Origin of the sequence: Streptomyces sp. NPDC048825 (genome assembly GCF_043198355.1) — a bacterium.
Taxonomy (GTDB): Bacteria; Actinomycetota; Actinomycetes; order Streptomycetales; family Streptomycetaceae; genus Streptomyces; species Streptomyces xiangluensis.
In genome coordinates this window covers 508276-565946 of sequence record NZ_JBICUR010000003.1, presented here as the reverse complement: position 1 = coordinate 565946, position 57671 = coordinate 508276, and the positions used below count along the sequence as shown (strand labels likewise).

Genomic DNA, 57671 nt, shown 5'->3' with positions numbered 1-57671 from the left:
GAGCTGGAGAATGCGCTCCACCTCGATCCGCGGGAGCTCCGCGTCGGGGCCGAAGTGCCGGGCCACCAGCTCCCGGTCGAAGCGGTCGATTCCGGCGGGCACGGGGGTGTGGGTCGTGAAGACGGTTCCCGCGCGGACCGCCTCCAGCGCGGCGTCGAAGTCCAGGTCTTCATAAGAGAGTTCGTGAATACGTTCAAGACCGAGGAATCCCGCATGCCCCTCGTTCGTATGGAAGACCTCCGGCCGCGCGTGCCCGGTCAAGCGGCAGTACGTACGGACCGCACGCACCCCGCCGATCCCCAGCAGCATCTCCTGCAGCAGCCGGTGCTCACTGCCACCCCCGTACAACCGGTCCGTCACGCCGCGCTCGCCGGGGTCGTTCTCCTCGACGTCCGAGTCGAGCAGCAGCAGCGGAACCCGGCCCACCTGTGCCAGCCAGATACGGGCCCGGAGCGATTTCTCGCCGGGCAGGGCCAGCGAGACCTGGGAGGGCGTGCCGTCCTGTTCGCGCAGGAGCGACAGCGGGAGCTCGTTCGGGTCGAGGACCGGATAGTGCTCCTGCTGCCAGCCGTCCCGCGACAGCGTCTGCCGGAAGTAACCGTGCCGGTAGAGCAGTCCGACACCGATCAGGGGTACGCCGAGATCGCTGGCCGCCTTGAGATGGTCCCCGGCGAGGATGCCGAGGCCGCCGGAGTACTGGGGCAGCGCGGCCGTGATGCCGAACTCGGGTGAGAAGTAGGCGATGGCGGCGGGCAGTGCGGACGACTGGGACTGGGACTGGTACCAGCGGTCGCCGGTCACGTAGTCCTTCAGGTCGTCGGCCGCAGCGGCGAGCCGCCGCAGGAAGCGCCGGTCCTCGGCCAGCTCGGCGAGCCGTCCGGGCGAGACGTTCCCTAGGAGACGCACGGGATCGTTTTCGGAGGCGGCCCAGCGCTCGGGGTCCACGGACTGGAAGAGATCACGGGTCTCGGCATGCCAGGACCAGCGCAGATTGCGCGCCAGATCACTGAGCGGGTGAAGGGCTTCGGGGAGTACGGGACGCACGGTGAACCTGCGGATGGCCTTCACGAGCTTCCACCTTCACGGGGGCCTACGCGGCAGCGATGCGCACGCTTACGCATGCGCGACTTTTGTCACCCATGACGTTAGCGGCGACTGCCTCCGGCAACCACGGCGCGATTCGTTCCGCGGGAAGCGCAGTACTTCGACTGCGGCTCGGTTGTGGCTGGTCGAGCCCCGCGGCGAAGCCGCAAATGTCACGGCCCCGCGCCCCTGACGGGGCGCGCCCCATCGCGCCGCACAAAACCCGGCTTGAAATCGCCGCAACCTTCACACGTAAACCACGCGAGATATGGCCGATTCCGCCACGCCGTGCGGCCTTGTGGCACGTCACAGCACACGAGAGGCTGCCAACGGCGATCCGACCTGTACCTGTCAGGGCATACGCAAACTGCGGTCGGAGCACGCCGAGTTGAGGAGGGGAACTCACACCATGGCAGTGACGCACAAAAGGCGTCTGTCCTGGGCGGGAGGCCTCACCGCGGCCATCACGGCCGCGGTGCTTTCGGCCACCACCCTGCCCGCACAGGCCGCCCCACTGGGGCAGATACTGGGCGCCGACGCCCCCGGCTCCGTCAGTGACAGCTACATCGTCACGCTCAAGGGCGGAACGAAGGCCCCGTCGAACGCGGGCAAGGACCTCGTCGAAACGTACGGGGCGAAAATCAGCCACACCTACAGCACCGCGATCAATGGCTATGCGGTGAAGGTCGGCGAGCAACAGGCCAAGCGCCTGGCCGCCGACTCACGCGTGGCCTCGGTCACGCAGGACACCAGAGTCAGTCTCGATACCCAGCAGACGAACCCGCCCTGGGGCCTCGACCGCATCGACCAGCCGAACCTGCCGCTGGACAAGAGCTACACCTGGCCGGAGTCCGCGGGCCAGGGTGTGACGGCGTACGTCATCGACACCGGGATCCGGACCACGCACGAGGACTTCGGCGGCCGGGCGAGCTCCGGCTGGGACTTCGTCGACAACGACGCCACCGCGCAGGACGGCCAGGGCCACGGCACGCATGTGGCGGGCACGATCGCCGGCACGACGTACGGCGTGGCGAAGAAGGCCAAGGTCGTCGGTGTCCGCGTGCTCGACAACGAGGGTTCGGGCACCACGGCCCAGGTGATCGCGGGCATCGACTGGGTGACCAAGAACGCCCAGAAGCCCGCGGTGGCCAATATGAGCCTGGGCGGCTTCGCGAACGCGCAACTCGACGCCGCCGTCCGCAACTCCATCGCATCCGGCGTCACCTACGCGGTCGCGGCCGGCAACGACGGACTTCTGGCGAGCCTGTACTCGCCGGCCCGGGTCCAGGAAGCCATCACGGTCGGCGCGAGTGACGCGGCGGACGCACGGGCGAGCTTCTCGAACTGGGGCAGCCGGCTCGATCTGTTCGCACCCGGCGTGGACGTCACCTCCGCGTCGAACGCGAGCGACACCGCGAAGGCCACCTTCTCCGGTACGTCGATGGCGTCGCCCCACACCGCGGGTGCGGCGGCGCTCTATCTGGCCGATCACGCTACGGCGAGTCCCGCCGACGTGAGCAAGGCACTTGTCGCGCAGGCCGCGTCCGGGAAGATATCCACCGCCGGCCTCGGCTCACCGAACAAGCTCTTGCAGGTCAGCAACCCCTAAGTAGTTGCGCATTCACCGACCGGCCTCGTCCGCCGTGTATCACTGGACGGGGCCGGTCTTGTGTGCGGAGATACGCGCGAGTAGTTAACAACGTGCCGGATTGCCCACCCGATTAGGGTGGGAAGGCTCCCCGATACGCCCCGCAGGACCAACCTCCCCACATGCCATCCGCCCACCCACGTTGACGCGGACAGGAGCGGTCATGCCCGCCACGCACCACTCGTCATCACCTCCGACGCACAGCACCAGCACACCCCCCGCAAACGGGGCGAAAGCCGGCCCGCCACAGCGGGCCGCGGCCGAGAAGCCGGAACAGGCAGCAGCCGAAAGGACCGGAAAGGCTGAGGCCACCCCCGCAAAGGCGGCGGAGGCCTCACCCGCGAAGGCGGCCAAGGCCACACCCGCCAAAGCCACGAAGGCCACGAAAGCCGCCAAGCCTGCGAAGGCCGCCAAATCCGCGAAGCCGGCGAAGGCCGCCAAGCCCGCAAAGGCGAAAGCCAAATCGGCGAAGACCGCGACGCCGAAACCCGAATCGGCCCAGGACGGACCCACGGACACCACGCCACCGGACATCACGCCACCGAACGCCGCGCCACCCGGCGACGGCGCCGCCCTCATCGGACGTATCCCCGTCCTGGACGTCCGTCCCCTCGTGGCGTGCGGGCGGCGCCCCGCCAAAGCCGTGGTGGGCGAGGCGTTCGAGATCTCGGCAACTGTGTTCCGGGAGGGCCACGACGCGGTCGCCGCCAACGTCGTCCTGCGGGACCCGGAGGGCCAGGCCGGTCCCTGGACCCCCATGCGGGAGCTGGTCCCCGGTACGGACCGCTGGGGCGCCACCGTCTCCGTCCCGAAGGAGGGCCGCTGGACCTACACCGTGGAGGCCTGGGGCGACCCGATCACCACGTGGCGTCATCACGCGCAGATCAAGATCCCGGCGGGGATGGACACGGAGCTGGTCCTGGAGGAGGGTGCGCTGCTGTACGAGCGGGCCGCCGCCGGAGTTCCCGAGAGCCGGGGCCGCCGTGACACGATCCTCGCCGCCGCGGACGCCCTGCGCGACACCGCTCGACCCGCTGCGGCCCGCCTCGCCGCCGCCCTGACCCCGGACGTGGACCACGTCCTCGCCCGCCATCCGCTGCGCGAATTCGTCTCGTCCTCCGAGCAGTTGCCGTTGTTGGTGGAGCGGGAGCGGGCGTTGTACGGCTCGTGGTACGAGTTCTTCCCGCGTTCGGAAGGCGCCGTCGTCGAGATGGGCAAGCCCACGGTCAGCGGCACCTTCAAGACCGCCGCGCGGCGGCTGCCGGCGATCGCCGGGATGGGATTCGACGTGGTCTACCTGCCGCCCGTCCACCCCATCGGCACCACCTTCCGCAAGGGCCCCAACAACACCCTCAACGCCGGCCCGCACGACGTGGGCGTCCCGTGGGCGATCGGCTCCCCGGCCGGCGGCCACGACGCGATCCACCCCGACCTGGGCACCCTGGAGGACTTCGACGCCTTCGTGGCCCGGGCCGGCGAGCTGGGACTGGAGATCGCGCTGGACTTCGCGCTGCAGTGCTCCCCGGACCACCCCTGGGTGGACAAACACCCCCAGTGGTTCCATCACCGCCCGGACGGCACCATCGCCTACGCGGAGAACCCGCCGAAGAAGTACCAGGACATCTACCCCATCGCCTTCGACGCCGACATGGACGGCCTGATCGCCGAGACGCTGCGGGTGCTGCGGTTCTGGATGGACCACGGGGTGCGGATCTTCAGGGTGGACAACCCGCACACCAAGCCGGTCATCTTCTGGGAGCGGGTGCTGGCCGACATCAACCGCACCGACCCGGATGTGATCTTCCTGGCGGAGGCGTTCACCCGGCCGGCGATGATGCACACCCTGGCCCAGATCGGCTTCCAGCAGTCGTATACGTATTTCACCTGGCGCACCGGCAAGCAGGAGCTGACCGATTACCTCACCGAGCTGTCCGGGGAGGCGGCCGGCTATATGCGGCCGAACTTCTTCGTGAACACCCCGGACATCCTGCACGCCTACCTGCAGCACGGCGGGCGGCCCGCGTTCGAGGTGCGGGCGGTGCTGGCCGCCACGCTGTCGCCGACCTGGGGCATCTACAGCGGGTTCGAGCTGTGTGAGAACACCCCGGTGCGGGAGGGCAGCGAAGAATACCTGAACTCCGAGAAGTACCAACTCCGCCCGCGCGACTGGGAGTCCGCCGAGCGGGAGGGCCGTAGCATCTCCCCCCTCATCACCCGGCTCAACGAGATCCGGCGGAACAGCCCGGCCCTGCGCCAGCTGCGGGATCTCCACTTCCACCAGGCGGACCAGGAGGCGGTGCTGGTGTTCAGCAAACGGGCGGGGACGGACACCGTGCTCGTGGTGGCGAACCTGGATCCGCACCACACCCAGGAGGCCACGGTCTCGTTGGACATGCCGCGACTCGGCCTGGACTGGCACGAGACCGTGCCGGTGCGCGACGAGCTCACCGGCGACACCTACCACTGGGGCAGGGCCAATTACGTGCGCCTCGAGCCCGGCAGGCAGCCGGCGCACGTCTTCAAGGTCCTGCGACCGTCCTCACCGATCGGAGGGTCACCCACACCATGATCGTCAACGAGCCCGTTCAGGACACCTTCGAAGACACCCCCGCCAAGGACCGCGATCCGGAGTGGTTCAAACGCGCGGTGTTCTACGAAGTCCTCGTCCGCTCCTTCCAGGACAGCAACGGCGACGGCATCGGCGACCTCAAAGGCATCACCGCCAAGCTGGACTATCTGCAGTGGCTCGGCGTCGACTGCCTGTGGCTGCCGCCCTTCTTCAAATCACCCCTGCGCGACGGCGGCTACGACGTCTCCGACTACACCGCCGTCCTGCCCGACTTCGGGGACCTGGCGGACTTCGTCGAATTCGTCGACGCGGCCCATCAGCGGGGCATGCGCGTGATCATCGACTTCGTCATGAACCACACGAGCGACCAGCACCCCTGGTTCCAGGAGTCGAGGAGCAATCCCGACGGCCCGTACGGCGACTACTACGTGTGGGCGGACGACGACAAGCAGTACCAGGACGCCCGCATCATCTTCGTCGACACCGAGGCCTCCAACTGGACCTTCGACCCGGTCCGCAAGCAGTACTACTGGCACCGCTTCTTCTCGCACCAGCCGGACCTCAACTACGAGAACCCGGCCGTGCAGGAGGAGATGATCTCCGCGCTGCGGTTCTGGCTGGACCTGGGCATCGACGGCTTCCGTCTCGATGCCGTGCCGTACCTCTACCAGGAGGAGGGCACGAACTGCGAGAACCTCCCGCAGACCCATGAGTTCCTCAAGCGGGTACGCAAAGAGATCGACGAGCACTATCCGGACACGGTGGTGCTGGCGGAGGCCAACCAGTGGCCCGAGGACGTGGTCGACTACTTCGGCGACTACAGCGCCGGCGGCGACGAATGCCACATGGCCTTCCACTTCCCCGTCATGCCCCGCATCTTCATGGCCGTGCGCCGCGAGTCCCGCTACCCCGTCTCCGAGATCCTCGCCAAGACCCCCGCCATCCCCTCCGGCTGCCAGTGGGGCATCTTCCTGCGCAACCACGACGAACTCACCCTGGAGATGGTCACCGACGAAGAACGCGACTACATGTGGGCCGAATACGCCAAAGACCCCCGCATGCGCGCCAACATCGGCATCCGCCGCCGCCTGGCCCCCCTCCTGGACAACGACCGCAACCAGATCGAACTCTTCACCGCCCTGCTGCTGTCCCTGCCCGGCTCCCCGATCCTGTACTACGGCGACGAGATCGGCATGGGCGACAACATCTGGCTCGGCGACCGCGACGCGGTGCGCACCCCCATGCAATGGACCCCCGACCGCAACGCCGGCTTCTCCTCCTGCGACCCCGGACGGTTGTACCTCCCCACGATCATGGACCCGGTCTACGGCTACCAGGTCACCAACGTCGAAGCCTCCATGAGCAGCCCCTCCAGCCTGCTCCACTGGACCCGCCGCATGATCGAGATCCGCAAACAGAACCCCGCCTTCGGCCTGGGCTCCTACACCGAACTGCCCTCCACCAACCCCGCCGTCATCGCCTTCCTGCGCGAATACAAAGACGACCTGGTGCTGTGCGTGCACAACTTCTCCCGCTTCGCCCAACCCACCGAACTCGACCTGCAAGCCTTCAACGGACGCCACCCCGTCGAACTCATCGGCGGCGTCCGCTTCCCCGCCATCGGCGACCTGCCCTACCTCCTCACCCTCGCGGGCCACGGCTTCTACTGGTTCCGCCTGCGCAAGGACATGGCGTAGAAACAGATGGCGTGGATAGTTGGCCTCGCGCCCCGCAAGGACCCCGCCGACGGAGTCCGCGAGGGGCGCGGGGAACTGCGCAAAAGCGCAAAAACGACAGGCGGGGGCGGTTTTCACCGCCCCGCCCTGGGCACGCATCAGTAACACCCCGCCCACCCGCGTGAGCCGGAGCGCCCCGAAGGCGAACCGAAAAAGGGGAAAGGACGCGACGCCATGTCGGAAGCCGTCACCAGCCCCGCCACCACGAGCCCGGGCCTCCTCGCGTCCCTCGATCCACTGTTGCGTGAGTGGCTGCCGAGGCAGCGGTGGTTCGCGGGGAAGGGGCGCCCAGTGAGCGGTTTCTCGCTGGTCGCCGCGGTCGAGCTGCTGCCGTGGAACGCGAAACTGGGGCTGCTGCATCTGCTCGTACGGGCCCATCAGCCGCTCTCCGCCGCGCACGGCGCGCTGCCGCATCCCGGCGACTGCTACCAGCTCCTGATCGGTGTGCGCGAGACGCTCCCGCCGCGGCTGGCGCCCGCGCTGATCGGCCATCCCGAAGAGGGACCACTGGCCGGGCGGACCGTGTACGAGGCTCTGCACGACCCACGCGCCGCCGATCTGCTCCTCGAGGCGCTGCGGACGAGGACGCAGGTCGGCGCGCTGCGCTTCGAGCGCGACACCCGGCAGGAGCTCCGGGACGATCTGGTGCCACGGGTGGTGACGGCCGAGCAGTCGAACTCGTCGATCGTCTACGGAGATACGTTCATCCTGAAGCTGCTGCGCCGGATACTGCCGGGCGTCAACCCCGATCTGGAGCTGCCGCTGGCGCTGGCCCGTGAGCACTGCCCGCGGGTCCCCGCGCCGGCCGGCTGGATGGTCGGGGACCTGGACGGCGATACGTACGTCCTGGGTGTGCTGCAGCGCTTTGTGCGCGGGGCCACGGACGGCTGGGACCTGGCGCTGCGCGAGCTGGCCAAGGGCGAGGATTTCACCGGCGAAGCGCGGGTGCTGGGGCGGGCCACCGCCGAGGTGCACACGGCGCTGGCCCGTGCGCTGCCGACGGTCACGCTGGGCCACCACCAGATGGACACGCTCGTCGACGGCATGATCGAGCGCCTGGAGGCGGCGGTCCAGGCGGTGCCCGCGCTGCGTCCGTACGCACGCGGCTTGCGCTCCGCCTTCGACGCGCTCTCCGAGCTGGCGGCGGAGGGCGAGACCTGGACCGCGCAGCGGATACACGGCGATCTGCACCTCGGGCAGTGCCTGCGGGCCCCGGCCGGAGACTGGTCGCTGATCGACTTCGAGGGCGAGCCGTCGAAGCCGCTCGCCGAGCGCCGGCTGCCCCAGCCGACCGCGCGGGACATCGCGGGCATGTTGCGGTCCTTCGACTACGCGGCGCACTCCCACGAGCCGCTCGTGTCCGACTGGGCCGATCGCTGCCGGTCCGCGTACTGCACGGGATACGCCGAGGTCAGCGGCCGTGACCCGCGCTCCGAGCCGGTACTGCTGCGGGCGTACGAGACGGACAAGGCGATCTACGAGGTCGTGTACGAGGCCCGGCACCGGCCCGACTGGCTGCCCGTACCGCTGGCCGCGGTCCACCGACTGGCCGGCGGCCCCGCGGCACCCTGATCCGCCACACCTCACCCCGCCGAGGAGACCTCACCTGTGACATCCCGCCCGAATCCAGACGCCCAGCAGCCGAAGAGTGCGAAGGCCAAGGCCATGAACGAGGTACCCGAGCCAGGTGTCGGTCCGGAGTCCCGGCCGGTGGAGGACGCGCGGCCCGCGGGGGCCGCGACAGAGCCGTCCGAGGCGGCGGCAGCGGTGCCGCCCGGTGCAGCGGCCGGGGTGCCGCCCGTTGCCGAAGTGCGCCCCCTGGCCGTACTCGATCGCGGCGACCGGGAGCGTCTCCTGGGCGGGGCGCATCATGATCCGCATTCGGTACTCGGGGCGCATCCGGTGCCGGGTGGTGTGGTCTTCCGGACGCTGCGGCCGTACGCGCGGGCCGTCACCGTGGTCGCGGAGGAGTTGCGGGCCGAGCTGCACGACGACGGGGAGGGATTCTTCTCCGCCGTGCTGCCGCTGCGGGAGGTGCCGGCGTACCGACTGGTGGTGGAGTACGAGGAGACCGTCCAGGAGGTCGAGGACGCGTACCGTTTCCTGCCCGCCATCGGCGACCTTGATCTGCATCTGTTCGGTGAGGGGCGCCATGAGCAGTTGTGGAAGGCGCTCGGTGCGGAGCCGATGGAGCACCAAGGTGTGGCAGGCACCCGCTTCACGGTCTGGGCGCCCAACGCACGCGGGGTGCGGCTGGCCGGCTCGTTCAACTTCTGGGATGCCACCGCTTACCCCATGCGGTCGCTGGGCTCCTCCGGGGTGTGGGAGCTGTTCGTTCCCGGACTCGGCGAAGGCGAGCTCTACAAGTTCGAGATCACGCGGCCCGACGGTTCCAAGACGATGCGTGCCGATCCGATGGCGCGGCGTACCGAGGAACCGCCCAAGACGTCCTCCATCGTGACCGCCTCGCGCCACGAGTGGCAGGACGAGGAGTGGCTGTCCCGCCGGGCGGTCAGGCCCGCCCATGAGGCGCCGATGTCGGTGTACGAGGTCCATCTCGCGTCCTGGCGCCCCGGGCTGACGTACCGCCGGCTCGCCGAACAACTCGCCGCCTACGTCTCCGACCTGGGCTTCACCCACGTCGAGCTGATGCCGGTCGCCGAGCATCCCTTCGGCGGCTCCTGGGGCTACCAGGTCACCGGCTTCTACGCACCCACCGCCCGCCTCGGCACCCCCGACGACTTCAAGTACCTCGTCGACACCCTCCACCAGGCCGGCATCGGCGTGATCATGGACTGGGTGCCCGCCCACTTCCCGCGCGACGACTGGGCCCTGGCCGAATTCGACGGCCGCCCACTGTACGAACACGAGGACCCGCTCCGCGCCGCGCACCCCGACTGGGGCACCCTGGAGTTCGACTACGGCCGCCGCGAGGTACGCAACTTCCTGGTCGCCAACGCCGTCTACTGGTGCGAGGAGTTCCACATCGACGGGCTGCGGGTCGATGCCGTGGCATCGATGCTGTACCTCGACTACTCACGCGAACACGGCCAGTGGACCCCGAACGTGCACGGCGGACGGGAGAACCTCGACGCCGTCGCCTTCCTCCAGGAGATGAACGCCACGGTGTACCGGCGGGTGCCGGGCGTCGTCACGATCGCCGAGGAGTCCACGGCCTGGGACGGAGTCACACGCGCCACCGACCACATCGGGCCCGGAGGCTTCGGTGGTCTCGGCTTCGGGCTGAAGTGGAACATGGGCTGGATGCACGACTCGCTCGGCTATGTCTCGAAGGAACCCGTACACCGGAAGTACCACCACAACGAGATGACGTTCTCGATGGTGTACGCGTACAGCGAGAACTACGTGCTGCCCATCTCGCACGACGAAGTCGTCCACGGCAAGCGGTCGTTGGTGTCGAAGATGCCGGGTGACTGGTGGCAGCAGCGAGCGAATCTCCGGGCGTATCTGGGCTTCATGTGGGCGCACCCCGGTAAGCAACTCCTCTTCATGGGCCAGGAGTTCGCGCAAGGAGCCGAATGGTCGGAGAGTCACGGGCCGGACTGGTGGCTGCTCGATCCGGCGTACGGCGCGGAGGCGGATCACCGGGGTGTACGCAATCTGGTCGGCGACCTGAACTCCGTCTACCGGCGGGCTCCGGCGCTCTGGGAGCGCGATACGGATCCCTCCGGGTTCTCCTGGGTCACCGGTGACGCGGCGGAGGACAACGTCTTCGCGTTCCTGCGCTTCGACGCGGCGGGCTCGCCGCTGCTGGTGGTGTCCCACTTCTCGCCGGTGGTCCGGCACGAATACCGGGTCGGGGTCCCGGCCGACATCCCCGCCTGGCACGAGGTCCTGAACACCGACTCCGCCCAGTACGGCGGCAGCGACGTGACCAGCCCCGACCCGCTCAAGCCGGACGCCCAGGGCTGGCACGGCCGCCCGGCGAGCATTCGGCTTACGTTGCCGCCGCTTTCCACGGTGTGGCTGCGGCCGGCGTAGGGCTGGGCGAAACCAACCCCTCAATCCCCCTTTCGCGTACCCCACATCAAATGCCGCAGCGCCGCCAGCAACCCCCTCGCATGGTGCCTGGACACGTGCGAGGAATCCGGCGCCCCGTTCGCGGCAGCGCGCGGCGGCGGCCCCTGGCCGACGACGGGATGGCCCGCGCCGAGTTCGTAGCGGACGGGGAGCAGCCGTAGCCCCCGTACGACCGGCCCCGAGCGCCAGGGCAACTGGTCGGCGGGAAGCGTGAGTTCGACCTTCGTGAAGTGGTCGAAGATTCGGCCCACAGCCGTGGCCACCACCGCGCCCGCCAGTTCGCGGGCAGCGGTGGGGCACTGGTGCGGCCCCGCCCCCCACCCCAGATGCGCCCGCGTACTCACCGTGGAGTCCACGAGGTGGGACCCGATCGCCATCAGATCCTGATGGGCCGCCGCCGCGGACGGCGAGACCACATCGCCCGCCCGGATCCAGAAATTGCCGAGCCGCACATCACGCGCCGCGAAGCGGAAACACATGTTGGCGACCGGTGCGTTGGCCAGCGCGGCCCGGTTGACGGTCTCGCCGATCAGGCCGGCCGACAGGCTCCGCCGGACGGTGGCGTTGCCGCGCAGCACCTCCAGCAGCGTGTTGCACACCATGTTGCCGGTGATGTCGTTGAGATACACCGCGTTCATGAACAGCTCCCGGCCGAGCTGCTCGTCGGACAGGGACGGATCGGCGAGGAGCAGATAGGACGTGAGGTCGTCGCCGGGCACGGCCCGCCGATGCGCGGCCAGCCGTGTCATGGCCGCGAGCGCCCGCCCGGTGGCGGGCCCCGCGTCGGGTCCGCCGTCGAGCATCCGCCACAGGTCCATGACCATCTCGTCGCCGAGTTCGACGGGACAGCCGAACAGCCGGGTCGTGACCATCAGCAGCAGCGGTCTGGTGTACTGCGCGGCCAGGTCCATGAACCCCGCGGTACCGGACTCCGCCGCCAGCATGGCGACGAGCTCGTCGGCGTACGACACGACGGCCGAGCGAAGCTCCCAGCCCTGCGGCGTACGAGCGTCCTGGAACGGACCGAGCGCCGAGTGGTACGTCTGCCGGGCGGCCAGATGCTCCTCGTCGTCCATGAACATCGTCTGCCGGACCTCGTACCCGGCGAGCAGCGGCCAGTCCTGCGGCAGCCGCCCCTCCGCCCGCGCCCGCCAGTACCGGATGTCCCGCCGCCACAGGCTCTCCTTGCGGAGGACCTCCAGGACCTCGCGGTAGTCGAGGACCAGCCACACCGGTACGCCCATGAGCCCGACCGGCGCCACCGGACCGTACATACGTCGCAGTTGCGCGTACACGCCCGCCGGGTCCGTGTCGAACGCCGACGTGAGCAGCGGCTCGACGCGCAGGGACTCGAGTGGGGGCGCGTCGGCCGGAGCCGCGGCGAATGGTTGAGGGTTCATGCGAACACGCTTACCGCACCGGGCATGCACAAGCTGTAACCATGACGTCAACTGTTACGACTTGGTGATGCATGCGGGAGTTGTGGTGATACCCCCGCAAAACTGGTCCGCTCAGAAGGCCGCCGCCAGCGCCTGAGGCAGCTCCCCCGTGTGTACGACGCCCAGCGTCTGCGTGGCCCGGGTCAGCGCCACGTACAGATCGCTCGTGCCGTACCGCGACGGCTCCACCACCAGCACCGAGTCGAACTCAAGGCCCTTGGCCTGCCGGGGGTCGAGGAGTACGACGGACCGCGTCAGGTCGGGTTCCTCGCCCGCCGTGACGCCGTCAAGACGCGCGGCCAGCGCCCGGTGCAGATCGCGGGGCGCGATCACCGCCAACCGCCCCTCCTCCGGGGTCAGTTCCGCGACCGCCTTCGCCACGGCTCCCGGCAGGTCGTCGGTGGCCCGCGCCCAGGGCCGTACGCCCGTCGACCGCACCGAACTCGGCGGCTCGAAGCCGGGATCCTCGGCGCGCACCACGGCCGCGGCGACATCCATGACCTCGGACGGAGTGCGGTAGTTGACGGCGAGGCGGGTGTGCTCCCAGCGGTCCTGGACGTACGGGTGGAGGATGCCGGACCAGGAGCCGACGCCCGCCGCGTCGGCCGTCTGTGCCGGATCCCCGACCAGCGTCATCGAACGCGTCGGACTGCGCCGCATCAGCAGCCGCCATGCCATCGGCGACAACTCCTGCGCCTCGTCCACGATGATGTGCCCGAACGCCCAGGTACGGTCGGCCGCGGCACGCTCGGCGGCGCTGCGGTGGTCGTCCTCCTCGTGCCGCTCGGCCATCCGCTCGGCGTCGATGATGTCGTGCGCGGAGAGGACCTCGGCCCCCTCGGGATCGTCCTCTTCCTTGTCCTCGAACTCGTAGGTCCGTGAGGCGTACGAGATGTCCAGCACGCTCTGCGCGTACGCCACTTGCTGCTCGCGTTCCCTCTCGGCCGCGGCCCGCGCCGGCCGGTCGTCCTCGCCGAGGAGTTCGGCGGCCTCGTCGAGGAGGGGGACGTCGGCGGTGGTCCAGGTGCGCGTCACCGGGCGCCGGATGGCGTCGGCGTCCGCCTCGGGGACATAGCCGTCGGGCTCGGCGAGGAAGTCGGAGACGAGCCGCCGCGGAGTGATGCGCGGCCACAACTGGTCGATGGCCGACCAGACTTCCGGATTCTCGGCCAGTTCGTCGCGGATCTGCGTGATGTCGCTGGCGTCGAGCAGGTTCGAGCCGTCGTACGGATCCGTGCCGATCCGCTCGGCGACCATGTCGGTGAGGATGTTGAGGATGTGGCCCTCGAAGATCTCGCGGGCGGCGTTGTGCGGCAGCCGTGCCTCACGGGTACGCCCACGGGCGACGCGTACCAGATCGTCGTCGAGCAGCAGGATGTCCCGGTCGTGCTCGATGCCGATCACCGGGTCGGGCAGAGCCTCACGGTCGCGCACGACGGCGGCCAGGACGTCCGCCATGTCGGCGCGGCCCTTCACGGCGGCGGCCTCGGGGCTGTCGCTCGCGGTCGCGTGCACGCCGGGGAACAGCTCGCCGACCGTCGCGAGCAGCACGCCCGTCTCGCCGAGCGAGGGCAGGACCTCGCCGATGTAGCCGAGGAACGCCGGGTTCGGGCCGACGATCAGGACGGCCCGCTTGGCGAGCAACTCCCGGTGCTCGTACAGGAGATACGCGGCGCGGTGCAGAGCCACGGCCGTCTTGCCGGTGCCCGGACCGCCCTCCACGACCAGTACGCCACGGTGCGGGGCGCGGATGATGCGGTCCTGCTCGGCCTGGATGGTCCGCACGATGTCGCCCATACGGCCGGTGCGCGCGGAGTTGAGGGCGGCGAGCAGCACGGCGTCGCCGCTGGGGTCCTCGTGGCCGGTGCGTTCCTGGTCGCCCAGGTCGAGGATCTCGTCGTGCAGGGCGGTGACGGCGCGGCCCTCGGTGGTGATGTGCCGGCGGCGGCGCAGATCCATGGGCGTATGGCCGGTGGCGAGATAGAACGGGCGGGCGACCGGGGCCCGCCAGTCGATCAGGATCGGGGTGTGCTCGGTGTTGTCGGCACGGATTCCGATACGGCCGATGTGGTGGGTGGTTCCGCTGGTGAGGTCGATCCGGCCGAAGCAGAGGGAACCGTCCACCGCGTTCAGCGCGGCGAGCAGCCCCGAGCGCTCGGCAACGAGGATGTCCCGCTCCAGGCGGGCCTGCTGCGGCGTGTGGCCCTGCGCGAGCGCGTCCGCCACGGAGTCCTCGGTGCCGCCGCGCAGGGCGTCGACGCGCGCGTACAACCCGTCGATGAATTCCTGCTCCCGGCGGAATTCATCGTCCGGAAAATCGCTGTTTGACAATTCCACTCCCGGCCCGATATACTGTGCCTACTGAACTTATCCGCGACCCAATTTCCGTGAAGTCGCGAACCATTAAATATACGCAAAGAAATCCCCCGCATGCAATTACCTGCGGGGGATTTCTTTGTACGTGAGGTCCCTGAGGTCAGTGACGTCGCGAGGTCACAGCACGTCGGACAGCTCCTCCAGCAACCGCCGCTTCGACCTGGCTCCCACCATGGACTTCACCGGCTCACCGCCCCGGAACACCATGAGCGTGGGCATCGACAGCACCCCGTACGCGTTCGTGATCTCCGGATTCGTGTCCACGTCCAGCTGGACCACCTTGAGCCGGTCGCGCTCCTCGGAGGCGACGGCGCTCAGCACCGGCGCGATCTGCCGGCACGGCGGGCACCAGTCCGCCGTGAACTCCACCAGCACGGGCAGCTCCGCCCCGATCACCTCCGCCTCGAAGTCCGCGTCCGTCACCTCCGCCACGCCCGCTGCCTTGATCACCGCGTCCGCCCTCCCCACTCGCATACGGGTTCCGGGCCGCCCGGAACCTCCGCCCCGGCCGCCAGCTCGTCGCGCGCCGCCTCCGCCTTCACCAGCTGCTCGCCGACCTTCACGCGTACGGCCTGCAACTCGTCGATCAGCGCGTCCAGTTCACCGAGCTTGCGCCGGTACACCGCCAGCGAGGCCGGGCACAGGTCGCCCTCCGGGTGCCCGGCCCGCAGGCACTCCACGAAGGGCCGCGTCTCCTCCAGCTCGAAGCCGAAGTCCTGCAACGTCCTGATCTGCTCCAACAGCCGCAGGTCGTGTTCGTCGTAGGTCCGGTATCCGTTGGAGCCGCGTCGCGCGGGCAGCAGCCCCCGAGACTCGTAGTACCGGAGGGTCCGCGTGGTGGTCCCGGCCCGCGCCGCCAGATCGCCGATTCGCATACCGCGACGGTAATCCTTGACGCCGACGTCAAGGCAAGACGCTCCGCCGGGTATGCGGTTGGGCGGTCGACCACCGCCTCCAGCCGAGCCCTTAGCTCTCCTCGACCAGCCAGTCCTCGTCGGCCTCGTCCTGGTCGGCCTCGTCGTCGGGGTGCTTCACGCCCAGGAGGCGGCGGGTCAGGCGGTCGCGGTCCGACAGCAACTCGTCGACCGCTGCCCGGAGGTCGGCCGTTTCCGTGCGGTCCGCCTCGCGTTCGGCAGAGATCAGTACGGCCCGGCGTACCAGCTCCTTGGTGAAGGAGGCCGTCACGCCCTCGGTGCGGGTGACGATCTCCTCGGTGATGTCCTTGCCGAGATCGAGGCCGGCTCCGTACAGGCCGAGGAGGCGGGCACGGCCGTCGGCGTCCGGGAGCGGGATCTCGACGGCGAGGTCGACGCGGCCGGGGCGCTGGACGAGGGCCGGTTCGAGGAGGTCGGCCCGGTTGGTGGTGAGGAGGAAGGCCACGTCGGCGTCGTCGCCGAGGCCGTCCATCTCGTTCAGCACCTGGAAGAGCAGAGGCTGTGCGCCGCCGTCGGAGTCGCGGGCCTCGGCGACCAGGTCGACGTCCTCGAGGACCACGAGCGCGGGCTGGAGCATACGGGCGAGCCGGCACGCGGGGCCGATCGCACCCATGCTCGTACCGGAGAGGACGACGACCGTGAACTCCGGGAGGTGGGAGAGCAGGTAGCGGACGGTGTGGGTCTTGCCGGTGCCGGGCGGCCCGTACAGGAGCAGTCCACGGCGCAGATGCTGACCCGCGGCACGCAGCCGCTCGCGGCGCCGGGCCACCCCGACGACCTGCCGCTCCACCCGCTCCAGAAGACCGGGCGGCATCACGATCTCCTCGCGTGTCAGCGCGGGCCGGCGGTGGAAGCGGAACGGTCCGAGGCCCTGGTCGAACTCCGAGCCGTCGAAGGAGAGGATCTGCCCGCGGAAGATGTTGTGCTCGAGCATCAGCACGTCGATGTCGGCGAGCAGCCGGTCCGCGAACGCCTTGTCGGCGGCGAGGACTTCGAGCTCGACCTTGTTGCGTCCGTACTCGTCCGCCGGTCCGCGCAGCAGCAGCGCGAACCGCTCCTCGCCCTCCTGCCCGAGGTAGAACCCGAAGGAGACACAGGCGAGTTCGTCGTCCGGGGAGACCGGCAGATGCGCGTAGTCGACGGCTCCGAGCACGAACCGGTCGTACAGGTTCGCCGATTCGAGGATCTCGCCCAGCGTGAGGTCACCGCGGCTCTCCGCGCCGGTCATCCCTATCAGCTCGTGCGTGCGCCCCTCGACGGCGAACCAGCGCTCCAGGGCCAGGTGGACATTCGGCAGGTCGTACGGGGGGTACGCGGCCTTGACCACCGGCTGGTCCCGAGGTGCCGAACCCAGATGCGCACGAAGCCGCTCGGTGAGATCACGGCCGCCGTCCCTGCGCTTGGGCCGGGCGACCGCCAGGAGGAACTCGTGGAAGAGACCGCCGACCTCGTCCAACGAGAACGGCACCGACATCTCCTCCGTGCCTGTGACCACCGATTCGTCCCCCATGCGCACCTCCGTGCCGTTCCGTCCCACTTATGGCTCCCCAGCCTGGGGCCTGCACACGGACGGGTCAAAGGCTTTTCCGGCGGCGGGAGTTGGGGGCGGTGGGCTGCAGAGGCTCAGCCCGGCCACCGAGCGGGTGACCGGGCTGAGCAATTGAACCGGGCGGCTGAGCGACGGGGGATCCATTCAGCCGCCCGGAGTTTCGGGGCCTATGGGTTTTCGGAGGGCGGCCCGCGCCCCTTGGAGGGCCGCAGGCCCCTCCAAGGGGCGCGGGGAACTGCGCGACCAGCCACAAGGGACCCGCAGTCGGCTACCGACCCGCAGCCCTACCGCGGCTGCCCGCACAGCAACTACGCCTTGGCCAGCTCCTTGTCCTCGCCCTCGCGAGAAGCAGCCGCCCCGTCCCCCTCAGCGGCAGCGTCATCGTCGAGAAGCGTCTTCTCGTCGAACGGCAGCTGCCCCGCCAGCACCTGATCGACCCGCTCGCGGTCGATCTCCTTCGTCCACGTACCGATCAGCACCGTGGCGACCGCGTTGCCCGCGAAGTTCGTCAGGGCGCGCGCCTCGCTCATGAAGCGGTCGATGCCGACGATCAGACCGATGCCGTCGACCAGGGCGGGCTTGTGCGACTGGAGGCCACCCGCCAGGGTGGCGAGACCCGCACCGGTGACACCGGCCGCGCCCTTCGAGGCAACCAGCAGGAACAGCAGCAGCGGGATCTGCTCGCCGATCGACATCGGCGTACCCATGGCGTCGGCGATGAACAGGGACGCCATGGTCATGTAGATCATGGTGCCGTCGAGGTTGAAGGAGTAGCCGGTCGGGACGGTGATGCCGACCACGGGCTTGCTGACGCCCATGTGCTCCATCTTCGCGATGAGCCGCGGCAGCGCGGACTCGGAGGAAGAGGTGGACAGAATCAGCAGGAACTCACGGCCCAGGTACTTGAAGAGCGCGAGGATGTTCATGCCCGCCACCACCCGCAGCAGCGCGGCCAGCACGATGAAGACGAAGAGGAAGCAGGTGACGTAGAAGCCGAGCATCAGCACGGCAAGGCTCTTCAGCGCGTCAAGACCCGCGGAGCCGGTGACGGCGGCGATGGCGCCGAAAGCACCGATCGGGGCGGCCCACATCACCATCGCGAGGATGCGGAAGACGAGGCGCTGGATGTGCTCGACACCGCGCAGGATCGGCTGGCCGGCGTCACCCATGGCCTGCAGCGCGAAGCCGGCGAGCAGGGCGACGAGGAGGGTCTGCAGGACCTCACCGCCGGTGAACGCGGAGACGATCGTGGTCGGGATGATGCCGAGCAGGAACTCCTCGGTGTTCTTGGCCTCGGTGACCTGTGCCTGACCGGTCTCCTTGACCGCGTCGGTGACCGCGAGGCCCGTACCCGGGTCGATGATGTTGCCGACGACCAGGCCGATACCGAGCGCGACCAGCGACATCACCGTGAAGTAGCCGAGTGCGATGCCGCCCACCGCGCCGACCTTCGCGGCCTTCCGTACCGAGCCGATGCCCAGCACGATGGTGCAGAAGATGATCGGCGAGATCATCATCTTGATCAGGTTCACGAATCCGGTGCCGATGGGCTTCAGCTCGACCGCGAAGTCGGGGGCGACCAGTCCGACGGTGATGCCGAGCACCACCGCGATGATCACCGCGATGTAGAGGTAGTGGGTGCGGTCCCGCTTGCCGGCGGGATTGGTAGCTGCCGCTTTGGACGTACTCGTCACGGCTGCCTCCTTGACGTCATCGTCGCATCACCGGCGTGCGGCTCACGTCCGGGGGTTGCGGTGACTATCCCGTGGGCTGTGAGGCCGGTCACCCTTCCGTTCATTTAGTTCACGTGGACGCAACGATGCAGACTGATTCCATGCGTATCCCCCGGCCCCGCAGCCTGGCGGGCCAGCTCTTCGCCATGCAGGCAGTTCTCGTCGCCGTCGTGGTGGCCGGTTGCGCCCTGTTCACCTACATCAGCGACCGCAGCCAGGCCGAGGACGCGGCGGGCCGTCAGGCCATGGGCGTGGCCAGTTCCGTAGCGGACTCCCCTTCCGTACGGGAGGCCATACGGACCCCCGATCCGTCGGCGATCCTCCAGCCGTATGCGAACGAGGTGCGGCGCCACGCGCAGGTCGACTTCGTCACGATCATGAACACGAAGGCCATCCGCTGGACGCACCCCGACAAGAACCAGATCGGCCGGCCCTTCCTCGGCCACACGGCTCGTGCCCTCAAGGGCCAGCCGTTCACGGAGGTGTACACGGGCACGCTCGGCCCCTCCGTACGGGCCGTCACGCCGATCTACGACGAAGGCCTCATCGTCGGCCTGGTCAGCGCGGGCATCCGGGTCGAGGCCATAAGCGAGCGGGTGCAGGACCAGTTGACGGGGCTGTTCGGCGTCGCGGTGGGCACACTGGCGCTGGGCGCCGTCGGTACGTATGTGATCAACGCCCGGCTGCGGCGCTCCACCCACGGGATGAACGCGGGCGAGCTCAGCCGGATGCACGACTATCACCAGGCCGCGCTGCACGCCGTGCGCGAGGGGCTGCTGATGCTGGACGGGCAGTTCAAGGTGGCGTTGATCAACGACGGCGGGCGCGAACTGCTCGGGGTGAACGGCGATGTGGTCGGCCGCTCGGTGGCGGACCTCGGGCTGCCCGCCCCGCTGACGGGGGCACTGCTGTCGGCGGAGCCGCGCGTGGACGACCTGCATCTCACGTCCTCCCGGGTGCTCGTGGTGAACACCTCGCCGGTGTCGGGCGGCGAACGCCGGGGCACGGTCGTGACCCTCCGCGATGTGACCGAACTCCAGTCCCTGATGGGCGAGTTGGACTCGGAGCGCGGCTTCACACAGGCGCTCCGCTCGCAGGCGCACGAGGCCGCGAACCGCCTTCACACGGTGGTCTCGCTGATCGAGCTGGGCCGCGCGGACGAGGCGATCGACTTCGCCACGGCCGAGCTGGAACTGGCCCAGGCACTGACGGACCAGGTGGTCGCGGCGGTGAGCGAGCCGGTGCTCGCGGCCCTGTTGCTGGGCAAGGCGGCCCAGGCGAACGAGCGGGGCGTCGAGCTGGTCGTCTCCGGGGACAGCAGCATCGACGACGGCCTGCTCCCGGACTCGCTCCCCGCACGCGACCTGGTGACGGTGCTCGGCAACCTGATCGACAACGCGGTGGACGCGGCCCAGGGCTCGGTCGGCGCCCGCGTCACGGTCACCGCACTCGCCGACGAGTCGGGCCTGGTCCTGCGGGTCAGCGACACCGGGGACGGCGTGGACCCGGCCCACACGGAGGCGGTTTTCGAGCGCGGCTGGTCGACCAAGCCGGCGGGTCCGGGAGGCCGGGGGCTCGGACTGGCGCTCGTACGGCAGACCGTCAGCCGTCACGACGGGACGCTGACCGTGGCGGATGCCGCCGGGGGCGGGGCGTCGTTCGAGGCGCGGTTGCCGCTGCCGGGGGCGGGGCGGGCTACTTCGGAGGGGGGAGCTTCGACGGGGCGGTTTTCGGCCAAGGGGACTAAGGTCCAGGCCGAGCCAGAGCCGGCACCGCAGCCCACCCTGCACGGAGGCACCGCATGAGCACGCCCTCCAAGGACATCCGCGTCCTGGTCGTCGAGGACGACCCCGTCGCGGCGGACGCGCATGTCATGTACGTGGGGCGCGTGCCCGGTTTCACGGCGGTGGGCAAGGCGCACACCGGGGCGGAGGCACGGCGGGCGCTGGACCGGATGCCGGTGGATCTGCTGCTCCTGGACCTCCATCTCCCGGACGGCCACGGCCTGCAGCTCGCGCGCTCGCTCCGCGCCGCCGGCTATCACGCGGACGTCATCGCGGTCACCTCCGCGCGCGACCTCACGGTCGTACGGGAGGGCGTCTCGCTGGGCGTGGTGCAGTACGTCCTGAAGCCGTTCACCTTCGCCACCCTGCGGGACCGCCTCGTGCGGTACGCGGAGTTCCACGCGGCGGCCGGCGAGGCCAGCGGCCAGGACGAGGTGGACCGGGCGCTGGCGACCTTGCGCGCACCGGGGCCCGCGGAACTGCCCAAAGGACTGAGCGCGCCGACACTGGAGCGGGTGACCAGGGCGTTGCGGGGCTCCACGGAGGGGTTGACCGCGGCGGGAGTGGCGGAGGCGGTCGGGATATCCCGGATCACTGCCCGGCGGTATCTGGAACACCTGGTGGACGCGGGGCGGGCGGGACGGAATCCTCAGTACGGGCAGGTGGGGAGGCCGGAGTTGCAGTATCGGTGGATCAAGGGATAGACGGCGAGGGGCGGTTGGCACGGCGGCGGCCTCCGGTCAGGATCGCTCGAAGGCTTCGGCGGCTTGGGCTCCGCTCGAAACCTCCCGTCATCCTCCAGGTTCGGCGGCAGGCTTGTGGCGCTGGTAGTAGCGGGCGACGCGGGCGCGATTGCCGCAGCGAGTGGGTGAGCACCAGCGGCGGCGCGGGTGGGACGGCAGGAAGAGCATCACGCAGTCGTCGGCCTCGCATTCCTTGATCTTGCCGATCGCGGGGGCGGTCAGGAGGTCGGCGGCCGCTTCCGCCAGGACGGCGGCGAGGCGCACGCCCAGAGGGCCGGTACGGCGGGGTGCGGCCGTCACGGCGGCACCGTCCCAGGCCAGTTCCCGGACGGAGGGTGCCGCACGCTGAGCCTCGGTCAACCCGCGCAGGGCGGCCACGGGTGGCTCGGTGTGGTCCAGCAGCGCGCGGACGACGACTTCGGTGTGGGCCCGTACGGCATGGACAGCGGCGAGGTCGGCTGCTTCTGGCACACCGCCCCGGACGTCGCCGGGGAGCCGGTCTGCCTCGCGCGACAGCCATACGGCGAGCCGCCGCGGAGAGTCGATCAGGTCCGCGCGGCTTTCGTGAACCGCGGGACGGGTGTTGACGAGATCCAGCGCCAGGGGTTCGCCGGTCAGCGGATCGCTCTCACGCATGGACATGGAACTAATGCTACATCGACGCATTGACACGTTAGCCGGTTCGCTCCTATAACTAATGCATCTTCTCGATAAGGAGGCATGTGACATGACGTCTCACACAGCCGCTGGCCTCGCCTTCCCGGCCCGCGTGGCGCACCGCCGCGTCACCGTCGAGGAGGTGGAGGTCTTCTACCGGGAGTCCATGCCGGAGCACGCTGACGCCCCGGTACTGCTGCTCCTGCACGGCTTCCCCTCCGCCTCGCACCAGTTCCGCCGCCTCATCGACACCCTGGGCACGCACTACCGGCTCATCGCCCCGGACTACCCAGGCTTCGGCCACACCGCGGCTCCCGAGGGATTCGCCTACACCTTCGATCGGCTCGCCGACATCACCGAGCGCTTCGTTGAACACCTCGGCCTGACCCGTTTCGCGATGTACGTCTTCGACTTCGGCGCCCCCGTCGGCTTCCGCCTCGCGCTGCGTCACCCGGAGTGGATCGCCGGCCTGATCGTGCAGAACGGCAACGCGTATACGGAAGGACTGTCGGACGGGGCCCGGGAGTTCACCGCGCTCACGCCGGACACACCTGGCGCCGAGGAGACCGTGCTCGGCCTCTTCACCCTGGACGCCACCCGCGCCCAGTACGAGGGCGGCACGGCCGACCCCGAACTGGTCGCCCCGGAGGGGTGGCTGCTGGACCAGCACTTCCTGGACCGGCCCGGACGCAAGCGGGCTCAGCTCTCTCTCGCGTACGACTACCGCTCCAACCTCGCCGCCTACCCGGCCTGGCAGGCATGGCTGCGCGAGCACCAGCCACCGACGCTGATCACCTGGGGCGTGGGCGACCCCTTTTTCCCCGAGCCCGGCGCCCGCGCCTACCTGCGCGACGTGCCCGACGCCGAACTCCATCTCTTCGACACCGGCCACTTCGCTCTGGAGGACCATCTGCCGGAGATCGCCCCTCTGATCGCCGATTTCCTCGAGCGGGTTCCTGCGTGAACGGCCCGGCGGGCGTTGGCGCCCTCTCATCGATACATCGGCGTACCGTCAAGAAGATGTGAACGTCCCTGCGTACACCAGGAATTGGGCACCCAACCCCGCGACAGCGAGCGCCTCCATCACGGACACCGCCAGCAGGCCCCCGGTGACCTGACCACCGGCCCAGTACACAACGAGCCCCGCCAACGGCACGACGCAGAAGGCGAGTAGATCGATCCCGCACTGAATGGCTTTGCGGGAGGCCCTTCGGGAGTCACCGCGGTGGGCGGTCTCCCAGCCGAAGGCGCCCTCAGTACCGGCAAGTTGTGCCAGCCGAGGCCCCAACTCGCCCCGCACGTAGGCCCCGATTGCCGAGATCTTCTCGTCGTTCACGAGGTAGGTCCACCCGAGAACGACACACACCGGCGGCAAGGCGAGAAGCATGGAGGCCTGCTCAGCCTGCGCGGCGGCAGCAACCACGGCGGCCACGACCGCGAGGGTGACGTACAGCAGGTTGTCCCGGAACCCGATCCGCGCCTTCTGCTCGTCCTTCACGCTCTCGTACTCGGCGAGCAGCAACTGACCTGTGGTGACGTCTTGTCCCGGCACGTCTCTGTCCCCCTTCTCGGCACCCAACGTCCCTTCTGGTCAGGCGACTTGGCAGTACCTTAAGCGTGTGCCGCAAACTGGAGACACCGCGGGGATGTCCGTGAGCAACGACCGATTCGACTTCCGTGACGGCGACTTCTACGGTCCCGTCACAGCGAAGGCGGAGCACCACCATCACGGCCCGGTTCCGATCGCGACGGCCGCCCTTCCGCCTGCGCCGACCGGATTCACGGGCCGGGACGACGACTTGGCCCGGCTGCTGCCGGTCCTCGATCCGGCTGCGAAAACCGACCTCCCCGTGGTCATCTGTGCGGTCTCCGGGCTCGGCGGCATCGGAAAGACATCGCTCGCGTTGTACGCAGCACATCGGGCGGTTCGCGGCGGCTGGTTTCCCGGTGGGACGTTGTTCGTCGATCTGCGGGGTTACGACGACAATCCCGTCACTGCTGACCAGGCGCTGCTCGCTCTCCTCGACGCATTGGGGGTTCGCGGGACGAGTCTGCCTCAGACGACGGCGGCGCAGTATGCCCTGTACCGCAGTCTGCTCTCACGGGAGCGGGAGCCGATGCTGCTGCTTCTGGACAACGCTTCGGATCCGGGGCAGCTCATCCCACTCATTCCTGGAACAGATCATCATCGGATCCTGATCACTTCCCGGGACCGGCTGACCGAGTTGCCCGCCCGGTTGGTGGACCTGGACACGCTCAGTCCCGAGGCTGCCGTCGATCTCATCAGCAGCTCGTTGAGGCTCAGCGACGAGCAGGACGACCGGGCGTCGCGCGAACCCGACACTCTACGGGAGCTCGCCGCGGTGTGCGGCCACCATCCGCTTGCCCTCCAGATCGCGGCGGCGATGCTGCGCAAGCGCCGGTACCGACCCATTGCCTCCCTGGTCGACGAGATCCGAGCTGCCGGCGATCCGACCGATGCGCTGGCCCTGCGGCCCATTTTCGAGGTGTCGTACGCGCGGCTGCCTGAGCGGCAGGCTCGGTTGCTGCGGCTGCTGGCCGTGGCTCCTACCGCCGAGGTCGGCACCGAGGCGGTGGCGGCACTGGCCGATCTCTCCATCGATGAGACCCTCGGTCTGCTGGAAGACCTGGTCGTGGCTCACCTTGTTACTCCCGAACCGCATGCGGGGAGCGTTCGGTGGCGATCACATGACCTCGTACGGGCGTACGCAGCGACAGTCGCGAGCCACGACGAGGCGCTGGCGGAGGAGGGGGAGGCGGCGCGTGAACGCGGGCTGATCTACTACCGGGAGTGGAACAGAGCCGCTCTCGGTCATCTGACGCAGCTCTCCGGTGAGCCGGCGTCGGAACTGTTCGAGGACCGGGCGGCGGCGCTGGCCTGGCTCGACACCGAGCGAGCCAACCTCGTGGCCGCAGCTCTGTGGGCCGAGGACGACCATCTTGCCGAACTCTCCATCGACCTCGCCCTGGACCTGTGGACGTACTTGGGCTGGCAGCGGTTTTTCGACGACTTGGGCACCACCGGCCGGGCCGCCCAGTTGGCAGCAAAACGAATCGGCAACCGCATCCTTGAGGCTTGGGCATACAGCAACCTCGGCATCGCCCTGCGCGAGACGGGCAGGACACAGGAATCCATCGACGCCCTCATCCGCGCCCGCGACCTGCACCAGACTGCCGGCGACCCCAATGGCGAGGCCGCCGCGTGGAGCAACCTCGGCGCTGCTCTGGAATGCGCGGGCAGGATGGACGAAGCCTTCACTGCCCACATCCGTGCCCGCGCCCTGTACCAAACCATGGGGGACCTCGACGGGGAGGCCACCACCTGGGACAACCTCGGCAACGCTCTCCAGGCTGCGGCACTGGCGGACGAAGCCATCACAGCCCACACGCGCGCCCTTGACTTGTTCCGAACCGTCGGCAACCGCCCGGGCGAAGCCCGGTCCTGGAACAATCTCGGCGCCTCGATCAGCAGGACGGGGCGGGCGAAGGAGGCCATCAAGGCGTACGGAAGGTGCCTCGAGATCTCCCGGGAGTTCGAGGACCACTACGTGGCGGGCCAGACACTCGAAAACCTCGCCCTCGCCCACAAGTCCGCCCACAACCCCACCGAAGCCCACACTCTCTACCTCCAAGCCGCCGAAGCTTTCACCAAGGCGGGCGCCTCCAAAGAAGCCGCCCAAGCCCAAGCCGCTGCAAGGTCATTGACCTGACTAGACCACCGCTCTTACGTTCACGATGCAGCCAAGCTCGGCCACAATGACGTCGGCCAGTAGGAGGTCGTGCCCGTGCGCCCCACCGCCGCTCCTCTTCTCCTCGCAGCTCTGCTCGCCGCCACCACTCTCTCCGCCTGCGGCGGCGGCTCCGGAAGCGACCCGGACACCATCGAGGTCTCCTTCAAACAGTCCACGGACAACTCGATCAAGGTCCTGGACACCTACCTGGCCGACATGAAGAAGCAGTTCGAGAAGGCGAACCCGGGCAAGAAGGTCAAGCTCGTCCCGATCAAGGCGCCGGACTCGGAGTACTACACGAAGCTCCAGCAGATGCTCCGCTCCCCCAAGACGGCCCCGGACCTGGTGTACGAGGACACGTTCCTCATCAACTCGGACATCACGAGCGGGTACTTGAAGCCCCTCGACCCGTACCTGGAGAAGTGGAAGGACTGGGACCAGTTCATCGACACGGCCAAGGCGGCGGCCAAGGCCGAGGACGGCAAGACGTACGGCGTACCGGACGGGACCGACACCCGGGGCCTCTGGTTCGACAAGGGAATCTTCAAGAAAGCGGGCCTGCCGGAGAACTGGCAGCCGAAGACGTGGGACGACGTCCTCGAAGCCGCCCGGACCATCAAGCAGAAGGTCCCCGGTGTCATCCCGCTCAACGTCTACACGGGCAAACCGGCAGGCGAAGCCTCCGCCATGCAGGGCTTCGAAATGCTCCTGTACGGAACGGGCACCGGAGATGAAGACCCCCTCTACGACACCGCGTCCAAGAAGTGGATCACCGGCAGCCAGGCCTTCAAGGACGCCCTCACCTTCGTGGAGACCGTCTACAAGGAGAAGCTCGGCCCCGACGTGTCGGACGCCCTCGACCCGAACATCGCGACCCGGGTCCGCGGCGAGTTCCTCCCCGAGGGCAAGCTCGGCATCAACCTGGACGGCTCCTGGCTCCCGCAGGACTGGCTGGAGGGCAGCGGTCACGAATGGCCGGAGTGGTCGGAGAAGCTGGGCCTCGCGGCCATGCCGACCCAGAACGGCCAGGCCCCCGGCAAGGTGAGCATGTCGGGCGGCTGGACCTGGTCGATCCCGTCCAAGGCGGCCAATCCTGACCTGGCCTTCAAGTTCATCGAGACGATGCAGACGAAGGCGAACGCCCAGAAGTGGTACATCTCCAACTCCGGTATCTCGGTGCGGAAGGACGTCGCCGAGGACCCGGAGTACGTGAAGGCGCAGCCCGGCATCAAGTTCTTCACGGACCTGGTGTCGATTACGCACTACCGTCCCGCCTACCCCGCGTATCCGAAGGTCTCGACGGCGATCCAGGAGGCCATGGAGGGCGTGACGACGGGCGACAGCTCGGTCGAGGAGGCGGCGAGCGGCTACGACGAGGAACTCAAGTCGGCCACGGACAACCAAGTGATCAAGAGGTGAGCGAGAAGCGGGAGTTGAGCGAGAAGTGAGCAGCCGTTCATGACCGCCGCGCCCCCGGCGGGTCCCGGTGTCGTCAAGACCGCGCCGGGGCCGACCGCCCCACCGCCCACGCCGAAGAGCCGCTCCCTGCGTCGCGCACTCACCCGTGCCCTCCCCGTCTCCCCCGCCGTCGTCCTCCTGCTCCTCTTCCTCGCGGGCCCCATCGCGTACTGCGCCTACATCGCCTTCACGGACCTCCAACTCACCGGCCAGGCCGAGTCGTCCTTCGTCGGCTTCGACAACTTCCGCGACGCTTTCCAGGACGCGGCGTTCCTCAACGCCGTATGGCTGACGCTGGTGTTCACCGTCCTCAGCTCCCTCATCGGCCAGAACACCCTGGGCCTGGCCCTCGCCTCGCTGATGCAGCGCGCGTCAAAGCCCCTTCGCACGCTCACGGGCGGCATCGTGATCACGGCCTGGGTACTGCCGGAAGTCGTGGCAGGCTTCCTCCTGTACGCCTTCTTCCGCCGCGAAGGCACGTTGAACGCCATTCTGGACTGGCTGCATCTCCCGTCCCAGAACTGGCTGTTCACGCTTCCGATCCTGGCCGTCTCCTTCGCCAACGTATGGCGGGGCACGGCTTTCTCAATGCTGGTGTACTCGGCGGCGCTGAATGAAATCCCGAAGGAGATCACGGAGGCCGCGGAGGTCGACGGGGCGGGCGGCTGGCGCCGCATGTGGCACATCACGCTCCCGATGATCAGACGTTCCATCGGTACGAACCTGATGCTCAACACCCTCCAGACGCTTTCGGTCTTCGGCCTGATCTGGGTCATGACGAGAGGCGGACCGGGAAACCGCAGCCAGACTCTCCCCCTCTTCATGTACGAACAGGCCTTCCAGAAAAGCATGATCGGGTACGGAACCGCCGTGGCCCTGCTCCTCCTCCTGGTCGGCTCGCTCTTCTCCCTCGTCTATATGCGCCTGCTGCGGACGGAGGTCTGAGATGCCCGTAGCCCCGACCCTCAAGTCCCGCCGCGCCAACCGCCGTTACGCCGCCGATGCCGGCCTCCTCGTCGTAGCGGCCGCCTTCGTCCTGCCGCTGGCCTGGGTGGTCCTCTCCGCCCTGGACCCGGACGCCAACCTGCAGGTGAAGATCCCCGACGGCGTCACCCTGGACAACTTCGACGCCGTACTCGAACCCGACATCACCTTCACACCCCTGCTCAACAGCCTGATCCTGTGCGGCGGGGCGACCCTGCTGACGGTCGTCTGCGCGGCTCTGGCGGCCTACCCGCTGTCACGGTTCCGGTCCCGGCTCAACCGGCCGTTCCTGCTGACGATTCTCTTCGCCACGAGTCTGCCGATCACGGCGATCATGGTTCCGGTGTACGCGTTGTTCGTGCAGGTGGATCTGATCGACACCATGCAGGGCACGATCTTCTTCTTCGCGGCTTCTCAACTGCCTTTTGCCATTTGGCTGATGAAGAATTTCATGGACGGGGTGCCGAAGGAGCTGGAAGAGGCGGCCTGGACGGACGGCGCGTCGTCGTTCCAGTCGCTGCTGCGGATCGTGCTGCCGCTGATGGGGCCGGGTGTGGGGGTGGTGACGGTCTTCTCGTTCGTGATGATGTGGGGAAACTTCTTCGTGCCGTTCATGCTGCTGCTGAGTCCGGATCAGATGCCGGCTTCGGTGAGCATCAATGACTTCTTCGGGAATCGGGGGACGGTGATTTATGGGCAGCTGGCCGCATTCTCGGTTATTTACTCGACGCCGGTGATTTTGTTGTATGTGCTCGTCGCGCGGAGGTTGGGTGGGGGGTTTGCTTTGGGTGGGGCTGTTAAGGGGTGACGGAGGTGGGGGGCGGGGCGGGGTCCGGATCCTTGTCCGTTCTGTCGGCGGAGTTGCGAGCTTGGGTGGCTTCGGTGGGGGCGTTGGCGCGGGTGAAGGCGTCGGCGGCCTGGAGCCAGCAGGCGCGGGCATCGATGGGGTGGTGGGCGGACTTGTGGGCGAGGGCCAGGTTGTGGAGGGCCTGGCCTACCCGGTACCAGTCCTCGAACTCCCGGAAGACCTCCAGGGCCTTGCCGTACGCCTCGACCGCCTCCCCCACCCGGCCCACCTGCCGCAGGGCAATGCCGAGGTTGCCCCATGCCATGCCCTCGCCGTGGCGGTCCCCGGCCGCCCGGTACAGGTCGCGGGCGCGGGTGTGGGCGTCGACCGCCTCCCCCACCCGGCCCGCCTCCCGCAGGGCGCTGCCGAGGTTGGTCCACGCGATGCCCTCACGGTGGCGGTCCCCGGCCACCTGGAACAGGTCGCGGGCGCAGGTGTGTGCGTCGACCGCCTCCCCCACCCGGCCCGCCTCCCGCAGCGCGAGGCCGAGGTTGTTCCACGCGCTGCCCTCGCCGTGGCGGTCCCCGGCGGCCTGGTGCAGGTCGCGGGCCCGGGTGTGGGCGTCGACCGCCTCCGCCACCTGGCCCGCCTCCTGCAGGGCAAGGCCGAGGCTGTCCCACGCGTCGCCCTCGCGGTGGCGGTCCTCGGCGCGGTGGGCGGCCTCCCGGGCGGCCCGGCCGACGGTGATCCAGTCGTCGAAGGACCGCCGCCAGCGCAGGTACTCCCCCAGGCATGCGGCCAGCCGCATCGCCGCATCCGCGTGCTGCTCCTCCCCCGCCCACTGCGCCGCCGCCACCAGCCCCGCCCGCTCCCCGTCCAGCCACTCCAGCGCCTGCGCCCGATCCGCGAACCGCTCCGGCTCCGCCATCCCGGGCAGCCAGCGCAACCGGTCATCGGCGGCATACGCCCACCGGCAGTAGAACTCCAGCACCCGCCCCCGCGCCGCCTCCCCCTCCTCGACCAACTCCGCATCCCCCGCCACCACACCCACCCCGAACGCCCGCACCAAGTCATGCAACCGCCACCTCCCCCGCCCGTTCCCCCGCTCGACGAGATGCGTGCGCGTCAGCGCGTCCAGGGCACGGGTCGGCGGGACGTCTGCCTCGGCCAGGACGGTGACGACCTCGGTGCTCACGTCAGGCCCCGGAGCAAGAGACAACAGGCGGAGCAGGCGGGCCTGCTCGGGCGGCAGACGTCGGTATGACAGGTCGAAGGCGGCGCGGACACTCCGCTCGCCATCGTCGAGGTGGGTGAGACGGTCGCGGAACTCGGTGAGTTCGGCTACGAGTTCGGCTACGGGCTTGTCCCGGTCCAGCACCAGCAGAGCAGCCGCGATCTGGAGGGCCAGCGGCAGATGCCCGCAGCGAGAGGCGAGTTCCGCGGCTGCCTCGGCCCCGTCCGCGACGCGACTGTCGGACGGGTCGGCGATCCGCAGGGCGTGGTCGAGGAGGGCGTACGCCTCCTGCGGCGTCAGCTCGTTCAACGGCAGGAGCCGTGCGCCCAGTTGGGGCAACTTGTTGCGAGAGGTGACCAGAAGACGGTGCCGTGTGTTGCCGGGAAGCAGGGGGCGCACCTGCTCCGGTGAGGATGCGTTGTCCGCCAGGATCAGCACCGCGCCCCGCTCACGAGCACGCTCGGCAAGGGTCGAACGGTAGAGCGCGGCCCGTTCGTCCGCAGTGGCCTGGATGTGCTCCGGAGCCGTACCCAGCGCACGCAGCAAGGCCTCAAGCGCCTGGTCCGCCGTGACGGGATCGTCGTCATACCCGTGCAGGTCCATGAAGAGCACCCCGCCCGCGAACCAGCCCCTCCCGCACGCCTCGTGCGCCGCCTCCACCGCGAGCGCCGTCTTGCCGATGCCGCCGAGCCCGGACACCGCCGCGACCAGCACGGCGGCCGGTCTCTGGGGCACGGACGGGTCGAACGCGTCCAGCAGCGCACGCAGTTCGTCGTCCCGGCCGGTGAAGCCGACCGCCTTCGCGGGCAGGGCATCCAGCGCGGTGGGCGCGGGCCCGTGCTCGTGGTACTCCGCCTTGGCGGTGAAGGACCCGGTGAACTCCCCTCCACGGAAGTCGAGATGGTCCCCGCCGTACCCGTTCGTCATCGCGCCGTCCCCCGTGCCGCCTCCGAACATCGCGTGACATCACGGTACGCCGCACCCACCCCGCCCAACGCACGCTCTGCACACGCAACTTGGCAGTACCGTAAGAGTGTGCCGGAGACAAAACCCACCGTGGCGGTTCTGACCGCGCTGTCCCTCGAATACGACGCCGCACTCGGCCACCTCACGGATGTCGAGAAGCTCACGCATCCGCGCTACGGCACGCGGGCCAGGCGGGGCGGTCTCCCCGGCACCCCGTGGCAGGTCGCCCTGGTGGACATGGGCGAGGGAACCCTCACGGCGGCCACCCTCACCGAGCGCGTGCTGTCGTGGCTCGACCCCGAGGCCGTGCTCTTCGTCGGCGTCGCGGGCGGCCTGAAGGACGACATCGAGATCGGCGACGTCGTGGTCGCGACCAAGGTGTACGCGGTCCACGGAGGCAAGCAGACCCCCGACGGTTTCCTGGACCGCCCAGAGGCCTGGCGCGCCTCCCACCGCCTGGAGCAGGCGGCCAAGGAGGCGTTGCGCGGGAAGGCCCACTTCAAGCCGATCGCGGTCGGGGATGTCGTCCTCGCGGACAGCGACTCCGAACTCGCCGGGCGCATCAGGACGAGCTACAACGACGCCGTCGCCATCGAGATGGAGAGCTCCGGCGTCGCCCACGCCGTCCACCTCGCAGGTGAGGCGGGCGCGTTGATCATCCGGGGCATCAGCGACAAGGCCAACGTGGGCAAGTCGGATGAAGACGCCAGGGGTTCACAGCCCCGGGCCGCCGCGAACGCGGCCAGGGCGGCGGTCGCAGTACTCCACGAGCTGCAACCGAAGCCGACTGCCCCGCAGCCTCGTGACTCCGACCCCCGGGAGGGTCCTTTTCGCAGCTCCACGGACGCCCCCACGTACGGCGGAGACCACCTCGACCTCCGGGGGAGCACCTTTCACGGCCCCTTCACCGCCAAGTCGGTCGGCCAACCACCGCACGGCGACGGACAGTAGCCCAGGCGAAGGCCCGCACCACGGAACCGGCACGCCGCAGCAGTCACACGGCCCGGTACCCACCGCGACCACCACCCTCCCGCCCCGCCCCCTCGGCTTCACGGGCCGATCGGCGGAAATGGGCCGCCTGCTCCCCCGCCTCGAACCCGCCCCGGACGGAGCCGCCGCGCTCCCTCTCCTCATCTTCGCCGTCACCGGCATGGGCGGCATCGGCAAGACGGCACTGGCGGTGGAGGCCGCCCATCAGGCCTGCGCGAGGGGCTGGTTTCCCGGCGGCACGCTCTTCGTCGACCTGCGCGGCTACGACGACGCCCCCGTCACCGCCGACCAAGCCGTCCTCGCCCTCCTCGACGCCCTCGGCGTACGTGGCCCGGATCTGCCACAGACGACGGCGCGCCAGTACGACACGTACCGCACCCTCCTCGCCGAGCGACAGGATCGGACGCTGCTGATCCTGGACAACACCTCGGACCCGTCCCAGTTCCTCCCCCTGCTGCCCGGGACGGACCACCACCGGGTGTTGATCACGTCCCGAGACCGCCCGGACTCCCTCCCCGTACGCCTCATCGACCTCGAAACACTCGCCCCGGACGACTCCGCCGCCCTCGTGACCCGCGCCCTCCACGAAGCTGACGAACGCGACGACCGCCCGTCCCGGGAACAGGACGCCCTCCGCGAACTGGCCTCCCTCTGCGGCCACTTGCCCCTCGCCCTCCAGATCGCCGCCGCCATGCTGCGTCGGCGCCGCCACCGCGACATCGCCTCGCTGGTGACCGAGATCAAGGAGGCCGCCGACCCCACCGCCGTACTCGACAACGGCAGTCGCGGCACCGACCTGTACGGCCGTTCGCTCGTGCTCCGCCCGGTCCTGAAGACCTCGTACCGCCGTCTCCCACCCGACCAGGCCCGACTGCTGCGCCTGCTCGCCCTCGCCCCCGGTACGGAGACGGGCGCCGAGGCCGTGGCCGCCCTGGCCGACCTCGACATGGAGACCGCCCTGGGCCTGCTGGAGGACCTCGCCGCCACCCATCTGGTCACGCCGGTCCAGGGCGTCGAGATCTCGGCTTCCGGTGTGCGATGGCGGTTGCATGACTTGGTGCGGGCGTTCGGGGTGGGTGTGGTGGAAAGGGATGCGGCGTTGATGGCGGAGGGGAAGGCGGCGCGGGAGCGGGTACTGGAGTTCTACTACCGGTGGGCGGATGCCGCCGACGACCGGTTGCGCTGGCTGCCCGGGATGCCGGAGCCGGAGCGGTTCGCGGATCGGGCGCAGGCGCTGGAGTGGCTGGACGGGGAGCGGGCGGGGCTGGTGGCGGCGGTGCAGTGGGCGGGGGAGGAGCGGTACGCGGACACGGCGGTGCGGCTGGCCGAATGCCTGACGGAGTACCTGTCCTGGCGGCGGTCCTTCGACGACTGGATCACCGTCGGCCGGGCCGCCCGGGAGGCCGCCCACCGCGCCGGGGACCGCCACGGCGAGGCCGCCGCGTGGGGCAACCTCGGCAACGCCCTGCAGGAGGCGGGCCAGACAGAGGAGGCGATCGACGCGCACACCCGCGCCCGCGACCTGTTCCGGGCGGCCGAGGACCGCCACAGCGAGGCCGCCGCGTGGAACAACCTCGGCCTCGCCCTGCGGGGGGCGGGCCAGGTTGGGGAGGCGATCGACGCACACACCTGCGCCCGCGACCTGTTCCGGGCGGCCGAGGACCGCCACCGCGAGGGCACCGCGTGGAACAACCTCGGCAACGCCCTACAGGAGGCGGGCCAGACAGAGGAGGCGATCGACGCGCACACCCGCGCCCGCGACCTGTTCCGGGCGGCCGAGGACCGCCACCGCGAGGGCAGCGCGTGGACCAACCTCGGCCTCGCCCTATGGCAGGCGGGCCGGGTGGAGGAGGCGGTCGAGGCGTACGCCAAGGACCTGGAGATCTGCCGGGAGTTCGAGGACTGGTACCGGGCAGGCCAGACCCTCCACAACCTGGCCCTCGCCCACCAGTCCGCCCACCACCCCATCGATGCCCGCGCCTGCTACCTCCAGTCCGCCGACGCCTTCACCCGCGCCAACGCCCCCACCGAAGCCACCCAAGCCCGCATCTGGGCCGAAGAACAGGAATAGCGCCCGGCTCGCATCTCACCCCACCTCACCCCCCACCCCCGCATAGCCCCGAGCCCCCCGCCAAGGCAAAACCGCCCACATCCGAGTCCCACCCCCAGGCTCTCGAGCCTCCCCGAACCCCCACTCCCCCTCACACGCCCGCACCACGCACCCCAACACCCGCAACGCCGCCCGCCTCCGCGCATCACAAGCCGCCGCCAGCCGAGGATGCGTATGCCGCGGATGCCCGTCGTAGAAGATCACCCGCAACGCCCCCTCCCGACAACGCAGCGACAGATACACCTCGGCCCCCGACGTGAACCGGCAAGCACACGCGGCCAGTTCACCCACCACCTGCACTGCCGCATCCGTCACGTCCTCCAGCCGATGCAACTGGAGGACCTCCCTGGTCGTTGCCCGAGCGATCCGAGGGCTGGTCAGATCGGCGGGAAGCGTGAGGCTGTACGCGAGGGTGTCGGGTGACGGTGACGGGGTTGCCACCGACATGTCGTTGAGGACGGGGCAGACGGAGACGGCTGTCGCGGGCATACGGAACTCCCTTGAGAACTCGGTGAATTGACGGATCTTGACGTCTCGACCCGACCGGTGGCCTGTCTCCCTGACGCGAGCCCACCCCTCCCAGGGAAGGAGAACCTGGGCAGGCTCGCGCGATGCGCTTCCGACTATGTCGGGCCGTAAGCGACTCGTCACCGAATGTAGAGGGATTTGGTGGCTCCTTGCCACTCAATCAACGACATTGCCACTAACGTGGTGGACCAACCAGGCACGAAAGCGGCAGACTTACGCCGCAACCGCTGAAGGAAGAGACACATGCCGCCGAGGTCAACACCCACGGAACGTCAGAAGCGACTGGGCGCGGAGCTGCGCAAGATGCGCCTCGCAGCAGACGTGACCACGGAGTACGCCGCCGGACTACTGGGCCTCGACAGGGCGAAGATCTCCAACATTGAGGCCGGGGTCCGGACCATCACGGCGGACCGCCTCAGGACCCTCGCCTGCAACTACGCGTGCCGCGACAAGGCCTACGTCGACGCACTGGTCGACATGGCCGGCGACCGTACACGCGGCTGGTGGGACGCGTACCGGGGACAACTGTCCGCAGGCCTCCTCGACATCGCAGAACTGGAGTGGCACGCCAAGAGCGTCCGCGCAGGTCTGGCCATGCACATGCCGGGCCTACTCCAGACCGACAGCTACGCCCGCACGCTCTTCGGCGCGGCACTCCCACCCTTGTCACCGGCAGAGGTCGAGCTGCGTGTGGCCCTTCGCTTGCAACGCCAGCAGGTGCTGTACCGCGAGGAGCCGATCACGTACGTGGGCTACGTACACGAGGCCGCCCTGCGCGTCGAGTTCGGCGGCGCCAAAGTGATGCGCGGGCAACTGGATCACCTCTGCGACGTGTCCGAGCGTGACAACATCGACGTACGCGTGATCCCCTTCAAGGCCGGGGCCTTCCCCGGCGCAGGCCAAGCGGTGATCTACGCCGAAGGACCCGTCCCGCAGCTCGACACAGTGGAACTCGACTCCGCACACGGCCCCGAGTTCACGCACGGCCAGTCCCAACTCGACAAGTACCGAGCCCACTTGGACTGGATGGAGACCGCGTCACTCTCGTCCAGTGCGTCATGTGACTTCATCCGCGACATCGCCCGTCAATTCTGAGGAGCACCATGCCCGAGATCACGTGGGAAGAGCCCTTCTGCGCCGAAGGCGCCAACTGCTTCCGCATAGGCACCGACCCCCAAGGCAACGCCTACATAGCCCTGGCCGGCCAAGAAGACCACTACCTCACCGACACCCGCGAAGCCCTCCGCAGCCTCATCCTCGACATCAAGGCCGGAAAGGCCGACCACCTGCTGTAGCCCCTCACTTGCCCCTCGCCCCTCACTCCGGCAGCACCCCAGGACGGAACTTCTCCACCCCCACCACATGCCGCACCCGCGTCGGCTCGATCAACAACATCACCCGCTGCTCCCCGGGGAGCAGCCACGGATACCGGTCCTCGCCGATGTACTTCTGCGCCAGGCGGTCCATGGCCCGCTCAGCCGTCTCACCCTCGACGAAACGTGCGACCCGGCCCCGGATCTCCACGCGGTCGTAGGGGTTCTCGGCGTCATGGTGGGACAGCGAAACGTTCGGATTGCGCCGCAGGTTGTCGACCTTCACGCGGCCGATCGACGTGTTGACCATGACGTACTCATCCTCGATGTCCGCCCACATGGGCGAAACCTGCGGTGTGCCGTCCGGGCCGACCGTGGCCAGATGCCAGAAGTTCGGCGCCAGGAGCCGCTCACGAATGTGGCCGTCGATGCTGCTCATACCGGTGCCGCCCCTTCACGGTCGTGCTGCCCGCTCGCGCGGGCACGTACGGCGCCATCCTCGTGGCCGGGACCGAGTTCCCGCCAGATGATCTTCAGCCACCTCCGACACGCATCGGAAGCGATCGTACGGGTATCCGAAACAGTAGAATCCGACAATCCGTAATCCTGGCCGAACAGACCGTAGTCACCGCAGCCCCGCACCCCTACCTTGTGCACGTGCACCAGTCGCCACCCCCCGAGCCCACCCCGCCCTTCAACGCCCCTGTCGCCCGCAGACTCCGCAGCGCGCTCGGCATGGGACCAGAACATGTCGCGTACGGGATGCGGACCTCGTACGGACTGCCCTATGTGACACCCGACCTCGTCGCCGCCTGGGAGAGAGGCGTCGCGGCGCCCGGCAATGCCGAACTCGTCGCGCTCGCGGGCGTGTTGTGGTGCTCGCCTGCCGACCTCATTGGCGCGCCACAGACGCTGCGGGAGTTCCGGCTCGCGCGCGGTATACCGGCAGAGGATGTTGCACGGGCCGTCGGACTCGAACTCGCCGTGTACCTACGGATGGAGGAGAACAACGAGTGGCGCGGCAACGAGCGTCAGTCCGCGGCCCTCGCCGGGGTGCTCGGCCTCGCGCTGCCGGATCTCGTCACCGTCAGGGGACGCCGCCCGAAGCTCGCCGAGCTGCTGCGCAACGCGTGCTCCACGCGCTGGCAGGCGTACGTGCGTCCCGTCAGCAAGCTGTTGCCGCTGGACCGGCGGCTCGTGGAGGACGTGCTCGAGTCGCTGTACACGGAGTACCAGCTCCAAATGGCACCCACCCTGAGCTGGGGCAATGGGACAGTCGCGGTCGAAGCGGGCGCGGCCCGGAACTACCTGGACCAGGTCGTCGACCACTTCTGGTCCACCGTCCAGCGCCACGCCCCGTAAAGCCACGGCCCAACGACCCATGAAGCAGCCGGAGGACCGGCCTGGAACACCGGCCTAGAACACCGACTCCGCCTCGTCCATCCGGTCCTTCGGCACCGTCTTCAGTTCCGTGACCGCCTCCGCGAGCGGCACCATCTCGATCTCCGTGCCGCGCAGCGCCGTCATTCGCCCGAACTCGCCCCGGTGGGCGGCTTCGACGGCATGCCAGCCGAAGCGGGTGGCGAGCACGCGGTCGTACGCCGTCGGTGTGCCGCCGCGCTGGACGTGGCCGAGAATGACCGGCTTGGCCTCCTTGCCGAGCCGCCGCTCCAGTTCGTACGCGAGTGCCGTGCCGATGCCCTGGAAGCGCTCGTGGCCGAACTGGTCGATCTCGCCGTGGCCGTAGTCCATGGTGCCCTCGGCGGGGTGGGCGCCCTCGGCCACGCACAGCACCGCGAACTTCTTGCCGCGGGCGAAGCGCTCCTCGACCATCTTGACCAGGTCGCCCGGGTCGAAGGCCCGCTCGGGCAGGCAGATGCCGTGGGCGCCGGCGGCCATGCCGGACTCGAGCGCGATCCACCCGGCGTGGCGGCCCATGACCTCGACGACCATGACGCGCTGGTGCGACTCGGCGGTGGTCTTGAGGCGGTCCATCGCCTCGGTGGCGACGCCGACCGCGGTGTCGAAGCCGAAGGTGCGGTCGGTGGACGAGATGTCGTTGTCGATCGTCTTCGGTACGCCGACGACCGGCAGGCCGACGTCCGAGAGCATCCGGGCGGCCGTGAGCGTGCCCTCGCCGCCGATCGGGATGAGCGCGTCGATGCCGAACTCGCGCATCTCGTCCTGGGCCCCCTCGCAGGCCTCGCGCAGTCGGTCGCGCTGGAGGCGGGAGGAGCCGAGGATGGTGCCGCCGCGGGCGAGGATGCCGCTGACCGCGTCCAGGTCGAGGGTGCGGTAGCGGCCGTCGAGCAGTCCCGCGTAACCGTCCTCGAAGCCGATCACCTCGTCGCCGTAGTGAGCGACGGCGCGGTGCACGACCGACCGGATCACTGCGTTCAGCCCGGGGCAGTCGCCGCCTGCGGTGAGAACTCCGATACGCATCGTGCTGTTTCTCCTGCTCGCTGCTTGGTACGTAAGGGCTGTCGGTACTTGTGAACTGTCGTGCGCTGTCGGTACGTGTAAGCCGGTCCGATTGTTTCACGGGGGGCCTGAGCACCTCTTGACCACCCGGTCCCCGACAGCCATTTCGCGCCCCGATGGGACGGGTGCCCTAACCATGCTCAGAGGTATTGTCAAGAGGGCACGCACGACCCCCACGATAGCGGCTGATTTTGACCAGTGAGGAAACGGAGAGCACACGTGACGCGCAGCGTGTACGTGACCGGGATCGACCGGGGCGACGGGCGCCAGGTCGTCGAGCTGGGAGTGATGGAGCTCCTGACCCGCCAGGTCGACCGGGTGGGGGTGTTCCGCCCGCTGGTCCATGACGATCCCGACCGCCTCTTCGAACTGCTGCGGGCCCGCTACCGGCTCGCACAGGACCCGGCGACGGTCTACGGCATGGACTACCACGAGGCCTCCACGCTCCAGGCCGAGCAGGGCACCGACGAACTGGTCTCGCAACTGGTGGACCGCTTCCACCGGGTGGCGCGCGACTACGACGTGGTCCTCGTCCTGGGCACCGACTACGCGGACACGCAGTTCCCGGACGAGCTGTCCCTCAACGCCCGGCTGGCGAACGAGTTCGGCGCCTCGGTCATCCCCGTCGTGGGCGGCCGCAAGCAGACCGCGGAGTCGGTGCAGGCGGAGACCCGCAACGCGTTCCGGGCCTACGACCACCTGGGCTGTGACGTCCTCGCGATGGTGGTCAACCGGGTGGCCCCGCTGGACCGCGCGGAGATCCACGCGGGCCTCGACTCCCGCCTCCCGGTGCCCTGTTACGTACTGCCGGACGAGCCCGCGCTGGCCGCGCCGACGGTCGCCCAGATCACCCATGCACTCGGTGGCAGGGTCCTGCTCGGCGACGACGCGGGGCTCGCACGCGACGCGCTGAACTTCGTGTTCGGCGGCGCGATGCTGCCGACCTTCCTCGGCGCCCTGACCCCGGGCTGCCTGGTCGTCACCCCCGGCGACCGCGCCGACCTCGTCGTGGGCGCCCTCGCCGCGCACAGCGCCGGCACCCCGCCCATCGCGGGCGTCCTGCTCACCCTGGACGAGCGCCCCAGCGACGACGTCCTCACGCTGGCCGCCCGGCTCGCCCCCGGCACCCCGGTCGTCTCGGTGGCCGGCAACAGCTTCCCGACGGCGGCCGAACTCTTCGGCATGGAAGGCAAGTTGAACGCGGGGACACCCCGCAAGGCGGAGACCGCCCTCGGCCTCTTCGAGCGGTACGTCGACACCGGCGGCCTCCTCAGCCGGGTCTCGGCACCGAGCAGTGACCGCGTCACGCCGATGATGTTCGAGCACCAGCTCCTGGAGCAGGCCCGCTCGGACATGCGTCGCGTCGTGCTGCCCGAGGGCACCGAGGAGCGCGTGCTGCACGCCGCCGAGGTGCTGCTGCGGCGCGGTGTCTGCGAGCTGACGCTGCTCGGCCCGGTGGACCAGATCCGCAAGAAGGCCGCGGACCTCGGCATCGACCTCGTCAAGGCACAGCTCATCGACCCGACGACCTCGGAGCTGCGCGAGCGTTTCGCCGAGAAGTACGCGGCGCTGCGCGCCCACAAGGGCGTGCCGGTGGAGCTGGCGTACGACGTGGTCTCGGACGTGAACTACTTCGGCACCCTGATGGTCGAGGAGGGGCTGGCCGACGGCATGGTGTCGGGGTCCGTGCACTCCACCGCGGCGACCATCCGGCCCGCCTTCGAGATCATCAAGACGAAGCCGGACGCGTCGATCGTGTCGTCCGTCTTCTTCATGTGCCTGGCCGACAAGGTCCTGGTGTACGGGGACTGCGCGGTCAATCCCGATCCGAACGCCGAGCAGTTGGCCGACATCGCGGTCCAATCGGCCGCCACCGCCCAGCAGTTCGGTGTCGAGCCGCGGATCGCGATGCTCTCGTACTCGACCGGGACGTCCGGCTCGGGCGCGGACGTGGACAAGGTGCGCCGGGCCACGGAGCTGGTCCGGGCGAGCCGCGACGATCTGAAGATCGAGGGCCCGATCCAGTACGACGCCGCCGTGGAGCCGTCGGTCGCGGCAACCAAGCTGCCGGGGTCCGAGGTCGCCGGGCAGGCGTCCGTGCTGATCTTCCCGGACCTCAACACGGGCAACAACACGTACAAGGCCGTGCAGCGTTCGGCCGGCGCAATCGCCGTCGGCCCGGTTCTGCAGGGCCTGCGCAAGCCGGTCAACGACCTGTCCCGCGGCGCGCTCGTCGGGGACATCGTGAACACCGTCGCCATCACGGCGATCCAGGCCCAGACCCAGACTCCCATCCCATCGCCCACGACGCCGAAAGCTTCCGCCCTGTGACTGGCACCCGCGTCCTCGTCCTCAACTCCGGCTCCTCGTCGGTGAAGTACCAGCTGCTCGACATGCGCGACAGCAGCCGCCTCGCGGTGGGCCTCGTCGAGCGCATCGGCGAGGAGACGTCCCGCCTGAAGCACACGCCGCTGGCAAACGGGGGCAAGGCACGCGAGCAGACCGGCCCGATCGCCGACCACGAGGCCGCCCTGAAGGCCGTCGCCGAGGAGCTGGGCAAGGACGGACTCGGCCTGGACTCCCCCGAGTTGGCGGCGATCGGTCACCGGGTCGTGCACGGCGGCAAGCAGTTCACCGAGCCGACGGTCATCGACGAGCGGGTCCTCGCGGAGATCGAGCGGCTGATCCCGGTGGCGCCCCTGCACAACCCGGCCAACCTGACGGGTATTCGTACGGCACAGGCGCTGCGCCCGGACCTCCCGCAGGTGGCCGTCTTCGACACGGCGTTCCACACGACGATGCCGGAGTCCGCGGCCCGCTACGCGATCGACGTCGAGACCGCCGACGAGCACCGCATCCGCCGCTACGGCTTCCACGGCACCTCGCACGCCCATGTCTCGCGCGCGACCGCGAAGCTGCTCGGCAGGGCGCCCGAGGAGGTGAACGTCATCGTGCTGCACCTGGGCAACGGAGCCTCGGCCTCGGCTGTCCGGGCGGGCAGGTGCGTGGACACGTCCATGGGGCTGACGCCTTTGGAGGGACTGGTGATGGGTACGCGGTCCGGAGACCTGGATCCGGCGGTCATCTTCCATTTGGCACGTGTTGGCGGGATGTCCATGGACGAGATCGACACTTTGCTGAACAAGAAGAGCGGCCTGATCGGCCTGTGCGGCGACAACGACATGCGGGAGATCCGTCGCCGCGTCGACGAAGGGGACGAGCGGGCGCGGCTCGCCTTCGACATCTACATCCACCGCCTGCGGAAATACATCGGCGCCTATTACGCGGTGCTCGGCCGGGTGGACGCGATCGCCTTCACGGCGGGGGTCGGTGAGAACGCGGCCCCGGTGCGCGAAGCTGCGGTCGCGGGCCTGGAGGGGCTGGGCCTGGCGGTCGACGCCGAGCGCAACTCCGTCCGGTCCGACGAGCCACGGCTGGTCTCGCCGGAGGGGGCGAGGGTCGCGGTGGCCGTCGTACCGACCGACGAGGAACTGGAGATCGCCACCCAGACGTACGCACTTGTGGGCAGCCTCTGAGGCTCCCGTGGGCGGTTCTGAAACCCTCAACTGAGCGGCATTCCGCCCCTTTGTATCTTCCACCAGACGGAATATTCCGCAGTGAAACAAACCGTTAGGATCCCCCCATGCGCCGTTCGAAAATCGTCTGCACTCTGGGCCCAGCCGTCGACTCCCATGAGCAGCTTGTGTCGCTCATCGAGGCCGGTATGAACGTGGCCCGCTTCAACTTCAGCCACGGCTCGCACGCCGAGCACCAGGGGCGGTACGACCGTGTCCGGGCCGCCGCCGAGGAGACGGGCCGCGCGATCGGCGTCCTGGCCGACCTCCAGGGCCCGAAGATCCGGCTGGAGACCTTCGCCGAGGGGCCCGTCGAGCTGGAGCGCGGTGACGAGTTCACCATCACCACCGAGGACGTACCGGGCGACAAGTCGATCTGCGGCACGACCTACAAGGGCCTGCCGGGCGACGTCGCCAAGGGCGACCAGGTCCTGATCAACGACGGCAACGTCGAGCTGAAGGTCGTCGAGGTCGAGGGTCCCCGGGTCCGTACGGTCGTCATCGAGGGCGGCGTGATCTCGGACCACAAGGGCATCAACCTGCCCGGCACGGCCGTGAACGTGCCCGCGCTGTCCGAGAAGGACGTCGAGGATCTGCGCTTCGCGCTGCGCATGGGCTGCGACCTGGTGGCGCTGTCCTTCGTGCGCGACGCCGACGACGTGAACGACGTACACAAGATCATGGACGAGGAGGGCCGCCGGGTCCCCGTCATCGCCAAGGTGGAGAAGCCGCAGGCGGTGGAGAACATGGAGGCCGTCGTGGCGGCCTTCGACGGCGTCATGGTCGCGCGTGGCGACCTGGCCGTCGAGTACCCGCTCGAGAGGGTCCCGATGGTACAGAAGCGCCTCGTGGAGCTGTGCCGCCGCAATGCCAAGCCGGTGATCGTCGCGACCCAGATGATGGAGTCGATGATCACCAACTCCCGTCCCACGCGCGCCGAGGCGTCCGATGTGGCCAACGCGATCCTGGATGGCGCGGACGCCGTCATGCTGTCCGCGGAGTCGAGTGTGGGCGCGTTCCCGATCGAGACCGTGAAGACGATGTCGAAGATCGTCCAGGCCGCCGAGCAGGAGCTGCTCGCCAAGGGCCTGCAGCCGCTCGTACCGGGCAAGAAGCCGCGTACGCAAGGCGGTTCGGTGGCCCGTGCCGCGTGTGAGATCGCGGACTTCCTGGGCGCCAGGGGCCTGGTGGCCTTCACCCAGTCCGGCGACACCGCCCGCCGGCTGTCCCGCTATCGCGCGGCCCAGCCGATCCTGGCCTTCACCCCGGACGAGTCCACCCGCAACCAGCTCGCGCTGAGCTGGGGCGTCGAGCCCCACGTCGTGCCGCTCGTGAGCAGCACCGACGAAATGGTCGAGCTGGTCGACCAGGAGATGGTCAGGCTCAAGCGGTTCAACGACGGCGACACGGTGATCATCACCGCCGGTTCGCCTCCCGGCGTGCCCGGCACCACGAACATGGTCCGAGTGCACCACCTGGGCGGCTGACCCGCTCCGGTCCCCTTCCGATACGCCACTGAGGGCGCCCCCCGCCGCGCGGGGGGCGCCCTCTGAGGGTCCCTCCCAGGCCCTTGAGGCACTGGGGGAGTGTGTGCGGCTCCGGCCGGACCAGCCCGTGGGACTACCCGAGCGGCGTGGTGTACTGCTGCAGGCCGGGGACGGTCAGCGTTCCGCCGAACTGGGCGGCCTGCACGACCTTCACCTTGGTGAAGTAGATCAACGGGATGTTCAGCGGCGGCGGGTGCTTCGGGTCGAACGTGACCGGGATCAGACCGAGCAGGTTGCCGGAGATGCTCTCCGTGTACATGACCGTCTTGCCGTCACGGATGGTGGACGTCGAGCCCTTGGCCGCCTGCACGTGGTGCTTCGCCCCGGCATCCTTGTCGTCAACGGTCTGGTGCAGATCACCGATGTCGGTACCGTCGGAGATCACGTACTTCAGGACCTCCTTGACCGTGCCGTTGGCGGTCTTCACCTTGACGACGCCCTGGTAGTCGGCGCCCTTGAGCAGCAGCGAGCTGGCCTCCAGCTGCCAGGGGTCGTCGGCCAGGGCCGGGATGCCCTGCTCGAGACCGCCCTCGTCCTCCGTGGCGGCCGGGCAGTTCTCCGGGTCCGTGGTGGAGCTCTCGGACGGGCTGGGGGACGGGGACGCGGTGGCCTCGTCGGCTGCCTCCTCCGCCTTCTCCGCGGTGTCCTCGGCTGTTTCCTCGGCCTTCTCGGCCGCGTCGTCCGCCGTGTCCGCGACGTCCTTGGCGGCGTCCTCGACCGTGTCGGTCGCCTTGTCCGCGGCGTCCCCGGCAGCGTCCTCAGCCGTGTCCTCGTTCGCCGACGGGGAGGGAGTGGGCGACGGGCTGGCAGCCGCCTCCTGTTCCTCCTGCTCCTTGTCGTCGGGCGTGAAGAGGTCCTCCAGCGCCTTGCCGAGGCCCAGCGGGTCGAGCGGGTTCTCCGGCTCGGACTCCGAGGGGGACGGCGACGGGGTCGGCTCGGCCTCCTCGGCGGGCGCCGTGGGCTCCGAGGGGGACGGCGTCGGCTCGGGCTTGTCGTCGGAACCTGAATCCGACGAAGAGCCGTTGTCCGCCGAGCCGTTGTCCGCGGAGCTGTCGCCCGAAGCGTCCTCGCCCGAGGAGCCCTGCTCCTCGTTGTCGTCGGACGCGGGGCCGCTCGTCGAGGCGGAGGGCGAGGGTGAGGGCGACGCGTCCTTGCCCTCCTCGGTCTCCTCCTCCAGCGCGTCGACGCACTCCTTGTACTCGTCGATCGTCAGGTTCTTCGCCGACGGCTTGTCGTCGGCCCGGGCGAGCGTCGGTGTGAGGCCCATGCCCATGATGATCGCGGTCGGCATCGACGCGATGGCTATCGCCTTGCCCGCGGGCATCTGCAGCCTCGTCATCAAGGGCTTCTTGGGGGCTGCATGCCGCGGCCCGGTTCTCGCCCGGGGCTCTCCCGCGTCCACGCGGTGGACCTCCTCAGGCACTGTGCCTCCCGTTCGCCCCGTTGCTCGGGCTCGTTCCTGACAGATCGTTCGGCTCGCTCGCCCCGCCCGCCGCCATGGCTTCGGGGGCGCCTCCTTCGTCCGTACGGTCCGTCTTGGCCGGCTCCGCCGTGGGCTCCTCGCCGGGTGCCCAGGACACGGCCATCGCGCCGCCGAACAGCGCGAGCAGGAAGCCGATGAGGAACCCGCCGAGGTTGGACACCGGGATGGACACCAGCGCCAGCAGGATCGCCGCCACACCGGCGAAGACCCGTACATGCTTCTGGAACCACAGACTGATCCCGAGCACGATCAGCAGCACGCCGATGATCAGGGAACCCGCGCCCGCGGTGGTGGCCATCGCCAGGGTCAGGTGACCTATCTGGAGATTCGCATACGGGAAATACATGATCGGGATCCCGCCGAGCAGGATGAACAGACCGGCCCAGAACGGCCGGCTGCCCCTCCAGGCGCGGAACCGCAGCCGCCTATCGGTGAACTGGCTGCGCGTGGCTGGAGTGTCGGCGCTCATGGAAAACAGCTCCCTGGAACGGCGTTGCTGTGAGAGGTGAAAGCTGGGGGCGTGGTGTGGGGGTGGGGGGTGGCGAGTGTACGGACCGGGTGGCGTCGCACGGACGTCGATGACGACATCCGACGAACCTGCAGAGGGACTTCAAAGACGAGAAGGAGGTGTGACGGGCGGGGAAGCGCGACTCCCCCACCCGCCACGGAGTGCCTAGTAGCACTCCTTGACGCCCGCGGACAGCTTCATCGTCAGCCCGCTCAGCTTGAAGGTTCCGGCAGTGGTCGCCCACGCCGTCTGCTCCACGTCCTTGAGAAGGACCTCGTCGGCCTGCTGCGCGAATCCGAACGGGTTCGCCTTGTCGCCCTTGGCAATGCCGGGACCCTTGTTGGCGTCTCCGGCGGCCACACCGATGTCGATGTTGGTGAACTCGGCATCGGCCTTCAGGTCGGCGACGTCGATGTACAGATTCTCCGCCTCGACCGGCGTCTTACCGCCACCGGCCTTGAGGATGAGGCTGACATTGCCGAGCACCGGGATGTTCGGCGTGACGACGGACTGGCACAGTTCCTTGATCGTCGCCTGCTTGAACGCCGAGACCGCGACGGGGTGCGACGTCTTCTTGCCATCGAGGGTGTACCCCGAGTCGATGGCGCCGTACTGCGAAAAGCCCGTGCCCTTGAGCTCCTTGGTCGTCACCTTGAACGACTGGCCCGACACGCTGAACGACGCGGCGAGAGCGCTGTTGGCCAGGGCCATGCCTATCGCGGCCGTCGCGGCCACGCTGGGCACCATGACCACAGCGAACCGCTTCCATCTGGTCCCGCCACGCACCTGGGACTCCATATTTCCTCCTTCTCGGACGTACATCTCCGGCCCTGACGGCCCCCGGTCGGCGGCTCGGTCGGGCAGGGATGGGAGAAGTGCTACGTCCTCGGGAAGGAGAGCGCCCGTACTCAGAGGCGCGAAGGGCGCCCCAACACAAGCGATCACCCCCGAGCGACAACCACTGGTCGCGCCTGAACACTTCACGCACAACCTGCCGGACAGGCTCTGCCCGAAAGCAAAGACCCCCCTGTCCAAGGAGCGGCGCCACTGCCGCCGCTCCTACTCGGTGGGGACCCAGGAAGACCCGTTGACCCGATTGGCTGTCGGGATGCGGGAATGGACCGAGCGTCGCCGATCGTGGTGCATTCACGCCGTCGCCGCAAGGGGGTTCATTACTGGCTAGTAACGGCCGGATAACCGAACAACGACCCGCCGGTATCGGCCGACGACGCAGGGTGTCCCCGAGGTGAGTAACAAAACCGTTGATCTTTGGACGGAGTCCGGCAGATCGACGCCTGCCTCTTACTCCAAGTAACAGCGGCCGCGTTTACCAAGATTTGGTAAAACACGGCCGCAGGGTCGCTCAGTCGACAAATCTTTCACTCAGGCAACAGGGGCCCCAGTGGTTGCCTCGGAGGGCTAGCCACCGGTCAGAACAGGGCGCGAGCCAGTGCTCTGCGTGCAGCGGTTACTCGCGGATCGTCACTGCCGACGACCTCGAACAGCTCCAACAGCCGCATACGCGCGGCATCCCGGTCGTCACCGGCCGTACGCGCCACGGTGTCGACAAGCCGCCCGAACGCGTCCTCGACATGACCACCCACCAGATCCAGGTCCGCGGCGGCGATTTGAGCCTGTACGTCAGCCGGGTTCTCGGCGGCGTCCTTGCGCACCTGCTGCGCATCGGCGTTCTGCACGCGCTGGAGCAACTCGGCCTGGGCAAGGCCCAGTTTGGCCTCCGTATTGCCCGGGTCGTCACTCAGCACGTTCTTGTACGCCTGCACCGCACCGCCCAAGTCCCCCGCGTCCAGGGCCTGTACGGCGGCTTCGAGCAGCGCGTCGTACGGACCGGCCGGCACCTCGGGAGCCGCCTCGGCCTCGACGCCGGGTCCGGCCTCGGTATCCGGGTCGACCGTGAGGCCGGTCAGACCGAAGCGCTGCTCGGCGACCTGGATGAGCTGGTCCAGGGTGCCCCGGATCTGCGGCTCGGGGGCGGCGCCCTGGAAGAGCGGCAGGGCCTGGCCGGCCACCACCGCGAAGACGGCCGGGATCCCCTGGATCCCGAACTGCTGCATCAGCATCTGATTGGCGTCGACGTCGATCTTGGCGAGGACGAAGCGGCCGTTGTACTCGGCGGCGAGCCGCTCCAGGAGCGGGCTCAGCTGCTTGCACGGCTCGCACCACTCGGCCCAGAAGTCGATGACGACGGGCACCTCGGTGGAGCGCTGCAGGACGTCACGCTCAAAACCCGCCTCGTCTACGTCAATCACAAGGCTGGCGGTGGAGACAGCGCCTCCCCCGCCCTGCTTCGCCGCTTCGGCGCGTGCCTGCTCCGCCTTCGCCTTGGCCTCCTGGGCCGCCTTCACCGCGGCGAGGTCGACGACTCCGCTCATGGACATGTTCCGTGGCTGCATGGGTTCATCTTCCCCCCTCCGCGTACGTACCGGAAAAGCGCGGTGAAATCCGGGCCTGCCGCGTGGCGTTCGACGCCGGGTCCCCACCTGGCGCCGCGTGGTCGTCGCTCGTACGCAGGCTTTCGCTACGAGCCGTAGCGTAACTGGATCGGGAACCCCCGCGGAACCAAGTCCCGGTGATCTCCCTCACCTTGCTTCCCCGCACCGAGTCACAGGAACCGCCCGCTATGGTCGACGAATGCACAGCCGCACTTCCGCCCCACGCGCCACAGGGGGCCGCCCCCGCAGCGCCACCGCGGACGCGGCGATCCTGGCGGCGACGCGGGCGGCGCTGGTCGAACTCGGCTGGTCCAAGCTGACACTCGGCGATGTGGCGACGCGTGCGGGCGTCGCCAAGACCACCCTCTACCGCCGCTGGGCCGGCAAGAACGAACTGGTCGTCGACGCGGTGGCCGCCCTCTTCGACGAACTCGAACTCCCCGACCGCGGCAGTCTCGCCGCCGACATCGAGGGCGTAGTCCTCCGGTTCGCGGCGATCCTGGCCCGCCCGGAGGCGAAGAGCGGCCTGATGGCGGTGGTAGCGGAGTCGATCCACGACGACGCACTGCGCGACCGCATCCGCGCGTCGATCGTCGAGCGCCAGAAACTCCTCGTCCTGGAGGGACGCGCACGCGCCCAGCAGCGCGGGGAACTGCCGGAGGAGAGCGACCCCGAAACCGCGGCTCGCACCGCGGACCTCATCTTCGACGTGATCGCAGGCGCGGTGGTGCACCGGGCCCTGGTGAGTGCAGAGCCCGTCGACACGGACTGGACCAGGAGCTTCACCGTGCTCCTACTGAACGGCCTGACCGCATCGTCAATGGCCTGAGGCCCGCTCGCGAGAGGCGCAGCCATTCTCCAAGCGCTTCACGCGCCTACAGCTGCCGGTCCCCTTGCCAGGTGACGGACGTCAGCACGGCCAGACCGCCATGGGCCAGGCCCTGGCACACATCAAGCCGACGCACGAAAAGGCGGTGAGGGGAACAACAACCCCTCACCGCCCTCAGCGGACGACACCTCGACGCTAGAACCCCGCCGGTTCCGTATACACCCCCCACTCGTCCCGGAGGGCGTCGCAGATCTCCCCCAGCGTCGCCTCCGCCCGCACCGCCTCCAGCATCGGCTCGATCATGTTCGAGCCGTCCCGCGCGGCGGTAAGCATCGCGTCCAGGGCACCCCGTACGACTGCCTCGTCCCGGCCCGACCGGCGATCGGCGAGCACCCGCACCTGGTCCCGCTCCACCTCGTGACTGACCCGCAGGATCTCCAGGTCACCGGTCACAGAGCCATGGTGGACGTTCACCCCCACCACCCGCTTGTCCCCCTTCTCCAGAGCCTGCTGGTACTGGAAGGCGGACTCGGCGATCTCCCCGGTGAACCAGCCGTCCTCGATGCCCCGCAGAATCCCGGAGGTGATGGGCCCGACGGGGTGCTGCCCGTCCGGGTGGGCCCTGAGACCCCGCTCCCTGATCTGCTCGAAGATCTTCTCGGCATCCGCCTCGATCCGGTCGGTCAGCTGCTCGACGAACCACGAACCGCCCAGCGGGTCCGCCACGTTGGCGACCCCGGTCTCCTCCATCAGCACCTGCTGCGTACGCAGCGCGATCTCGGCCGCCTGCTCGGAGGGCAGCGCCAGCGTCTCGTCCAGCGCGTTGGTGTGCAGCGAGTTGGTCCCACCCAGCACGGCAGCCAGCGCCTCGACCGCCGTGCGCACCACGTTGTTGTACGGCTGCTGCGCCGTCAGCGAGACACCGGCGGTCTGCGTGTGGAAACGCAGCCACTGCGCCTTCTCGGACTTCGCGCCGTACACATCTCGCATCCACCGCGCCCAGATCCGCCGCGCCGCCCGGAACTTGGCGATCTCCTCGAAGAAATCGAGATGCGCGTCGAAGAAGAAGGAGAGCCCGGGAGCGAACACATCGACGTCCAGGCCGCGCGAGAGCCCCAGCTCGACGTACCCGAACCCGTCGGCGAGGGTGTACGCCAGTTCCTGCGCGGCCGTCGAGCCGGCCTCACGGATGTGATAGCCGGAGACGGACAACGGCTTGTACGCGGGGATCTTCGACGCGCAGTGCTCCATCAGGTCGCCGATGAGACGCAGGTGCGGCTCAGGCTGGAAGAGCCACTCCTTCTGCGCGATGTACTCCTTGAAGATGTCCGTCTGGAGCGTGCCGTTCAGGACGGCCGGATCGATGCCCTGGCGCTCGGCGGCGACCAGGTACATGCAGAAGACCGGCACGGCGGGCCCGCTGATCGTCATCGACGTCGTGACGTCACCCAGCGGGATGTCCTTGAACAGGACCTCCATGTCCACGGCGGAGTCGATCGCGACCCCGCAGTGCCCGACCTCACCGAGCGAGCGTGGATCGTCGGAGTCACGCCCCATGAGCGTGGGCATGTCGAAGGCCACGGACAGACCGCCCCCGCCGTTGCCGAGGATCGACTTGTAGCGCTCGTTGGTCTGCTCGGCGTTCCCGAACCCGGCGAACTGCCGGATGGTCCACGTCCGCCCTCGGTAGCCGGTCGCGTAGAGCCCCCGCGTGTAGGGGTACTCCCCCGGCCAGCCGATCCGCTCGAACCCCTCATACGTGTCTCCGGGCCGTGGCCCGTACACCGGCTCCACAGGATCGCCGGAAAGCGTCGTGAAGTCGGCCTCACGCTTGCGTGAAGCGTCGTACCGGGCCTGCCACCGTCGGCGGCCCTCTTCGATGGCGTCAGCGTCCATACCTTCGAATTTACTAGGACGTCCTAGTAAATGTCGATGGCAGACCGCCACGGACTACTCCATGGCGGTAGTGACTCAGGTCTCGATGAGGCTCAGGCCTTGGCCACGGCGGCCGGATCGTCCACGACCTTGGCCTCCAGCTCGTGCGTGACCTTGCGCTCCACGAAGAACGCGGCCGTCGGCACCGTGCCTGCGAGCAGCACCCACAGCAGCTTCGGCACCGGCCACTTCGCCTTGGAGCCCATGTCGAAGGCGAACACCAGGTAGACGACGTACAGCCAGCCGTGCGCGATGCTGACCACGCGCGTGAAGTCCGCGGCGCCGTCCACGTCGAGCACGTACTTGCCGACCATCCCGACAACCAGCAGGACCAGCAGCACACCTGTGACGTAGGCCATGACGCGGTAGCGGGTCAGCACGCTCTTTTTCATGCGTACGAGCGTAACCGGCGGTTTCGTACGGTCTTCGGGCGCCCCCGGACCGTACGCCCCGGTCCTAGCCCTCTTCGAAGTCGTGCGCGGCGATGCGCAGAGGCCGCAGCATCGCGAAGATCTCCGCGCACTCCTCCGCGTCGTACACCCCGAGCCCGAAGTCCATCGCCATCAGGTCGCGGGTGGCGGCCTCCACGACCTCACGGCCCTTGTCGGTGATGGAGGCGAGCGTGCCACGCCCGTCGTTGGGATTGGGCCGCTTGTCCACCAGGCCCGACCTGACCAGCCTGTCGACAGTGTTCGTGACGGACGTCGGGTGCACCATGAGCCGCTCGCCGATCTTGGACATCGGCAGTTCGCCGGCTTTGGAGAAGTTGAGCAGCACCAGTGCCTCGTAGCGCGCGAACGTCAGCCCGTACGGCTTGACGACCGCGTCGACCTCGGCCAGCAGGATCTGGTGCGCACGCATGATCGAGGTGATCGCGGCCATGGACGGCACGGACCCCCAGCGCTGCTTCCAGAGTTCGTCGGCGCGGGCGATGGGATCGAAAGGAAGACTGAGCGGCTTCGGCACGGCAAAGACCCTACCGGCCGGTCATATCGTGGTCAGCCCCGTCTCGCGGATCGGTCCCCGACTCCCGCCGTACGTCCCGTGCGCCGCACCTCCAGCACCAGGAGTACGCAGCAGGCGGTCCCGAACGCCCCGACCGAGCCCACCACCGTGCTCACTGACCAGAACTCGGCGGCGGCCCCGGCCAGCGCCATCCCCACGCCCTGGATCGTCATGAGCCCGGCCGTGTGCACGGTCATGGCCCGCCCGCGCAGTTCCTCGGGAACGGCGTCCACGAACCAGCGGTCGAGCCCGAGGGTGTACGCGCCCGCCGCCCCGGCGAGGAGCAGCGCGAGCAGGATCCAGCCGAGGCCCGGGTGGAGCGGGAAAAGGAGGAAGGGCAGCAGAGTGCCGCCCGCGAGAGGCAGCACGATCCGGGAGCGGGCCGCGGGTGACAGCGCGGCACCGGCGTAGAGCTCACCGGCGATCGTGCCGATCGGCATCGTGCACATCAGCAGTCCTACGCCGGCCGCGCCGACCCCGATCTCGTCCGCGTAGGCGGCGGCCAGCGCCTCGGGGGCGACGACGAACATCGGAGGTACCCACAGGAGCAGCAGGAGCGCCCGGATGCGGCGGTCGCGGAGGACGTCGCGGGTGCCGGCGAGCGAGTACCGCACAAGCGATCCGCCTCCGGCGCGCGCGGGCCTGCGTCGTGTGCCGAAGCGGAGGAGGAGCGCCGAGGTCAGGAAGGTGCCCAGGGTGATGACCAGCGCTCCGCGCGGCTGGACGAAGGTGAGCAGGACGCCGCCGAGTCCGAAGCCCACGAGTACGGCGCTCTGCGAGACCATCCGCAGCAGCGAACGCCCGAGGACGAACAGGTCGCCGTCCCCGAGGATCTCGGTCAGCGTGGCCATCCGCGTCCCGTTGAACACGGGCGACACGGCCGCGATGACGCACCGCAGCGCGAGCAGCGCGGCGACCGGCGTCGACGGCAGCGCCATCAGCGCCGCGCACCCGGCACACACCAGGTCGCACCCGACGAGCACGCGCCGCGCCGGGAACCGGTCCGCGACCCCGGCAAGCAGCGTCCCGCCCAGCAGGTACGGCAGGAACCCCAGCGCGAAAGCGAGCGCGCTGAGCAGGGGCGACCCGGTCAGCTCGTACACGAGCACGGTCAGCGCGATCTCGCTGATGACCACGCCGAGGAGGGAGAGGGCATGAGCGGCGAAGACGGCGCGGAACTCTCGTACGGCGAAGGCGGCTCCGTAACCGGCGGTGTCAGGTGGCGCGGGCCGCGTCGTTGGGTCCTTCTGTTCCAGCTCTTGCAGCTCTTCTGGCATGGGCAGCAGGTTGCACGCGCGGGTGCCGGTCGCCGTAGAGTTTCGGCTCAGGCCGAATCTTCGGGGGTGCCGAGTCGTCGAGGGAGGTGCGGGGTTCAGTGCCCTTCCGTCTGCACTTCGGCGAGGACGATCTGCTGCGGTGCCGGTTCGCGGTGTCCCCGCTGTGGGAGACGCAGGAAGCGGTACGCACGCTGAACCGGCCGGAGCGTCACGGCTATCACGCGAGCTGGCTGCGCCGTATCCGTTCGGCTGCCGCCGGGCTCGACCTCACGCCGCTGTGGCTGCTGATGCCGCAGCGTGGGCACACCCCCGACTGGCTGTGTCCGCCGCCGATCGGTCCGGCTGCCCCGTTCGAGGAGGAGATCGCGGCGGTCCGCGCGGTGCATCCCCGGGAGGCCCGCGAGGATACGGCACGCTCGCTCGCGGATACTCCGGGAGCCGCCGAATCCCGGCTAGGGCGCGCCCTGTTGAGGGATCCCGTCCGTATGGTCCAGCAACTGGCCGACCTGCTGGAGGCGGCCTGGCACACCCTCGTCGAGCCGGACTGGCCCCGGCTGCGTGCCCTGCTGGAAGCCGACGTCGCCTTCCATTCGCGCCGACTCGCCGAGGTGGGCCTCGGCGGGCTGCTGCCCGAGCTGGACCGGCGGTTCGCCTGGGGGACGGGCACGCTCACGGTCGACCGGAAGGGCGAGCACGTACGTGAACTAGGCGGTCAGGGCCTGGTGTTGATGCCCAGCGTCTTCTCCTGGCCGGACGTGGTGAGCGGCTTCGACCCGCCGTGGCAGCCCACGCTGGTCTACCCGGCGCGCGGCATCGGCGGCCTGTGGGCGTCGCCGACCGACCGCGCCTCCGACGCTCTCGTACGCCTCCTCGGCCGCGGCCGGGCCGGCGTGCTGACCGCGCTCGACGAGCCCGCCACCACAACGGCCCTCGCCCACCGCCTCGGCCTCGCGCCCTCCTCCGTGTCCGCACACCTGTCGGCACTACGGGCCGCGGGCCTGCTCGTCTCGCGGCGGTACGGGCACCAGGTGCTGTACGAGCGCACTCCGCTGGGCATGGCGCTGGCGTCGGGCGGCTGAACCCGGCCGGGGGTTGGGCGGGGGTTTTCCTTTCCCCCACCCCACCCCTTCCCGAAACTGGGGGCTGCGGCCCCCAGGCCCCCGCTATCGGCCTGCGGCCTCGTCCTCAAACGCCGGACGGGCTGACTGATGCGGCCCAGGGCTGCACCTTCCAGCCCCGGGCCGCGCAAGATCAGCCCCTTGGGGGCACCTCCCATCGGTAGCTGGGGAGTTTGAGGAGCGGGGGGCGGGGCCTGGCCCCGAAAGGGGGTGCGGGGCGAAGCCCCGAGGGGTGTCGGGGGGCGCAGCCCCGAGGAGGTCCAGGGGCGGCAGCCCTGCGGAGGTCCAGCTGGCGGAGCCCCGCGAGGGGCCAGGGGCGAAGCCCCTGGTGGTGGGGGCTGGGGCGGAGCCCCAGCGGGGTTCCGGGGCGGAGCCCCGGGGATGGGACGGGTAGGGGCGGCGGGGGCGAAAACCCTCCCCGCACACCCCGAGCGCGCTCAGCCGTCCGAGCCGTCGTCGTCCGCGTCATCGTCGGCGGAGTCCTGGTCGGCGGACTTGTCCGCCGTGACCTGGGCCGTCTTCAGGTCGACGTTCCACTCGCGCTCCGCGCCGCCCGAGGCGCGCGTCTCGGCGTCCCAGGCCTTGGACTTGCCGTCCTCGTCCAGGTCGACCGACGTGACCGTGCCCTCCGCGGCAGCGGCCTTCGCGGCCTCCTCGGCCGAGACGGACGCAGCCTTCAGCGCCGCCCGTACCTGCGCGGTGTCGTCGCCGTCCTCGTGCTCGACGTGCGAGCCGAGGACCTTGCCGGTGGCCGGGTCTATCTGGATGCTGTGCCAAGTGCTGCCCTTGGTAAGGACGTCGACGTCCCAGACCACGGGGCCGCCGTCGTCCTCGTCGTCCAGCCCGGCGGAGACCGCGGTGCCCGGCGTGTTGCGGAGGGCGGCCCCGATGGCCTCGGCCGCCGTGACCTTGCCGGACGCGCCCTGTGCGGCGTCGCCTCCGGTCCGGCTGTCGTCGGCCTGGCTGCCCCCGTTGTCACGCTCGTCGTCGCGGGCGTCGTCGCGGGCGTCGTCCTTGTCGTTGGCGTCGTCCTTGTCGTCGGCGTCATCGTCACGGTTGTCGCCGGCCGGCCGTACGCTCGACGGCTGCGTCGTCCCCGACCCGTCGTCGCTCGTGACCGCGAGAGCCGTCGCCGTACCGCCTCCGACGAGGGCCGCGGCAGCGATGCTGGCGATGACGATGTTGCGCTTCATGGGGTTTCCTCCCGAGTTGGTCTGCTACGCCGTGTTTCGACGTGAACCAATCTGACGGAAGCACGCTGAAGCGAAGCTGAAGCACCCTGAAGACCACTTCAGGTTCGCCCTGCGAAGCTGGACCCCATGCGCCTGTTGATCGTGGAAGACGAAAAGCGGCTGGCCCTGTCCCTCGCCAAGGGCCTGACGGCCGAGGGCTTCGCCGTGGACGTCGTCCATGACGGCCGGGAGGGCCTGCACCAGGCCGGCGAGGGCTCGTACGACCTCGTCATCCTCGACATCATGCTGCCCGGCATGAACGGGTACCGGGTGTGCGCCGCCCTGCGCGCTGCCGGTCACGACGTGCCCATCCTCATGCTCACCGCCAAGGACGGCGAGTACGACGAGGCGGAGGGCCTCGACACGGGAGCCGACGACTACCTCACCAAGCCGTTCTCGTACGTCGTCCTGGTGGCCCGCGTGAAGGCGCTGCTCCGTCGGCGCGGATCCGCGGGCGCGTCGCCCGTGCATGTGATCGGTGAGTTCAAGGTCGACACCGCCGCGCGGCGCGTTCTCCGAGGCGAGGAGGAAGAAATCGCCCTGACCGCGAAGGAGTTTGCGGTCCTCGAGCAGCTCGTGGTGCGGGCCGGCGAAGTCGTCTCCAAGGCGGAGATCCTGGAGCACGTCTGGGACTTCGCCTACGAGGGCGACCCCAACATCGTCGAGGTGTACATCAGCACCCTGCGCCGCAAGCTCGGCGCCTCGCTGATCCGGACCGTACGCGGCGCCGGTTACCGCCTGGAGGCGAGATGAGGCGCGTCCTGGGCTCCATACGGGCTCGGGCGACGCTCGCGGCGACTCTCGTGGTCGCCGTCGCGCTGGTCGCGGCGGGAGCGGCCGTACTGCTGTCCCTGCGCTCCAACCTCATCGACCAGACCGACGCGCAGGCGGACGGCGCGGCCCGGCAGGTCGCCTCGGAGCTCGCCGCCGACATCCCGTACGCGAAGGTGGAGATGCCGGACGCGGACGACGACCGGCCGGTGCAGATCGTCGAGAAGGGTGGCCGGCTGGTCGCGGTCAGCGAGGACCTGGAGCAGGTCACCGGTACAGGAGTCGAGGCCGTACGTCCGCAAGGCGGTTCCGGCACTGGCGGTTCCGGCACTGGCGGTTCCGGCACTGGCGAGGACGGGGACGACGATCAGGACGAGGACGGTCACGATCCCGCGGTCGGGGAGATCTCCGAGGGCGTCTCGAAGGGGTCGGGCAGCGCCACCGTGGACGGGAGCACCGAGGACTACCGGTTCGTCGCGGTCGAGGCGACCACTCCCGAGGACGTCACGTACACCGTGTACGCGGGAGCCCCCCTGCACACCGAAGAGAGCGCCGTCGACACGGCGTTGACGACCATGCTGATCGGGCTGCCGCTACTGCTGCTGACCGTGAGCGGCGTGACCTATCTCGTCACTCGGCGGGCCCTGCGTCCGGTCGAGGGCATCCGCGGCGAGATGGACGCCATCACTCACTCCGAGGACCTCTCGCGGCGCGTCCCCGTACCGGACACTCATGACGAGGTCGCACGCCTCGCGCGTACGACCAATGAGACGCTCGCCGCGCTGGAGACCTCTGTGGAGCGGCAGCGGAGGTTCGTCGCGGACGCCTCGCACGAGCTGCGCAGTCCCATCGCGTCCCTGCGCACCCAGCTCGAAGTGGGCGTCGCGCACCCGGAGTTGCTCGATGTGAAGGGGGCGGTCGAGGACACCGTACGACTGCAACGGCTGGCCGCCGACCTGTTGCTGCTCGCCCGGCTGGACGCTGGAGAGCGGCCCACGGACGCGCGGTTCGACCTGGCGGCGTTCGTCCGCGAGGAGGCGTC

Annotated in this window: 45 protein-coding genes (2 of these 45 only partly in view); 24 read left to right on the top strand and 21 right to left on the bottom strand. The window is 69.3% G+C overall.

Features of this window, described 5'->3' with window-relative positions; all coding sequences use genetic code 11:
* Window positions 1-1068 carry the 5' end (the start) of an alpha-glucan family phosphorylase gene (gene glgP / locus ACGFNK_RS11275; protein WP_393414299.1) on the bottom strand. It extends 1560 nt beyond the left edge of the window, so only the first 1068 of its 2628 coding nucleotides appear in the window; its start codon is at window positions 1066-1068; its stop codon lies off the left edge, out of view.
* A gap of 424 nt (window positions 1069-1492) precedes the next feature.
* On the opposite strand from glgP, the gene ACGFNK_RS11270 reads away from it, so the two are divergent.
* From ACGFNK_RS11270 to glgB, 5 genes are all read left to right on the top strand, one after another.
* Window positions 1493-2692, top strand: coding sequence for a S8 family peptidase (locus ACGFNK_RS11270; RefSeq protein ID WP_393414296.1), 1200 nt, complete (start codon window positions 1493-1495; stop codon window positions 2690-2692).
* 202 nt (window positions 2693-2894) lie between these two features.
* Window positions 2895-5300: a maltotransferase domain-containing protein gene (locus ACGFNK_RS11265; RefSeq protein ID WP_393414293.1), complete on the top strand. Its 2406-nt coding sequence runs from the start codon at window positions 2895-2897 to the stop codon at window positions 5298-5300.
* Window positions 5297-6997, top strand: coding sequence for a maltose alpha-D-glucosyltransferase (gene treS, locus ACGFNK_RS11260; RefSeq protein WP_393414290.1), 1701 nt, complete (start codon window positions 5297-5299; stop codon window positions 6995-6997). The genes ACGFNK_RS11265 and treS overlap by 4 nt, the downstream gene beginning before the upstream one ends.
* Before the next feature lie 213 nt (window positions 6998-7210).
* Complete coding sequence (locus ACGFNK_RS11255) at window positions 7211-8608, top strand: maltokinase (protein ID WP_393414287.1); 1398 nt, start codon at window positions 7211-7213, stop codon at window positions 8606-8608.
* 93 nt (window positions 8609-8701) lie between these two features.
* Entirely contained in the window at window positions 8702-11038 is a 2337-nt protein-coding gene (glgB, locus tag ACGFNK_RS11250) for a 1,4-alpha-glucan branching enzyme (protein WP_393414428.1), read from the top strand.
* A 20-nt stretch (window positions 11039-11058) separates the two neighbouring features.
* Here glgB and ACGFNK_RS11245 read toward each other — a convergent pair whose 3' ends face one another.
* From ACGFNK_RS11245 to ACGFNK_RS11220, 6 genes are all read right to left on the bottom strand, one after another.
* Entirely contained in the window at window positions 11059-12477 is a 1419-nt protein-coding gene (locus ACGFNK_RS11245; RefSeq protein WP_393414284.1) for a cytochrome, read from the bottom strand.
* Window positions 12478-12588: 111 nt separating this feature from the next.
* Entirely contained in the window at window positions 12589-14847 is a 2259-nt protein-coding gene (locus ACGFNK_RS11240) for a HelD family protein (RefSeq protein ID WP_393414281.1), read from the bottom strand.
* A gap of 162 nt (window positions 14848-15009) precedes the next feature.
* Window positions 15010-15342, bottom strand: coding sequence for a thioredoxin (gene trxA / locus ACGFNK_RS11235; RefSeq protein ID WP_393414278.1), 333 nt, complete (start codon window positions 15340-15342; stop codon window positions 15010-15012).
* Window positions 15339-15767, bottom strand: a complete 429-nt coding sequence (locus ACGFNK_RS11230) for a MerR family transcriptional regulator (RefSeq protein WP_393414275.1) — start codon at window positions 15765-15767, stop codon at window positions 15339-15341. The genes trxA and ACGFNK_RS11230 overlap by 4 nt, the downstream gene beginning before the upstream one ends.
* A gap of 91 nt (window positions 15768-15858) precedes the next feature.
* Window positions 15859-17337 carry an AAA family ATPase gene (locus ACGFNK_RS11225; protein WP_393414272.1) on the bottom strand — a complete coding sequence of 493 codons (1479 nt, stop codon included), beginning with the start codon at window positions 17335-17337 and terminating at the stop codon, window positions 15859-15861.
* A 347-nt stretch (window positions 17338-17684) separates the two neighbouring features.
* Window positions 17685-19070, bottom strand: coding sequence for a cation:dicarboxylate symporter family transporter (locus ACGFNK_RS11220; protein WP_393414269.1), 1386 nt, complete (start codon window positions 19068-19070; stop codon window positions 17685-17687).
* A gap of 140 nt (window positions 19071-19210) precedes the next feature.
* Between ACGFNK_RS11220 and ACGFNK_RS11215 the strand changes: the two genes are divergently transcribed.
* A complete protein-coding gene (locus ACGFNK_RS11215; protein ID WP_393414266.1) occupies window positions 19211-20914 on the top strand; it encodes an ATP-binding protein in 1704 nt (567 codons plus the stop codon).
* Complete coding sequence (locus tag ACGFNK_RS11210) at window positions 20911-21597, top strand: response regulator (protein ID WP_393414263.1); 687 nt, start codon at window positions 20911-20913, stop codon at window positions 21595-21597. The genes ACGFNK_RS11215 and ACGFNK_RS11210 overlap by 4 nt, the downstream gene beginning before the upstream one ends.
* Before the next feature lie 87 nt (window positions 21598-21684).
* Here the strand turns inward: ACGFNK_RS11210 and ACGFNK_RS11205 are convergent, their stop codons facing one another.
* Window positions 21685-22278, bottom strand: coding sequence for a CGNR zinc finger domain-containing protein (locus tag ACGFNK_RS11205; RefSeq protein WP_393414260.1), 594 nt, complete (start codon window positions 22276-22278; stop codon window positions 21685-21687).
* An 85-nt stretch (window positions 22279-22363) separates the two neighbouring features.
* Between ACGFNK_RS11205 and ACGFNK_RS11200 the strand changes: the two genes are divergently transcribed.
* Window positions 22364-23257, top strand: coding sequence for an alpha/beta fold hydrolase (locus ACGFNK_RS11200; protein ID WP_393414257.1), 894 nt, complete (start codon window positions 22364-22366; stop codon window positions 23255-23257).
* A 48-nt stretch (window positions 23258-23305) separates the two neighbouring features.
* Here the strand turns inward: ACGFNK_RS11200 and ACGFNK_RS11195 are convergent, their stop codons facing one another.
* On the bottom strand, window positions 23306-23845 hold the full coding sequence (locus ACGFNK_RS11195; protein WP_393414254.1) for a hypothetical protein: 540 nt from the start codon (window positions 23843-23845) through the stop codon (window positions 23306-23308).
* Between the two features lie 94 nt (window positions 23846-23939).
* Between ACGFNK_RS11195 and ACGFNK_RS11190 the strand changes: the two genes are divergently transcribed.
* The 4 genes from ACGFNK_RS11190 (at window position 23940) to ACGFNK_RS11175 (ending at window position 29295) form a co-directional block, all read left to right on the top strand.
* Window positions 23940-26024 carry a tetratricopeptide repeat protein gene (locus ACGFNK_RS11190; protein ID WP_393414251.1) on the top strand — a complete coding sequence of 695 codons (2085 nt, stop codon included), beginning with the start codon at window positions 23940-23942 and terminating at the stop codon, window positions 26022-26024.
* Window positions 26025-26093: 69 nt separating this feature from the next.
* Window positions 26094-27464, top strand: a complete 1371-nt coding sequence (locus tag ACGFNK_RS11185) for an extracellular solute-binding protein (RefSeq protein WP_393414248.1) — start codon at window positions 26094-26096, stop codon at window positions 27462-27464.
* A 39-nt stretch (window positions 27465-27503) separates the two neighbouring features.
* The gene (locus tag ACGFNK_RS11180; protein WP_393414245.1) at window positions 27504-28448 is read left to right on the top strand and encodes a carbohydrate ABC transporter permease; all 945 of its coding nucleotides are present in this window, start codon (window positions 27504-27506) and stop codon (window positions 28446-28448) included.
* A gap of 1 nt (window position 28449) precedes the next feature.
* The gene (locus tag ACGFNK_RS11175; RefSeq protein WP_393414242.1) at window positions 28450-29295 is read left to right on the top strand and encodes a carbohydrate ABC transporter permease; all 846 of its coding nucleotides are present in this window, start codon (window positions 28450-28452) and stop codon (window positions 29293-29295) included.
* On the opposite strand, the gene ACGFNK_RS11170 is transcribed toward ACGFNK_RS11175, so the two are convergent.
* A complete protein-coding gene (locus ACGFNK_RS11170; RefSeq protein WP_393414239.1) occupies window positions 29285-31435 on the bottom strand; it encodes a tetratricopeptide repeat protein in 2151 nt (716 codons plus the stop codon). The two genes, ACGFNK_RS11175 and ACGFNK_RS11170, sit on opposite strands and share 11 nt — an antisense overlap.
* 108 nt (window positions 31436-31543) lie before the next feature.
* On the opposite strand from ACGFNK_RS11170, the gene ACGFNK_RS11165 reads away from it, so the two are divergent.
* From ACGFNK_RS11165 to ACGFNK_RS11150, 4 genes are all read left to right on the top strand, one after another.
* Window positions 31544-32425, top strand: coding sequence for a nucleosidase (locus ACGFNK_RS11165; RefSeq protein WP_393414236.1), 882 nt, complete (start codon window positions 31544-31546; stop codon window positions 32423-32425).
* Window positions 32426-32543: 118 nt separating this feature from the next.
* Window positions 32544-34535: a tetratricopeptide repeat protein gene (locus tag ACGFNK_RS11160; RefSeq protein ID WP_393414233.1), complete on the top strand. Its 1992-nt coding sequence runs from the start codon at window positions 32544-32546 to the stop codon at window positions 34533-34535.
* A gap of 810 nt (window positions 34536-35345) precedes the next feature.
* The gene (locus ACGFNK_RS11155) at window positions 35346-36197 is read left to right on the top strand and encodes a helix-turn-helix domain-containing protein (protein ID WP_393414230.1); all 852 of its coding nucleotides are present in this window, start codon (window positions 35346-35348) and stop codon (window positions 36195-36197) included.
* A gap of 8 nt (window positions 36198-36205) precedes the next feature.
* A complete protein-coding gene (locus ACGFNK_RS11150) occupies window positions 36206-36397 on the top strand; it encodes a hypothetical protein (RefSeq protein ID WP_393414227.1) in 192 nt (63 codons plus the stop codon).
* Between the two features lie 22 nt (window positions 36398-36419).
* On the opposite strand, the gene ACGFNK_RS11145 is transcribed toward ACGFNK_RS11150, so the two are convergent.
* Entirely contained in the window at window positions 36420-36854 is a 435-nt protein-coding gene (locus tag ACGFNK_RS11145; protein ID WP_344388635.1) for a PPOX class F420-dependent oxidoreductase, read from the bottom strand.
* 212 nt (window positions 36855-37066) lie between these two features.
* On the opposite strand from ACGFNK_RS11145, the gene ACGFNK_RS11140 reads away from it, so the two are divergent.
* Window positions 37067-37777, top strand: coding sequence for a helix-turn-helix domain-containing protein (locus ACGFNK_RS11140; RefSeq protein WP_393414224.1), 711 nt, complete (start codon window positions 37067-37069; stop codon window positions 37775-37777).
* Between the two features lie 54 nt (window positions 37778-37831).
* Here ACGFNK_RS11140 and ACGFNK_RS11135 read toward each other — a convergent pair whose 3' ends face one another.
* Window positions 37832-38857, bottom strand: a complete 1026-nt coding sequence (locus ACGFNK_RS11135; RefSeq protein ID WP_388686050.1) for an ATP-dependent 6-phosphofructokinase — start codon at window positions 38855-38857, stop codon at window positions 37832-37834.
* Window positions 38858-39115: 258 nt separating this feature from the next.
* On the opposite strand from ACGFNK_RS11135, the gene pta reads away from it, so the two are divergent.
* The 3 genes from pta (at window position 39116) to pyk (ending at window position 43958) form a co-directional block, all read left to right on the top strand.
* Entirely contained in the window at window positions 39116-41227 is a 2112-nt protein-coding gene (pta, locus tag ACGFNK_RS11130) for a phosphate acetyltransferase (RefSeq protein ID WP_393414221.1), read from the top strand.
* Window positions 41224-42432, top strand: a complete 1209-nt coding sequence (locus ACGFNK_RS11125; protein WP_393414219.1) for an acetate kinase — start codon at window positions 41224-41226, stop codon at window positions 42430-42432. The genes pta and ACGFNK_RS11125 overlap by 4 nt, the downstream gene beginning before the upstream one ends.
* A gap of 107 nt (window positions 42433-42539) precedes the next feature.
* On the top strand, window positions 42540-43958 hold the full coding sequence (gene pyk, locus ACGFNK_RS11120) for a pyruvate kinase (RefSeq protein ID WP_393414216.1): 1419 nt from the start codon (window positions 42540-42542) through the stop codon (window positions 43956-43958).
* A 133-nt stretch (window positions 43959-44091) separates the two neighbouring features.
* On the opposite strand, the gene ACGFNK_RS11115 is transcribed toward pyk, so the two are convergent.
* The 4 genes from ACGFNK_RS11115 to ACGFNK_RS11100 form a co-directional block, all read right to left on the bottom strand.
* The gene (locus ACGFNK_RS11115; RefSeq protein WP_393414213.1) at window positions 44092-45357 is read right to left on the bottom strand and encodes a hypothetical protein; all 1266 of its coding nucleotides are present in this window, start codon (window positions 45355-45357) and stop codon (window positions 44092-44094) included.
* Between the two features lie 76 nt (window positions 45358-45433).
* Window positions 45434-45970: a DUF6114 domain-containing protein gene (locus tag ACGFNK_RS11110; protein WP_393414210.1), complete on the bottom strand. Its 537-nt coding sequence runs from the start codon at window positions 45968-45970 to the stop codon at window positions 45434-45436.
* A 204-nt stretch (window positions 45971-46174) separates the two neighbouring features.
* On the bottom strand, window positions 46175-46807 hold the full coding sequence (locus ACGFNK_RS11105; RefSeq protein WP_393414207.1) for a DUF6230 family protein: 633 nt from the start codon (window positions 46805-46807) through the stop codon (window positions 46175-46177).
* Between the two features lie 632 nt (window positions 46808-47439).
* A complete protein-coding gene (locus tag ACGFNK_RS11100) occupies window positions 47440-48423 on the bottom strand; it encodes a tetratricopeptide repeat protein (protein ID WP_393414204.1) in 984 nt (327 codons plus the stop codon).
* Window positions 48424-48661: 238 nt separating this feature from the next.
* Between ACGFNK_RS11100 and ACGFNK_RS11095 the strand changes: the two genes are divergently transcribed.
* Entirely contained in the window at window positions 48662-49291 is a 630-nt protein-coding gene (locus ACGFNK_RS11095) for a TetR/AcrR family transcriptional regulator (RefSeq protein WP_393414201.1), read from the top strand.
* 195 nt (window positions 49292-49486) lie between these two features.
* Here the strand turns inward: ACGFNK_RS11095 and ACGFNK_RS11090 are convergent, their stop codons facing one another.
* The 4 genes from ACGFNK_RS11090 to ACGFNK_RS11075 all read right to left on the bottom strand — a co-directional run bounded on the left by ACGFNK_RS11090 (window position 49487) and on the right by ACGFNK_RS11075 (window position 53508).
* Window positions 49487-51187: a methylmalonyl-CoA mutase gene (locus tag ACGFNK_RS11090; protein ID WP_393414198.1), complete on the bottom strand. Its 1701-nt coding sequence runs from the start codon at window positions 51185-51187 to the stop codon at window positions 49487-49489.
* A gap of 92 nt (window positions 51188-51279) precedes the next feature.
* Window positions 51280-51618 carry a DUF3817 domain-containing protein gene (locus ACGFNK_RS11085; protein WP_344388658.1) on the bottom strand — a complete coding sequence of 113 codons (339 nt, stop codon included), beginning with the start codon at window positions 51616-51618 and terminating at the stop codon, window positions 51280-51282.
* Between the two features lie 64 nt (window positions 51619-51682).
* Window positions 51683-52192 carry a MarR family transcriptional regulator gene (locus ACGFNK_RS11080; protein WP_344388660.1) on the bottom strand — a complete coding sequence of 170 codons (510 nt, stop codon included), beginning with the start codon at window positions 52190-52192 and terminating at the stop codon, window positions 51683-51685.
* A 32-nt stretch (window positions 52193-52224) separates the two neighbouring features.
* Complete coding sequence (locus ACGFNK_RS11075) at window positions 52225-53508, bottom strand: MFS transporter (RefSeq protein WP_393414193.1); 1284 nt, start codon at window positions 53506-53508, stop codon at window positions 52225-52227.
* A gap of 98 nt (window positions 53509-53606) precedes the next feature.
* On the opposite strand from ACGFNK_RS11075, the gene ACGFNK_RS11070 reads away from it, so the two are divergent.
* Window positions 53607-54587, top strand: coding sequence for a DUF5937 family protein (locus ACGFNK_RS11070; protein WP_393414190.1), 981 nt, complete (start codon window positions 53607-53609; stop codon window positions 54585-54587).
* Window positions 54588-55063: 476 nt separating this feature from the next.
* Here the strand turns inward: ACGFNK_RS11070 and ACGFNK_RS11065 are convergent, their stop codons facing one another.
* Window positions 55064-55819 carry a PepSY domain-containing protein gene (locus tag ACGFNK_RS11065; protein ID WP_393414187.1) on the bottom strand — a complete coding sequence of 252 codons (756 nt, stop codon included), beginning with the start codon at window positions 55817-55819 and terminating at the stop codon, window positions 55064-55066.
* A 126-nt stretch (window positions 55820-55945) separates the two neighbouring features.
* Between ACGFNK_RS11065 and ACGFNK_RS11060 the strand changes: the two genes are divergently transcribed.
* Window positions 55946-56611, top strand: a complete 666-nt coding sequence (locus tag ACGFNK_RS11060) for a response regulator transcription factor (RefSeq protein ID WP_386354094.1) — start codon at window positions 55946-55948, stop codon at window positions 56609-56611.
* On the top strand, window positions 56608-57671 hold the 5' portion of the coding sequence (locus tag ACGFNK_RS11055; RefSeq protein WP_393414184.1) for an ATP-binding protein. Its footprint extends 391 nt past the window's final position; 1064 of the gene's 1455 nt are visible here — the first part of the coding sequence; the start codon lies at window positions 56608-56610; the stop codon falls past the right edge of the window. The genes ACGFNK_RS11060 and ACGFNK_RS11055 overlap by 4 nt, the downstream gene beginning before the upstream one ends.

What these genes read in the sequence shown, in the direction of transcription:
- ACGFNK_RS11270 (WP_393414296.1), top strand. Translation starts at nt 1,493, where the DNA reads ATGGCAGTGACGCACAAAAGGCGTCTGTCCTGGGCGGGAGGCCTCACC.
- ACGFNK_RS11265 (WP_393414293.1), top strand. Translation starts at nt 2,895, where the DNA reads ATGCCCGCCACGCACCACTCGTCATCACCTCCGACGCACAGCACCAGC.
- treS (WP_393414290.1), top strand. Translation starts at nt 5,297, where the DNA reads ATGATCGTCAACGAGCCCGTTCAGGACACCTTCGAAGACACCCCCGCC.
- ACGFNK_RS11255 (WP_393414287.1), top strand. Translation starts at nt 7,211, where the DNA reads ATGTCGGAAGCCGTCACCAGCCCCGCCACCACGAGCCCGGGCCTCCTC.
- glgB (WP_393414428.1), top strand. Translation starts at nt 8,702, where the DNA reads ATGAACGAGGTACCCGAGCCAGGTGTCGGTCCGGAGTCCCGGCCGGTG.
- ACGFNK_RS11245 (WP_393414284.1), bottom strand. Translation starts at nt 12,477, where the DNA reads ATGAACCCTCAACCATTCGCCGCGGCTCCGGCCGACGCGCCCCCACTC.
- ACGFNK_RS11230 (WP_393414275.1), bottom strand. Translation starts at nt 15,767, where the DNA reads ATGCGAATCGGCGATCTGGCGGCGCGGGCCGGGACCACCACGCGGACC.
- ACGFNK_RS11225 (WP_393414272.1), bottom strand. Translation starts at nt 17,337, where the DNA reads ATGGGGGACGAATCGGTGGTCACAGGCACGGAGGAGATGTCGGTGCCG.
- ACGFNK_RS11215 (WP_393414266.1), top strand. Translation starts at nt 19,211, where the DNA reads ATGCGTATCCCCCGGCCCCGCAGCCTGGCGGGCCAGCTCTTCGCCATG.
- ACGFNK_RS11210 (WP_393414263.1), top strand. Translation starts at nt 20,911, where the DNA reads ATGAGCACGCCCTCCAAGGACATCCGCGTCCTGGTCGTCGAGGACGAC.
- ACGFNK_RS11205 (WP_393414260.1), bottom strand. Translation starts at nt 22,278, where the DNA reads ATGTCCATGCGTGAGAGCGATCCGCTGACCGGCGAACCCCTGGCGCTG.
- ACGFNK_RS11200 (WP_393414257.1), top strand. Translation starts at nt 22,364, where the DNA reads ATGACGTCTCACACAGCCGCTGGCCTCGCCTTCCCGGCCCGCGTGGCG.
- ACGFNK_RS11190 (WP_393414251.1), top strand. Translation starts at nt 23,940, where the DNA reads ATGTCCGTGAGCAACGACCGATTCGACTTCCGTGACGGCGACTTCTAC.
- ACGFNK_RS11180 (WP_393414245.1), top strand. Translation starts at nt 27,504, where the DNA reads ATGACCGCCGCGCCCCCGGCGGGTCCCGGTGTCGTCAAGACCGCGCCG.
- ACGFNK_RS11175 (WP_393414242.1), top strand. Translation starts at nt 28,450, where the DNA reads ATGCCCGTAGCCCCGACCCTCAAGTCCCGCCGCGCCAACCGCCGTTAC.
- ACGFNK_RS11170 (WP_393414239.1), bottom strand. Translation starts at nt 31,435, where the DNA reads ATGACGAACGGGTACGGCGGGGACCATCTCGACTTCCGTGGAGGGGAG.
- ACGFNK_RS11160 (WP_393414233.1), top strand. Translation starts at nt 32,544, where the DNA reads ATGGGCCGCCTGCTCCCCCGCCTCGAACCCGCCCCGGACGGAGCCGCC.
- ACGFNK_RS11155 (WP_393414230.1), top strand. Translation starts at nt 35,346, where the DNA reads ATGCCGCCGAGGTCAACACCCACGGAACGTCAGAAGCGACTGGGCGCG.
- ACGFNK_RS11150 (WP_393414227.1), top strand. Translation starts at nt 36,206, where the DNA reads ATGCCCGAGATCACGTGGGAAGAGCCCTTCTGCGCCGAAGGCGCCAAC.
- ACGFNK_RS11145 (WP_344388635.1), bottom strand. Translation starts at nt 36,854, where the DNA reads ATGAGCAGCATCGACGGCCACATTCGTGAGCGGCTCCTGGCGCCGAAC.
- ACGFNK_RS11135 (WP_388686050.1), bottom strand. Translation starts at nt 38,857, where the DNA reads ATGCGTATCGGAGTTCTCACCGCAGGCGGCGACTGCCCCGGGCTGAAC.
- pyk (WP_393414216.1), top strand. Translation starts at nt 42,540, where the DNA reads ATGCGCCGTTCGAAAATCGTCTGCACTCTGGGCCCAGCCGTCGACTCC.
- ACGFNK_RS11115 (WP_393414213.1), bottom strand. Translation starts at nt 45,357, where the DNA reads ATGACGAGGCTGCAGATGCCCGCGGGCAAGGCGATAGCCATCGCGTCG.
- ACGFNK_RS11110 (WP_393414210.1), bottom strand. Translation starts at nt 45,970, where the DNA reads ATGAGCGCCGACACTCCAGCCACGCGCAGCCAGTTCACCGATAGGCGG.
- ACGFNK_RS11105 (WP_393414207.1), bottom strand. Translation starts at nt 46,807, where the DNA reads ATGGAGTCCCAGGTGCGTGGCGGGACCAGATGGAAGCGGTTCGCTGTG.
- ACGFNK_RS11100 (WP_393414204.1), bottom strand. Translation starts at nt 48,423, where the DNA reads ATGCAGCCACGGAACATGTCCATGAGCGGAGTCGTCGACCTCGCCGCG.
- ACGFNK_RS11095 (WP_393414201.1), top strand. Translation starts at nt 48,662, where the DNA reads ATGCACAGCCGCACTTCCGCCCCACGCGCCACAGGGGGCCGCCCCCGC.
- ACGFNK_RS11090 (WP_393414198.1), bottom strand. Translation starts at nt 51,187, where the DNA reads ATGGACGCTGACGCCATCGAAGAGGGCCGCCGACGGTGGCAGGCCCGG.
- ACGFNK_RS11085 (WP_344388658.1), bottom strand. Translation starts at nt 51,618, where the DNA reads ATGAAAAAGAGCGTGCTGACCCGCTACCGCGTCATGGCCTACGTCACA.
- ACGFNK_RS11075 (WP_393414193.1), bottom strand. Translation starts at nt 53,508, where the DNA reads ATGCCAGAAGAGCTGCAAGAGCTGGAACAGAAGGACCCAACGACGCGG.
- ACGFNK_RS11065 (WP_393414187.1), bottom strand. Translation starts at nt 55,819, where the DNA reads ATGAAGCGCAACATCGTCATCGCCAGCATCGCTGCCGCGGCCCTCGTC.
- ACGFNK_RS11060 (WP_386354094.1), top strand. Translation starts at nt 55,946, where the DNA reads ATGCGCCTGTTGATCGTGGAAGACGAAAAGCGGCTGGCCCTGTCCCTC.